Genomic DNA, 56,305 nt, shown 5'->3' on the forward strand with positions numbered 1-56,305 from the left:
AATCATAGGATTAAAACTGGCATCCCGGTCGCGGGGCATTCTTATTTCTGACTCGCCATAGCTGGTTTTAACCCTCTTTTTTCCATAGCCATTGCGGGAGTTATTATTGAGCGACTGTTCATGCTTGTCATACCCCAAGTGCCCATCCAGCTCGCCTTCCAGCATCTTCTCAATGCCCCGCTTCTGCAACTGGCCAAGAAAGTCATTGAGCGTATCGCGGCTCTTGAACTGCTTTAAAAAATCATCAGTCAACAAATCTTCTGGTCTCATAAAATGTGTTTTGTTAAAAGTAAAAAATCGGAGTTACAAACCCCGATTTAAACTTTACACAGATTTTGAAATAGTGTCCTATAAATAGCGCGATTATTGGTCATCAAATACCTCGTAAGATTCGAAAACCAAGTTAAGGGACGTAACATAATCTACGAATCTGTCTTTTATCGCTTTATTTAGATCTCGCATATTATCATATTTTGTAACATTTATTGTTCCAACAATCTCATTTCTAACTGAGTCTGATAACTCTGTATCAAACTTAGAGTTATAGTTGGATATAATACTGGCGACCCTAAAATCCACAAACTTCATCTTATCTTCTGTATATAGCGTAGTAAATAGACCCTTATAATCGAAGCGTGAACGTAGTTCCGGAGATATTACATGTTTAAAATCGTCCTTATTGATGTTGGATGTAAAGACAATTATGAAACCGTCCAAATCAATTTCATCTGCCATTGAGCTTACCATTTTTCCGTTTTCTAAAACATCTAGGAAATAGTTAAATAACGTAGAATTTGATTTTTCAAATTCATCAATCAAAATTAATCCAGTGTCAGATTGTTTTACTCGCAAAAATATCTCGCCTTCCTCGCTTCCTATTATAGCCACGTGGACTACCAATTAGTGAATTTAGCGAATTATCACTACTATAATTACCGAAGTTAATTTTAGCTAATTTGCTTTTTCCTCCAAGACTTTTGTGAATTGCCCGTGCCACTTCTGTCTTTCCTACACCAGATTCGCCCATTAGAAAAAGCGACAATATCTTGTGTTCACCTAACTTATTAAAGATCCTGAAATTTGTGATCAAATCTTTAAATTCGTCCTTGAATTTGTCATGCCCATATAATTCATTACTAAATCTTTCTAAGAATCTCATGATCTGATCATCACAGAGATCCACCACCCGAGTATGACCGGATTTCGAATCAGCATTGACCTTTACATTGTCATCTGAACTAATCATTTCGGTTCCTCGCTCCAACACTATGTCACCAAATGAGGCGAAGCAATATCGCAACTCAAAGACGAGCAAGTCACGTTTAGATTCATCCGCAATGAACGTAACATCTTCGTCAAAGCGGTTAATAAAAAGCTCTCCATTGTATTGAATGTCGGCACCAAGTGTCGTAATGGCACTTATATCTACTATGTATGCGTAAGCATCTAATTCATTCGCACTCGACGTACCCCTTAAAAACTCAGATATAGTAATAATCGTGTATCCTCTGGCCTCCTGTTGCTGACGATATAGCTCAAAATTGGACCGATTAAAAAAAAGCAATTCACGGCTGGTCGGGTTCATCTTTATCAGAATTAGGAAGTTTAACCATCTGCACTATACCAACTAGACGTCAATATCTCTCTTTAGCAAGTTCTTTTGCTAAAATTAATCTATCTTCGTGTACACAAATTCGTACACCCATGAGAATCATAACAGCCAGGGAGTTTCGGGGGAAGCAGAAGGATTATTTAGATCTTGCAGAGAAAGAACGGGTGATTATTCACCGGGGAAAGAATAAGAAGTCAGTTTTACTCACGCCAATTGATGAAAGTACTGAAACTGATGTCTTTTTTTCGGACCCGCAAGTGTTAAATGCCATTAAAGAAGGTATTGAGGACGTGAAGGCTGGAAGAGTGACTTCCATTCGCGACCTTAAAAACATATGGGCAGATATTCTGTAACCTTCTCCGACAGAGCAAAAAAAGACCTTTCATTTTTACATAAATCCGGCGGCAAGTCACTCGTAAAACGCATCGAGCGCATTTTCGAAGAGCTTGGCGAAAATCCTTACAGCGGAATCGGCAAGCCTGAGCAACTCAAAAATAATCTTTCCGGACTATGGTCGCGGCGCATTGATAAGAAGCATCGCCTTGTTTACCAGATCATTGAAGAAACTGTTACTGTCTTTGTAATTGCTGCGCAAGGACATTACGACGATAAGTAGCTGGGATATTGAATCACCCCACCCTAACCCCAATCAACTCCACCCCCAGAACCTCCTCAATCCGCACAATCGACCTTGATAGTCTGTAATAATGACCTTAGTTACGTCTTAATCAATAGTGAGAAAATGGCCGGATTGCGATAGGCAACGAAATCATAATAGACGTTCCTTTGCCGGCTTCGCTTTGCCACATGACGTGACCGCCGAGGTAGGCAATGCGGGATTTAATGTTAGCCATACCACTTCCGGTTGATAGCAGATTATCGAAATCAGCTCCCAGGCCATCGTCATCTACACTAATGAGGGTTGTTTCTTCATTGACCATCAGCTGGACCGTCACCACCTGGGCGTGTGCGTGTTTCAGAGCGTTATTGAGCAACTCTTGCACGACCCGGTAAATCATCACGGCAGCTTCATCCCCCAAAGGTGGCATTTCGCCATAATGGTCTAAAATCAGGTTCGTTTGATTAACCAGATTCAGTTTTTGGACCAGATCTTCCAGCGCCGGAACCAGGCCAAATGTGGACAGCGCATACGGGCGCAGATCGTTTGAGATCAGCCGGGTTTCAGCGCATGCTTCATCCAGAAACTGGTTCAACGGTTCTTTGACGGTTGAAGGCAATTCTTCCTGATGCGCTTCAATGAATAGTTTAATTCGGGACAGTTGAATTCCCAGACCATCGTGTAGATCACGAGCAATCCGACTCCGTTCGCCTTCTTGACCTTCGATCATGGCACGTAGCGATTTAAGCTCCAATTGCCGAATCTGTTGCTGGGCGATGACCGTGTGTTGATGATCAATCAATTTTTGCTGACGTCTTAGATACGCAAGTGTAAATACGCCTATGATACTGATTATAAAGCCAATAAATAGCGCAGAATTCAATACATTCTGATTGCGACTTTTTTCTTCAACCAGTTGTTTTTCAACTGCCAGCGTTTTGATCTGACTATCCAGTTCCTGCAAACGAATACTTTTTGTTTGTTCGGATGCGTAAAACTGGACTGTAAAATCGAGCGTTTTTAACGACCAATCGTATGCATTTTTATAGTCGCCCAGACGGGAATAGCTATCTGCCGTGTGCCGCGATAATTCCCGCATCATGCCCAGACTATTTTCAGCCTTCGATAAGTTGTAGCTCTTCTGGTAGGCTTCAATAGCCGCCAGACTATGATCTTTAAACTGCTCAACCAGGCCCAGGTACAAGTGATTTAAGGCAATTAACCAGTTGACTTTTAATCGGTTTGATATGATCAGACTTCGGCTTGCAAAATAGTGTGCAGAATCCGGCTGCTTGGCGCGAGAGTATGTATTAGCCAGCAGACTTAGCGCATACGCCTGAGAATAGGGTTGGTTGTACTTTACGCTAAGCCGCTCGGTTTCGCGCAGGTGTGTTTTCAAACCGGGCGGCATTGGTTCTACATGTTGCGCAATATTGTGCAAACCCAATCGAGATTCGATGACTTTGGGCATGTTATGGGTTCGCTCAAAATATTGCTGGGCTTTTTTGAGATATTGTTCGGCGTAAGCATGCATGAAGTAATCCTGGGTGTAGTAGTCCCCTATTACCAGATACTGATTAAAATATCCGAGCGAGTCGCCCATCAGGCTATAGTATTTCAAACTACTAAAGTAGGAGTCCATCGTGTATTTGTTGTATCCGTACTGCCGATGGTATAGTCTACCCAGGGAATCGTAAGCCTTTGCAGCCTGGCTGTAATGCTTGTCCTGTACTAACATTTCAATCTGTCTTTTTAAGCTATCAACAGACGTCGTGTCCGTTACCGCCTTGACGGATTGAAACCCGCCTGTTAGTATAACTACGAAAAGGAAAATGATCCGCCAACCAGACCGGGGAGAACAGCATTTCATGAGCATTACCTGTAATGACAAAATAGAACTAATCAATCATTTGCATCTCCATAGCCGTCTTTATCAGCAGGGCTGTGTTAGGAACACCGAACTTCATCAGTAAACTGGATCGGTGAAATTCAATTGCTTTGGCGCTCACAAATAACTGAGTGGCCATCTGCTGCGTTGTTAATCCCTGCGCTATGCGGGTCAGCACTTCTGATTCGCGAGGGCTTAGGTGTGGTTTTGCGGCGATGCCGGCCGTTGACCTTCTGGTCTTGGGGCTATCGTTCAGCAGAATTTGCGTGATTGATTCATTAAAATATTGCTTCTCATGGTGGACCGCCTGGATGGCCTGTAGCAACTCCGTTTTTGTAGTATTCTTCAACAAATAGCCTTTGGCCCCTTTTTTCACGACCGTTTAATGAGACTAGCGTCGTCGTGCATAGTTAATGCTACCACTTTCGTTTCCGGGTACGTACGGCATATATACTCACAAAGCCCAAGGCCGTCTTCAATGTAGGGAAACGAAATATCAAGCAATACGACATCGATCGCGGTCTGGCTTAATCGCTCAATAACTGACTGCACCGTGTAGCAGCGCTCATTCACTCCAATATCCAGTGATCCTGAAATAAGCGACTCGATGCCTTCAACAAAGACATTATGGTCGTCGGCGATGAGGACTCGTATCATTTATATGTTTTCAGTATAAACTTATATCTATCCATCGAAAGTACGACGAATCAGCCGTGAACATAAATCAAACAGTTCCCATCTTGCAAATCTTAGGCCTTTCCGACTTGTAAATTCAAACGAAGGACAATTATCGTCAATGGAAGATGATGCTATTGTAATCTTGATGATAGCGGTCGCTTAGCTTGACAGCATATGCGTTTTTCTTAGAGCATTGTGGTCAAGTAAATGACACACAAAACTTGACATTCATTTCTCAGTTTCCTATGAGCCACATTTCCATCAAGGGTATTTGCCTTTGTTTAAAAACAGGATCTAATACTTATAATTTCACTTTAAACCATCTAAGTAAGCTATTCTTCGCTTTCAATCAGCTATATTTGTGATACAATAGTATTAATTATTAAGTTATAAAGGCAATAAGTACTATAATGATATCACTTATATCGCCATCAAAGGCGCTTCATAAACTTGCAGAAAATGTGAGATCCAGGCGCCTAAGTGCAGGTCTTACTCAGGAAGGTCTTGCCGAGCGTTCAGGCGTTGCACTACCAACTCTAAGAAAATTTGAGCAGAAAGGGATCATCTCTTTAGAGTCATTTCTTAGACTCCTTTTGGTTGTAGGCGGCATCGACGAAGTGATTGAGGCTATCAAGCCTGTAAAACCAACTTTCTCTTCAATCGATGAAGTGTTGAAGGAAGAGACTTCAATCCGTAAACGAGGTCGTCGCAAATGAAACGACTTATCACAGAACTCAAAGTAAGATTGGATTTCGGCAGCGAAATTCTACCGGTTGGGCGTTTTGCGATTCGCGACCACACCATTTATTTTGAATACGAGGCCTCATTCATTCAAAGAGGGTTGGAGATTTCACCATTACGATTGCCTCTCAAAACAGGCGTTACCGCTTTTGAAACAAGACCTTTCGAAGGATTGGCGGGTGTTTTCAGCGATAGCCTGCCCGACGGTTGGGGTCGTTTATTATTTGACCGCCTTTTGCGTTCTCGAAACATATTGCCGTCCGATATTACTCCACTGGATCGTTTGGCGCATGTGGGGTTTCACGGAATGGGAGCCTTAGTATATGAACCGGACTATAGTCTGTCTGATATAGAAGATGACTTTATTAATCTGGATCAACTTGCTCAGCAAGCCGGTGAAGTTCTTACGGGAAGTTCAGAAGAGATCATTCAGGAGCTACTTTCTTTAAATGGATCATCTGCCGGGGCAAGACCCAAAGCGCTCATAGGGGTTGATGAGACCCGTCAGAATATAACCCATGGTGCAAAGCAACTCGCCGATGGATTTGAGCCCTGGCTGATCAAGTTCCCGAATTCTCAGGACGGACTTGATTCCGGCGCAATTGAATACGTTTATGCTCTGATGGCAAAAGAGGCAGGCGTTGTAATGTCAGAAGCTCATTTATTTGCAGCTAGCACAGGATGCGGATATTTTGCGGAAAAACGCTTTGACCGGGATGGTACAAAACGATACCACATGCATACGGTAAGCGGGTTATTGCATAGTGATTTCCGGACACCATCATTAGATTATGAAGATTTACTGACACTGACTGGTCAGCTTACGAAAGACATCCGGGAAGTTGAGAAAATGTATAGACTGGCTGTATTCAATGTCCTGGCACATAACCGGGATGACCATGGTAAAAACTTCAGTTTTCTAATGGATGATAAAGGGGAATGGAAGTTATCGCCAGCTTATGATCTGACGTTTTCTAATGGCCCAGGGGGAGAACAAAGCACAATGGTAATGGGAGAGGGAAGAAATCCCAGCGACAAGCAGCTTATAAAGCTTGGGCTTGAAGCGGGTCTGTCCAAAGCTCTTGTAGATGAAAGTATTGCACAAACAAAGGCTGCTTTAGGGCAGTGGAAGACTTTGGCAAAAGAATACCGTATAAGTCAGACAAATATAGATTTGATAAATAAAAGGCTGGCATGAAATGGATGGTATATCCATTTCATGCCGATATTAACGTACTCACGTTCGAGAAGCCCATACTCTTCCATTTCAATTCGCTACAACAGGCTATCTAAATAGTCATAGTGTTGCATTATGACCTTACGTTTAGGTAAAAACTTGGCACGGTCATAAGCACGGTCAGTAGTGCTTTTAGGTGCATGTGCCAGTTGCCTGTCAGCAATTTCATGTAAATAGCTAAAGGGAAGGAAAACCAAGGTGCCCAAGAGTACTGAAAAATCACCCAATTAATTTCGGACTTTTGGATAGACAAAATCTATCTGACGCATTCTCATCAGGTATTTATTTGCATCAAGTTCGCAGTTGATATTCTTAGCCGCCTAAATGGCGACGCCCCTGTTTGAAAGGCTGATAATTGATGATATCTAAAAACTGGTCAAAGAACCGGTCTGTAAAGACACAGAGATAGCCGGGGTGCCGCTCATTTTGCGGCTCAAACAGATAAACCATATTAGGTCGGAAAAACAGAATCCCACGGTTCAATTTTAGTATTTTTCAGCGTAATAAACACGGCCACGACCATGATGAATGCTTATCTCGGAAATGCCTTTCCTATTATAGGGTAGTAGTTAAAACGCTGATCGCCTGCTGGCACGCGGATCACCTTTAAAGCACCGTCTATTAACTGTTTTTCCAGAGCTTGGATCCTTTCATAATGTACTAGTCAATTAGGGACAGTACAGGAATCCCTGATTTAAAAGTCAATTATCTCAACGTCTAATGTCTTTAGTAGCGCCGTTCCATACACCGAACCAGGCGATTGAAAGCCAACTTTATAAAAGCCGTTCACTACCCGCGAGACAATATCGACCGCTGACTTGACGGTGGGCATATAACCGGCAGGCATAATTGCCATGGATCTTACCAGCAACCCATTTGCGCCCATCACTTCTGCAAGGATTTTGCTCTGCGGCAGATTCTCGCCGGCAGCCTTTTGACTGACTTCCTTTATAGTATCTGACGGCCCTGTACTGGCGGGTAAAGCCATCTGAAAGTACTCTTCTATATTAATGATCCCCGTTGACCGGTAACACAGCACTACACCTCCTAATGGTGTGGGCAGGCACTCTTCAGGGCCATCTCCAAAATCAAATTCGGCAGTACCAGCCTGTGATAACTGCTGAACCAGCCCATTCCTTCTTACCAGTACCCCCGCATTAATTATGTTAGCACTGCTGGCGATTGAACCAGGCGTAAAACCACCGCTGTATTTGAAAGCGGCACGCAGGAAAATGGGATCCTTAATCCGACCGGCTGTATGTAAGACAAGAGGATCATAGGTAGCAAAGAGCCCCGCCCCCGAGAGGATCATAATACCCGCAGTCGTTGCTTCTGAACCTTTGGATTCGGCCAGCCTGTAAATGTCAATCTCGGCAGTAATGTCAACATAATGTACTTTGTGACTTATACAAGCCTGCATGGCCAGCTGCGCCGTTTCGCTGAAAGGCCCCGCAACATTGAGCAAGCAAGTTTTACCTAAAAGGGCTTTTTCCCAGCCCGATTTATCATCTACTGAAAAAACATGGTACGGCACATTTAATTCCAGAGACAATGCTAGAAGTTTGTCCCTGTCTCTGCCTGCAATTTCAAAATTCAAGCCGCGCCTGACGGCCTGGTAACATATCATTGTTCCGGTATACCCCGTTGCGCCGTAAATGAGCAGTTTTGCGCCTGCGACTTCGTTTGATAGTTCCATATCATTTTTTTAAAAGTTTTTCGGTACTGGATAGAAAGTCATCCAGTGATGTTTTAATATCAATATTCATGCGGTCAGCCAGGATAATCAACCACCAGATGCTTTCACCTAATTTGTGTGAGAGTTCATTTTCCGGCCTATCGCCTTTAGGCCAGCGTCCTTGCTGGGCCATCGTTAACCTGCCAACAAGCCCGGCATCCGTCAGAAATGCCAGCGCATCTTCTTCAACCGACCACTCGCTACCATGGTGTTCGAGTTCTAATTTGTGGTATAATTTCCTGATAACGAGTGAACGGGTTACCACATCGCTAAGATTTGAATCTTTCATAGCCTTAGTTTAATATTAACTTACAGTACAATGGCGGCTATGCATACTGCCCCCCCTATTTAATGCCTCTCGCCAGTTCGGCCTTCTGAGCTTCCTGCTTTGGCATGATGAGAAATATCACCTAACAACGTTACAACGAGCTCGCGGCTCTCAAAAAGCCAGGTGCCATCAGTCAACCGGAACTGGTCATGGTACCGGCCCGTCAGTATAGCCTGTAATGGAAAGTCTTTATCGGTATTCTGTTGAAAAAGTGTTAGATACGATACGCTTGATGCAACGGAGGCTGCTTCATTGATATCCAACACGATATTGGTTGTAACGTGCGAAGTCCTAAGGGTCCCATCCGGATAAACTTGTAAATTCTCGCTCAGGTGTTTTTCAACCTGTTCTTTTCCTTTCGGTGAATTAAAAGAAGTAACAAGTGTTCCGTTGGTAAATAGCTCGCCAACTTTTCCGAACTCCACATTGTCCATATAATGCGTATATAGTCCGATTAAATTCAGAATTGCTCTTTCGCTGTTCATTTTATTGATATGAATTACTTAATTATAATGCGTGACCAAGGCAAGCTTACCGCTCAGCGCTAATTGAACAGGCATAAGACTAGATCGTTGGAATAGCTCCTCCGTCAATAATATAATTTGTGCCGGTAATGTAAGAAGCCCTGGGGGAGACTAAAAAACCAACAAGCTCAGCCACATCCTGGGGGCTTGCCATTCTTCCCATGGGTATGCCACCAAGGGTATTCATTAAATTCTGTGTGGTTATCTCAACGCTCAATCCTAATGATTCCGATAAGGACTGCAAATACATATCCATCGTGTCGGTTTTTACCATACCGGGGGATACACTGTTTACGCGTACACCCTGAGGCGTTACTTCCTTAGAAAGACTTTTACTATAATTATTTAAGGCGCCCTTGGCAACCGCATATGCGCCTAGCGATTGGTACAGGGGCAACATTCCGCTCAATGAAGAGATATGGATAATGACCCCGCTGTGCTGCTGCAGCATCTTGGGCAAAATCGCCCGGTCAATGCGCACAGGTGCAAGTAAATTTAACTGTAAGTCATTTTCCCAGTGCTGATCTGTCAGCACGCCAAACCCACCTGATGGACTGCTAGAACCACCCATATTATTAATCAGTATGTCGACAGTCCCGAATTTCTCATTGATGAGCCCTACAACCCTGGCCGTTTCCGAGGGAACAATTAAATCTGCTGCTATAAAATGATAATTTAAATCTGGCTCATCAGGTTGATTCCTGGCCGCTACAATTACGGTGGCTCCTGCCTGATGCAGCCTGTCTGCGATTGCTTTTCCGATCCCTTTTGTTCCGCCTGTGACAAGGGCAATTTTGCCTTGTAATTCTGGGCTGCTTGTTTGATTGTTTTCCATTTGCTGCTTGCTACCTATATGAAACGTTTGTCTCATATAGGGTTAAAAAGTTTATCAGATTGTTTATTTTTGAGCTGCGCCTACCTTTTTAAAAAACAGTAGGTATTGTTCCCCCATCTATTACGACGTTGCTCCCGGTGATGTAGGAGGCTTTGGGTGAAACCAGAAACCCTATCAGATGCGCTATTTCTTCCGGCTGGGCGAGTCTGTTCATTGGTACACCTCCCAGACTGTCCATGACCAGCTGGGCTGTCTCGTCCAAGTTTTTTCCTATTGAGGAGCCGTAGCTGTGAAGAAAACTTTCCATGGCGGTGGTTTTCACCATGCCCGGTGAGACGGTAATTACGCGCACACCTTTGGATGCAACTTCATTAGCCAATGCCTTGCTGTAATTGTTAAGGGCTGCCTTGGTTACACCGTAGGAGAAATTAGAAGCATAAAGCGGTAACTTGCCATTAAGGGAGGAGATATGGATAACCACGCCAGTGTTACGCTCGATCATCAGGGGAATAAGCGCCCGGTCCAGTTTAATGGCTGCCAAAAGATTCAATTGCAGATCATCTTCCCAGTCCTGATCAGAGAGTACACTAAAACCGCCTGCCGGCGCGGATGTCCCGCCCACATTATTAATTAAAATATCAAGGGCGCCATATTCTTCTAAAATTTTGTTTGCTAACCCTTTATTATCTTCCGGCTTGGTAAGGTCTGCTGCGATAAAGGCGTACTCCGGATTTGCATCAGGTCTGCTTCTTGCTGAAATAATCACGGTGGCTCCCAGGCGAGCGAGCTCATCTGCTATCGCTTTGCCTATGCCTTTTGTTCCCCCGGTGACTAGCGCCACTTTCCCGGTTAATTCATTTGTTGCTGCTTCCATTATCAATTGTTATTATTGAAACATTTGTTTCAGATTTGATTAAAAATTATTGTTGCTTTGCTACGGGATCGCGTAGGATCGTTTGAAGATGTGCCTGACTTTCTCCGACCTGGAAATCTGTCAGATGAATTTCATGATGCATGCCGGATTTTTTAAAACCGTTGTCGGTGGCAAATCGTTGCAGCACAGGTAGCGTTTGCAATTCCCCGGCAAAAGGGCCTGTATGTAAAAGCTGGACACTAGTTCCTGCTGTGTAGGTGAAAAGTTCAAAGCCGCTGGCGAAGGCAATATCTTGTCTTTGCTGTGCCGTTTGTGCAATGGCTTCACTCGTAATAAAATCAGGAATACGGATCGCAATCCGGTAACGGAGTAGGTCTAAATTTACTGTTGTATAAAAGCGGCCGATATCGACAAACCCAACCTTCTCCGGATTAAACCAGTAAAATATTTCCACGATCCTGCTTGTAAATGCATGATCAGTGAGCGCAGAGTTCTTCTCCAATGCAATGATAAATTCTTTTATGGCCGCTTTCTTTTCATAAAAAGCGGTAGTCCCAGGGCTTCCTTCTCCAAGAATTGAAACATAGCTGGCTTTTCCTATTTCGATAACTTCTGGCTTTTCGGTTGCCGTGAAATAATCTTTGTAGTGCTCATGTATATTCATAGTTCTAAAACATTTGTTTCAAATTTGTTAAAAAAATTTTACAGGCTTATCTGCTGCACAAGGAAAGCTGCCATCTTCTTGATGCGCGCCTTATCCTTGTGGATGATAAACGACTCGTGCCAACCCGTAAAGTGGTTGATGATATAGTCCGTTAACATGGCTGCGTCCTGGCTTACTTTGATTTCTCCTTTCTCTATAGCCCTTTCCACCAGGGTGATCAACAAATTATAAGTAAAATCATTGTCCGCTTTTATGATCTGCTGCACCTGCTTATCAGTTGAAGCTACTTCAAATGTCGTTTTAATGGCTAAGCAGCTAGTAGGTTCATTTGTAATGGCATGAGCGGATGATTGAATAAATTTTTCAATTGCTTTTAATGGCGATTTGATCGGTTCCAACTGCTTCAAAGCAGCTCTCATTCTTGACTCAGTAAAATGCGTTAAGCTCCGGATAAAAAGTTCGTGTTTGTCGCCGATCGTATTATACAGGCTACTGCTGTTAATACCCATCGCCTCTGTCAGATCTCTCATCGTAGTGCCGTTATAGCCTTTTCTCCAAAAGACATCCATTGCCTTGGAAACCGCTAACTGTTCATCAAATTCAACATTCCTTGCCATGCCCTAATTTACAAATGAGACACAAATTAAGTTCAATTCTGAAACGTTTGTTTCTTTATTGGCTGTTTTTTAATGCTAGTTGTTAAATGATTGCCTGAATTCCTGTGGTGAGATTTTTGTTTTACTCTTAAAAAGTTTATTGAAAGACTGTGGTATTCGAAGCCAAGCTGATAGGCTATTTCGGCAATGGTCAGATTGCTCGTGCTTAAAATATCTTTTGCCTTCTCGATGAGCTTGCCGTGGATATGTTGTTGGGTGGTCTGGCCAGTGAGCGAGCGAGGCATGTCACTCAGGTAACGCTGGGAAACGTTCAAATGGTCGGATAACTGCTGTACTTGGCCGAAACCTCGATTACCTTTTCGGCAAGTTTTTTTACTATCTTCTTGATGGCTTGCGCCAGTTTTTTATCATCGGCTTTCGTGTTCCTTAGTTTGTCTTGAAGCGAATCTGAAAGATCTGCAGCCAGTAGCTTTTTTTTACGTTTCATAGGTTGTCAGTTTGTTGAAGACGAGTACTCACAAAAATACGGCTTAGTCGCCGGCAGGCAATGTTAAGTTTCATGAACCTAATGCGATATACGTTATAATTTGCACCTCGTGTAGATTTCGCCATTGTTCGCATAATAAGGCAAGAAGTAATGACAATGCAGGAATGGCATCATGTTCCTACTGCCCTTATGCAATATTACAGCGGGATCCTTAGACGGAAAAAATGCCGCAGGCAACTATTACATTGATAGATCTTAGATGGGAAAAATGCATTCCGTGCAGACAAGGGTCGGACGCGGTGAGAAACGTCCTTGGACCCGCAGTAAGGACAGGTTTTGCTAAATGAAATCATAATTCAGCTGATTGCAAATATACTAACATGTCAGGATCTATTTACTCCCGAAAGGTCTGTGGCCAAAAGGGTTGGATTTGAAAGAAGCTTTGCTTTTCGACGATCAAAAGCTGACTATACACAGCGGCCAATGATTCCCCCATCTGTTCTGGCAGGTCCATTTTGGTAAAGTATCCCGGCCCTGCCTGCTCACTGTCTTGCTCTGGCTGTGGTATCTGATCGTCCATGATTGTTTTTTGGGGTTATATGTTTACAACAGAACTGACGAAGTTGTGATTTGACTGAATTCGGCCATAACCTGCTCGAATTGCTGTTCAGATATACCACTAGCCTCTATAACCCGGTCCTTCATCACTTTTCGACCATCTGTTGCAAAGCCATATCTGGGCAAACCAAGCGCTAAAGGGCTAAAAAAAAGGTCCTGCTTTCGCTGTCTTATCCAGATCTCGACAAATGGCTCAATGGCGGTCTGGACTGGCGGATAATATCCTCTTACAACCATTTTAACTTGATTGCCCGTAGCCATTGTGAAAATTTTCTCATAGACCATATTGATAGGTGTGTGGTGGCAAGGGTAAATTTACACAGAAGTTTTTAGGCAAACCACCCCTTAACAATATGATAAATCTGGGGAGTGCTCCATCGCAAAATTAGGCGACCATATAAGTGATCTTATCGATGATCGTGTAAAGGATATTATCCGGATCGGCGGATTGGTTCAAAGAAAAATATTCAGCGCCGGATTTGAAATGGCTATTGACATAGACCTTCGCCTGGCGTAGTGAGGGGAAGTGTTTTTCATTATTGTCAACTGCTTCAAGCGCGCTGCCATCGCCAAGCCGCTGCTCGATAAAAGCCACATCCTGACTGTATATTTGATTGGTAATGCAGCAGTCGTAGACAGCATAATATGTGCTCCTTGTTTTGGTTGCAACAGCCTCAAATCTGCTGCTAGTGACCGGGTGTAAAGTATTTGCCATAGTTAATCAGAAAAGACACAGGACAATGAACTGGGATCTTCTATAATAGGCTCAAAAGGAAATATTGGGATGGTGTCATAATTAGCACAAAGTTAACAAACGGAGATGAACCGTAACATTAAAAATATGCGGGCCACTAGTCGGAGACGGGATCTGTGCGAAGCGCTCAACATATTATCTTATCATTAACAGCGTCTATTGGCCGCTTTTGCCGTTATTTTTGCCACTTCAAGAATTTCAGGCAGCAGCATGACACACGAAAAAACTTTGATCTTGCAGACGGGAAGGTGCGTAAAGGTGATCACCCAAGTGGCAAACACAATGAAACCCGGGGAAATGGAAATTAATGTTTTGATCAAAGACCCATCCGACACCCAGTACCGCCCTCCTATTGGCCTGAGCCATCCCAAGTATTGGAAGCTTAAAAGAATGGGCGCTGAAAAATCCAAGCAGCTGCAAATCGAGTATAGTGGCTTGACAGAAAAGCAGCTTCGCAACGTGGTCAAAGAATTCAGATTGAGTGCTACGCCCCTGCCTGCTGAACATGAAGATGCACATACTTAATATCAATCGCCTTTTGGAAATGGAACGCCAGTTACGGCTTCACAAAAGCTATAAACTTTTGCTGGAGGCTTGCGTCGTCTGCCTGTCTCCGGTAACGGCTTTGCCTCTTATGGTGAAAATACTGCCCGCTTACCAGTGACTGATCGCCACCCCCAGCTAACCACACCTGGGTTTCAAAACCTTTTGCAAGATTATCAGGCGCTCCGGGCCCACCCATCTTTGTAGGCACCCACCCCGGGTCCACGGCATTTGCGTTGACATCTGCCCACTCGCGTGCAACTGACATAGCCAGGAGAATATTGTGAAATTTCGAGTCGGAATAATTGGCATGTGGATTATCTGCGTTCAGCCCAGAAAGGCTTGGGTTACGCGCGTGAAGGACCACATTATGCCCCTGACGCACGAGCGCATTTGCAGCCAACTGCCAGAGCCCATCCACCGAGCCCGACATGAATATCCTTGCCATAAGCGTTGCGTAATTTCTTTCCGAGGTTATTTATTTAATGCAGGTTACAATTTTAGTGCCGGTTGCGCATCAAAAAGGCGGACTATTACAGTCCGCCGCACAATCTGCAACAAAGAAGTGGCCGCATTTTCGGCGGGTACTTCCAGGTGGTTATAGGATAAACCAGTTTTCGGCACGCTAAAGCCTGCCATTGCTTTGCAATCAGCCTTTGTGGATAGGTTACAGCAAATATTTTGCTACGGAAAGGCTCCGCATCCGGAAGACCGGACCCTGCAAAGGGCTGAATGAGATTGCAGCTTCAAAAGTAAAGTAAGCAAGCAGACGTCCGGCAAAGTTAAGAAATGGTAACATTTCGCTTACCTAACCCACAACTGAGATTTACTTCAATATGTCCTGAGTCACCTTCAAAGTATAGTCGACTTGCTGACAACCAAAGTCCGGGTCATCAGCATTATGTTTGCTTTTAATCCAAAGCGTATCGTCGACCGGATCCTGTTTGTAAACAAGTGTCTTCTTGCCATCAGAGAGCCTGTATAACTTGAAACCTGTGAATGTTTGGCTGGGCGGCGGAATTGATCCAAAACTAGCGCCTTGTCCAATCAACATTCGGTTTCCAGGGTCGACAAGCGATGCTGGATCAATCTGATCATTTAGCACGGGTCCGTTAAAGTCGATCAGCAGATTTTCACTGCTTTGATTGTCAAGGTAAAAGAAGCTTGCCCCTATGCACCCATCCTCTAATAAATCTGGTTCTTGCCTGCAACCAAGACTTACGAAAATGAGTATTAGCACAAATCGATGACGGAGCTTCAAAGCAGAAAATGTCATTTTTAACATGTTGACATAGTTTGAGCTTCCAGGGTTGCAACTAAGGGATACAAAAGTCAAATTAATTTAATGCAAACCATCTAAGTAAGGCTTTTGCAAAAAAAAAGGGTGGGATAAAAAATCAATATCCTATAGGCCTTATCCATTCTAAGTATCGGAAGCTCAAATGATTGGGTGCCCAAATCCAGGCGATTGCAGATCGAGCATAGTAGCAACGTGTAAACCTGCGTTAGCCCGACCTTTTAAGTGGATACCGAACTTTCTATGATCCATAGCTTATTTAATCAAGTAGGCCCCATTTGCCGAACTTGAAACAACCTTTCCATTTTGATAAACATTTGAAACAGTTGCCCAACCATTACATTTTGCATTATTAATATAAGTTTCCATTTTCATCTTGGTTAAGACCCGGCCGTTTAGTTCGAATGAAAGTTCCGGATCATTGGCCCTACGAGATTCATCAATCAGGATGTTCGAAAAAAATGCATCGCCCATTCTATCTAGGTTAGAAACGTATGTTTTCTGGCTGCTTTGTTGATAGAAAACCTTTATCCGTGCAGTAGTGTCTAAATCAGCCGGGTAAGTGAGCGGTCCATCCATTATTTGCATACTAATCTCGGACGGTGGAGCCATGCAGTCGACATTACTGTCACAACCAGTTATATTGCATGTCGTTAATAACAGGCAATAAAAAGATAGAATACCCGGCAGTACTGATAGCTTCATAAGTGTTCATTTATTTTATTTACTTTTAGACACATCCCCTACTCATTACGTTGCAATACTTAGGAGTTACAAGCAAGTTGGAGGCATTCAGCGTACAAAATACCGCACAGTAGTAATTACAATTTTAAATCTTGGCGATCATTCCAGATGCTCTTTTAATTCCTCTCTCAATTGGTGGTAATACCGCAACTTATCATCAAGCATCTTCTCTTTTGAACGTTTGGGCCGAATTCTGCGCGCGGGTTCAAAATCTGCTTTAATCACTTTAATCGTGATCGTGTCCCCATCTTTCAATGCCTTGTCTATCCACTCAGGATGTTCGCCCGTAACCGAGTTAAGCCCGGAAACTGTTAGATCCAATGCATCAGGTTCGTTTAACCGACGCAATGAAGTAAGTATGCACGTAACGACATGAGGATCAGTCTCAATACCTGCTTTGCATAAGTGTTCCCCATTAATTTGGACTTCGAAGCCATAGCTTGACATACTGCTCATTTCGCAAAGAATTGGTTGACTATTTAGAATAAATATTCAACCAATTTGGTATTATTCATATTATAATAAATTAAGGCAATGATTTATTAATATTCTGTAACCATCAATTGTCTGCCTGGTATCGAATACACAAAGCCCCACCAACTTGTACAAACCAAGAACATCACCAAAACCCTTCCCCCCTCTTGTTTTGCGTTTTTTCGTTCGCTCTTTGTACAATTAAACTGTGCGTAAAATAATGACTAATGTGTACTATTGTAGCGTCTGCGGCGCTGATATTGCAGTTTTCCAACTTGGGCCGATATTTCAGTTTAACCACCGTAGCCGTTGCAGAACTAACCTGACAATTTAAGTTTGGGAATTGTTAGTGCTGACTTCTGAATAATTAAAAAATTCGACGTAAAAGCAATCGAGGGCTTCAAAATGCGTCGATTAAGTGCGCCATGGTCTCCATTGCTGCACTATTTGTCAATTTCCTCTTGAATGTTTTGAAGTACTTTTTGAGGTTGAAGCAGGTCGCTGCCATTAGCATAACCTTATGTGCTGCGGCTTTTCCTAAGACATTGATTTTGCTTAATCCGTAATAATGGACCAGGCTTCCAAAGACCGGTTCTACCGTACTTTGCCGGACTTGTTTCATCCGTTTCCCGCGCCTGCTTAGTTGTCTTCATAGGCTCGGTGATAATAATCTTCATAAGCTGTTGTAAATATTCTTTTAAACAGGGACTTAGGCGTGCAGGATTCCTTTAGAACACAGGGAATGCAATCCTTTTTTGAAGCTCGGTAGTTTTTTATAGGTTTTCCGTCAGCGGTTCGATCGAAGCCCTTAAAAGGAATTGTTTTACCCATGGTACAGGTAAAAACGTCTTCTTTCCTGTCATAGGTGACCCATTGCCTTTCTGGCTTGTACTTGCCAAAAACTGGGATCCATGGTGTTCACCTCAGTTTGAGCCAGCCCGGAATTAAATTTCAAATAACCCACTGGGCTTTGTTCATCCCAAGCGATGAAAAATTGCGTTTCCGGATTGTTCAGTTCCGCGGTCATTTTCTCATCACTAAAATTTTCGGCCAGATACTTTTTCATATCGGCTTCCGTATTTGCTGGTGCAAATGTTTCGAAAAAGGTTTCTCTGGCGATTTGCTGCAGCATTGCCAGGTTTTCAAGGCTGGCCTTGGTTATTGTTATCTGATCCATTTGAATGATGGCTTTTTGATTTACGAGAATTTCATGATCAGGAGATCGGCGGTAATTAACAAAGCGGCGACCACGCGCATCGTGCTGGCAGGTTCTCCAAGTAGAAAAGTGCCAATTAGGAACGCACCGATAGCACCAATACCAGTCCAAACGGTATAAGCAGTACTTAATGGCAGCGTGCGCATAGCCAGGGCAAGCAAGCCAAAGCTGGCGATCATCGCAATAATAGTAATTGATGTGGGAATTAGTCGGGTAAAACCATCCGACTGCTTCATGAAGTAGCCCAAACAACCTCCAAAAGGCCCGCAGAAACCAAATAAATCCAAGACATGACTTTGACCTTTATAGGTCGGGCCGTCCCGATTCGGTTCCCAATATGGGGGGAGGTCGTCCTCCTGCTTCGGAATCTGTGAGAGACTCCAGAGCCAACGCAGCAAAAATAATAGTTTGTCGCTAACCTTGCAAAAAATCCTCGTTAGGTCACTACAGATTCCGTTTGGCGCTTTCAATCGATATGAACTCTGGCAGATAGTCCGGAGTGCAGCCTTTTGATACCATTTCTCCTTTATAAAGACCCGTGTTCTCGCCGACAGCAATACAGCGATGCCGATAATGTTTTTGAAAAACGCCTATCCAGCCGGCAGTGAAATTCATTGCCCATTGCACTTCCGGTTTTTCCTTGGCAATGTTGGTTTCTATTTTGTCCAGCAATTCCGCCGTGTTATCAGGGGGCGTTTGTCCCATCCATCTCAAACGCGCCTGATGATACCAGAATACTCTTCTTTGAAGAGCAGACGAACTATTTTCCCAAGATTCAATTAAAGCTGTGATCTTCTTGTCTTTCAAAATTTGGTTGGCCATCAACCAGTCTATCAATTGATTCCGCTCGACTAATGGATGGGTTTGCATATCACGATCAAGTTCATTGATCAGCTCTTGTGAAATGCGCTTATTGTCCATAATTAAAATGGCCAATTGCCTGGGTAGAAATCTCCCGGTTGACCATAGTTCAAGAGCCAGCTCATGATCTTTCTTAATATCCTTGGCCATTTTCCGTAAGTCTCCCAGTTTGCTTTTACTATTGATCTGCTCCAGGATTTTGTCTGCTTTTGAAGAAAGTTTCATCGCTATTTTCTGATTACCGGTCCCTAATTGCGAGCTGCTTCAACGGATCTCCGCCATCGATGTAAAGTTTACCATTTTGTTTTAGTGCTTTCCGGATTTTTTCGATAGCCTGTTGCTCTATTTCGGGATGTCTTCCATCCAGCGCACCCACACGGATCGCAAAAGCGAGATCGTATTGTTCTTCACCGTCTTGCAACTCAAAGTTTTCGATTGATTCGGTACGAAAGGAAAGTACGCCGGAAGCAATTTCTGCCTTACTATTTTCATTAGCCTGCCTGATAGCCTTAGATGACCGATCAATTGCCAGAACTCGGCCACCTGGACTACGTTTTGCGACTTCGCGGGCGGCTGCACCCGATCCGCAGCCGATTTCCAATATTCTCATACCTTCTGTCAACGGCAGTGCGTCCACAGTTTCTTGATGTCGGCTCGAAAGCTTATTGGCCATTTCCGTTTTTCATTTGTTCAACAGCATTCCATCCTTCGGGCGTAATTCCCATGATTTCAGTAACAGCCCCAATTGTTTCATAGGTATCGAAAAATGCCATTCTAGCAATAGGATGATCCACTTCACTGATAATCTCATGTCCTTTTGCCCGAAACTTCCGTAGAACCTCTTCAAAATCGCTGACCGAAAGCCTGTATGCAAAATGCTGTGCTCCACCTGCCGGATATTGTTTCAAATAATCATGAAACATACTTTGTCCCGAAAGCGGCTGAACCAGTTCTACAAAAGTAAGTCCATTGTATGCCTGAGTAGCGAGCCATTCTCCGGTCACTACTTCGCCCCGGTAAGTCATTCCTAAGTCCTGCGCGCGAACAAGTTCCGGTGAAGGAAAGCCAGGAACACCCAGACTTTTTGAAAAGAAGCACATCTTTGTATTTCTCCGATAGATTGAGCAATGCTAATTCATCCCACGTGTTTTGTACATTATGCACTTCGAGGAAAATCATTGTGTTGTCGATCCAATCCTGCACAAAGGCATCTTGAAGGTAAAAACCAACATTTTCTGTTTTGAAAAGCGACATATCGGGTGAAATTACGACTTCCTCAAAGCCCAGATCGCGATAGAAATTCCGGGATAGTTCAAAGTTCCGGCAGCCTATAAATGGCCGGATAGATCGTGATGATTGCTGCGTATTCCTTAGTTTTAAATCAAAAGTATGTTCTGACCTTGATTTGACCTATTGATTCAAATCAAGAAATAGTGGTCCTCGAGATAGACTTCCTGACCCTGCTCAGTGTTTCCGGCATGAGTTTGAGATAAGACGAGACCATTTTTAAAGGAAATGCTTGTATCAGCCTTGGGCGGTTATCAAGAATGAATGCATATTTTTCGGCAGGAGTCATCGATTGATCAAAGAACCTCAGTCTTTCTGATGCACCTTCCAAAACTTTGTTCAGCTGCAAAAAAGCAATCGACCTTCCTGTTAGGTAATGCACGGTATCCAGACTGAGTTCGAGAACGTCGCAGTCAGTGAAAGCCTGGATATAAGTTTCAGAAGGGCGTTGAGAAATCAGGCTTTGATAATCAAAAAACCATTCATCTTGTACGCGCAAATCAATGATGTTTCGATCCAGCTCAGACACCTGTTCATATTGGTAAACGGATCCACGCAACAAATAATAAATTGATTTGGATACTTGGCCTGTTTGGAGAATGACTTCGTTTTGGTTAATGTGCCGCGCCATGACCGCTTCTTCAAAAAGCCTTTCCTCTTCATCTGTATAAGTGCCGGTTGCCCGTAATATTTCTGAATACATTGGCTCTGAATCTATAATGTGAAATTACAATAATTGTAACATTTCGTCTTTCGCTGATGTTAACCTCTCTGCACCTTCAAAATTCATGATAAAAATTGTCTCATATACCAGAATTTACCACCCAAGAAACTTCCAAAATATCCGCCGTATCATCCCGTATCCGATAACGTTCATCTAATCTCAGACCCATTACCCATATGATTTCTCCATTCCCATTGATAAGAAGAAAAGTGTGTTGTTTCGTAAAGTAATCCGCTTTGATATCTGTGAAAAAGTCACTGAGCTTTTTTTTCTTACCTTGCATCCCTAGGGGCTGGAAAAAGTCCCCTTTCTGCCACCTTCTGACAGTCAATGGAAATTTGAGCTTTTTCGCATTTAGAATAGCAGTATTACTGCTGTAATAGGTGGGGAGATTTGAATTCCTCTCTCTCTGCACGAGGCGTAATGAAAAGCCCTCCCAACGAAACTCACCCACCTTTTCATTGATGTATAAACTTAAATCCTCAGGATTCCCGTCCATTTTTGCGAGAATCAAATCCTGTCTATCAATCAACAAGATATGAGACTGCGATAAATACTTCCTTCCCGAAATGCCGTGTAAGTTTGCGACGATTTGTACTGATTGTTGATAGGAAAAACCAAATTTGTCAAGCAAATGCCATAGCCTATACCCCGGCTCGCTCTCACAAACAATTTTCGCCTTACTGATCCTCACCTGCTCCCCCTCCGTCACAACAACCCCTCTTGCCCATTCGTCCAGCATCTCTTTCAGCAACCGATCCGCACTCGACAGTTTTGCGGAGGAGTGAATGAAAGTGGCTTCCAATGACGGATTTAGCTGCTGCAAAACGGGCACAACCTTGTGTCTGATCAGGTTTCTTTTGTAGTCGTCCGAAGCGTTCGAGCGGTCCTCTCTCCATGTTAGCGCGTTCTCTTGCGCGTAGGTCAGTATTTGGTCTTTGGTGGCCAGGAGCAATGGCCGTATGAGATGATTGTTGATGCCGGAAATGCCATGTAGGCCGGATAATCCTGTTCCGCGGGTGAGATTTAAAAGGGTTGTTTCCAGCGAATCGTTTGCGTGGTGACCGGTGGCAATATATGTGTAACCGTTCGTGATTCTTAGCGTTTCAAACCATTCGTAACGCAGGTCGCGTGCTGCCATCTGCGTGGAAATACCCTTTTCTTTTGCGAAGGACTTTACATCAAAATGTTTGGTAAAAAATGGAAAATCATATGCCTGGGATAGCTGCTGAACAAATTGTTCGTCTTCATCGGACTCTTCGCCTCTTAACTCGAAATTACAATGCGTAACGCCAGCCGGAAAACCGGCTTGGTGAAACAGATGGAGCATTACAACCGAGTCTACCCCCCCACTCACAGTCAGTAAGCAAGGCTGCTTTTCGAGATCCAGCTTGTGTTGGTTAATAAAAGTTAAAAAAGCATCCAACATGAACCTAAGAAACGTAATTGATGTAGTTTTGGCGTATATAAGACATGAATAGTCTTTTACCAGACTCGCCAGAAGGCACTGATTTCAAAGGTAAAAGAAAGAATGGCAACATGAATAAAAAAAAATACATCGCGAACTGCAACCCTTTTAAACTTTTGCGCGTCATCAATATCAAAGGTAATATGTTTCGTTTGACGTTCTTTGTTTTGATGTTTTTTTCACATTACCTGTTGGCCCAGAGAGCTTTACCAAAAACTCAGCCAGTTCCGAGTGAGGATCTTGTTGAAATTATAAAGTCCGACGAGCTGGAAATTGTGAATGAAAACGGAGTTGACTCCCGCCGGGTCAAAAATGGCGTTTTTAAGCACAAAGGAGCATTCTTGCACAGCAATCTCGCGATCCAGAATATTAATACGAATGTGATCGAAGCTTTCGGGAATGTTAAGATCGTACAGGGTGATACGGTTACAGTGACAGGCGATACGCTCTACTATTTCGGCAACACGCGACTCGCTATTGTAAGTGGTAAAAAGACGGTTTTGAAAGATAGCAAACGCACCCTAACGACCCGCAAGATCGAATACGATATGGCCAATGGCATTGCCAATTACAAAACGCCCGGCCGGACTGTCGATGAGGAAAATGTGCTGACGAGTAAAGAGGGTTTCTATAATACGCGGACAAAGGAATTTACTTATTATAAAAGTGTAAAGCTGGTCAATAAAAAGTATGTGCTTACAACGGATACATTGCTGTACAACTCGCTGACGAAGTGGTCGGATTTCAATGGTGCCACGAAAATCACCAATAAAGACGGCACGGTAAACGGAACCAGAGGTCGGTATAATACGGAGTCTGCGGAGTCCTCATTTCAGAAGCGGACGATGGTGGACAATGAAACGTATACACTTACCGCTGACTCGCTCGAAGTGGACGGTAAAACGAACAATGGCCGCGGGAAAGGCAATGTGGTGATCGTTGCTAAAAAGGATAAAACGGTCTTGAATGGCGACGAAGGATATTACTGGAAAAAAGAGGGTTATTCCAAAATTTTCGGTCATGCTTATGTCAGGAATGTAGTTTCTGACGACACCCTTTACATTCGTGCGGATACATTGTATTCTTATGAAAATCAGAGAGATAGCACAAGAAAGCTGATCGGGAATAAAAACGTTTTTATATATAAAAGCGATTTCCAGGGCAAATGCGATTCGATCACGTACAACACGGCTGATTCGATCATCCGATTTTTCCGGAAACCTATATTATGGAGTGATCAGCATTATCAAATGGAGGCCGATTCGATCACTGCTTTCTTAGTCAATAATGAGATCAACCGGATGCTGCTGAAAGGCAAATCTTTTGTGATTACGGAGGATACTTTGGTGAAGCAGTATAATCAAGTGAAAGGCCGTACGATCAATGCTTTTTTTGAAAGCGGGAACAAATTAAAACAGGTTCTGGTGGATGGAAACGGCGAAAGTGCTTACTATGCGGTGGATGATGAGCAAAAAAGTATCGGACTTAACCGGGTTGAATGTGGAAAAATGAATCTGCTTTTCACTGACAATCGTGTACATAAAATCTCATTTGTGGGGAAACCGGACGGCAGGCTCATTCCACCATCGAAAATAAAGGCTCCGGAACGACAGTTGGACGGGTTCAACTGGCGAATTTCAGAGAAACCAACCAAGAATAAGACGATTTGGAAAGAGTTGTAAAAAATATATCAGGACAAGCTTCATTTTATTAAAGCAGGCATGATTTTTTAGATTGCAAAATAAAGATGTCCATTCACACAATATATTTTGAATATACAATTGTTTCTCTATATTTTTGTAATGTACTTTTTTACTAAAATATTATAAAATATTAGTCAAAAGTATTCCAAGATGACGCTATGAAAAGAAATATACTTTACTTAATGATAACACTAACGTTGGCCTTACAGGGTTTAAACGCACAATCCGTCTCGAACGGTAGCCGTTTGAACATGGTCAACAAAAAGAAGCCGGCTGCGAGCGAAAACATTAAATTTTCAGGTTTGGCGACGGGTTCAAGCTACAAATTACTGTCTTTGCAAAATCCAAAAGCGCTAAACAGTTTCTACCGTTCATTTTTATTTGCTTCTCCCAATGCTTCTGAAAGCACGGGTGTCGCAACCGCCGAAATCGTGGAGAGATCTTCAAACAGGAGACAACCTGAAATGGAAGCGCAGCTGAAAGTTGAAGAGCAACTGTATGCTAATGATAAGATTTCAGTATCAAACATTTATCCGAATCCGGCCAGCGAATATGCAGATCTTGACTATAATATCACTGCCAACATTCGTGACGCGAAACTGATTATCTACAACGTGCTTGGCTCTCAGATGGCCGAGCTGCCCCTAAACAGAAATGACAGAAAGCTGCGTGTCAATACGAAAGATATGCCGACAGGGCTTTATTTCTATCAATTGTCACTGGACGGTCAAAAAGTAGCCACTAAAAAAATGCTTGTACGTCATCAGCAATAGGCTAATTTTTAACACTATATCAGCTACGCATTCGTTATGAATGATGTAGCTTTTTTTATTACCTTTGCACCTAATATGCGAAAAAACAGTCCAGCAAGCTATTTCTTGCTTTTTATTGCGGTCCTTGTAATTACTTCTTGCAGTAAGTTCTCGAAGTTACAAAAGACTGGTACGGATCAGGAAAAGTATGATGCCGCGATGTCTTATTACAAAAAGGGGGATTTTTATCGTTCCGGCCTACTTTTTGAAGAACTCATTCCATTGTTAAAAGGAAGTACAGAATCCGAGTTGGCGCAGTTTTACTATGCGTATACTCAGTACCAGCAAGGACAGTACAATACGAGTCAGTTTTTGTTCAAAAAGTTCTTTGATACCTACGCTCGAAGCGATTACGCACAGGAAGCATTGTATATGCATGCTTTTTCCCTGTATAAGGATTCGTCGCCGTACAACCTAGACCAGACCAGTACATTCACAGCGATTTCGGCTATGCAGGATTTTATCAATGCATATCCTGAAAGCCCTTTCCGCGAAGAGTGTACGCGTTATATATTGGAACTGCGCGCAAAGCTTGAACGCAAAGCATATGAAAGAGCCCGTTTATATCACAAGATCAGCGATTTCAATGCAATGTCGATGAAGTCGGCCGTAATATCGATTGAGAACTTCCGTAAGGATTTTCCAGATTCGAAATACAATGAAGAACTTGCATTTTTGAAGGTGGAATCACAGTACAATCTAGCCACCAACAGTTTTAGTTCGAAGCAAAAGGAACGTTATCAGGACGTTTTGAAGTTTTATCAGGAGCTGATCGATAAATATCCGACAGGAAAATATAACCGTGATGCGGAAAGAATGTTTGACGAAAGCCAAAAGCAAATCGATGTCATTGCAAAAGCCGAAGTGGAACGTCAGAAACAACTTGAAACGCAGCCCGACCCAGCCAACAAGCCGACGAAAGTAACGACGCCGGCTATTACAGAACCGAAAGGACAGTAGTTCTTTCATTTAGATTTTAATTTTAACTAATATCACCATAAGTATGGCAACCAATCCATCAATCATTACCCGGGATACCGATAAGATCGCAGACGTAACTGGTAACCTATACGAATCAGTTTCTGTAATCTCCAAAAGAGCCCGTCAGATTTCGAGCAAGATGAAGGAAGAGCTTAACAATAAGCTTGCTGAATTTGCTTCTGGCGTAGACAACCTGGAAGAAGTGTTTGAAAACAGGGAGCAAATTGAAATTTCCAAGTTTTACGAGCGTATGCCAAAAGCAGGAAGCATTTCAATAGATGAATTCATCGAAGGAAAAACTTACCACGCTTACCGCGATACAACGGAAGAATAAAAATTGATTTCATTCAAAAGCCAGCCGCAAAAATTGTTTTGCGGCTGGCTTTTCATTTACAGGCTTTAAATGTTACACTTATCTCTGTAACTTTATGCCAGACAGGAGTCCTTCCGAATTGACCACCCAAAGCCATTGAAGTTTGAATCTTAAAGGTAAAAAGATACTCGTTGCCGTCTCAGGCAGCATTGCCGCATATAAATCTGCCCTTCTTGTCAGGCTTTTGGTAAAAGCCGGATCTGATGTTCAAGTGGTTATGACAGAGTCGGCAAAGGAATTTATTACCCCGCTTACCTTATCCGTCTTATCTAAAAAACCTGTATTAAGCGTATTTACGGACCGCCAGGACGGAACATGGAATAACCATGTGGAGCTTGGACTCTGGGCGGATGCGATCATCGTTGCTCCTGCGACCGCACGCACGCTGGCAAAATGCGCCATCGGCAACTGTGACGATCTGTTAACAGCCGTTTATTTGTCGGCCCGCTGTCCTGTTTTCTTTGCGCCTGCCATGGACGTGGATATGTATCAGCATCCGTCGACGAAGCACAACATTGATACATTACTTCGCTTCGGTAATCACTTTATCGAGCCCGAACACGGTGAGCTGGCCAGTGGTTTGATTGGAGATGGTCGTCTTGCCGAGCCAGAGGCAATCATAAAAGTTTTAGGCAGCTTTTTTGCAAGAAAACCCATCGCTTCCGGAAAGCGCGTGCTAATTACTGCCGGCCCCACCGTAGAGGCAATTGATCCGGTTCGTTACATCAGCAACCGCTCGTCAGGGAAAATGGGTTATGCAATTGCAGCAGCCTTTGCCTCCGCAGGAGCACAAGTTACGCTTGTGAGCGGGCCTACCAGCCTGCCGGTGCCCGAACCGACGGTGAAGCGCGTCAATGTACAGAGCGCAAATGAAATGTATAAAGTCACTTCCGAACATTTTAAAGAGAGCGACGTGGTTATATTTGCTGCTGCCGTTGCTGACTACACAACAAAGGTTATAGCCGAGCATAAGATCAAGAAGCAAGGCCAGGAAATGACCCTGGATCTGGTCAAAACGCAGGATATTGCTGGGACATTGGGAAAAACCAAAAAGGAAAACCAGTTGCTGATCGGGTTTGCATTGGAGACAGAGAATGAAATGGAGTATGCAATGGACAAGTTACTGCGCAAAAACTTTGACTTCATCATTCTGAATTCACTGAATGATCCGGGTGCTGGCTTTGCACACGATACCAACAAAATAACCGTTATTGACAAAGGGAAAAATGTGAAACATTTCGATCTTAAAAACAAAGATGAAGTAGCGCAGGACATCCTGAACATTGTCTTAAATAAATGGAGTGAAGCATGAAAAATATTTGGGTTTGGTTGCTCTTACTGGTGGCCTGGACACATTCTGTACAATCGCTGGCGCAGGAGTTCCAGTTCTCGGTGAATCTTAATTACGAGCAGCTGGTAGCACAGCAAAAGACTGATCCACAGTCTATGGCGCAGCTTCAAACTTATATGAATGATTTTTTGAACAATACACGCTGGACCAACGACGAGTTCGGGAAAGAGGAAAAAATCAAATGCAAGCTCAATGTAAACCTGACGCGCTCACTCAATCAGGGCGCCTATGAAGGGAATGCACAATTGGTTGTATCAAGGCCTGTTTACAATTCAAATTACGAGACAGTTCTTTTTACATATGTTGACAAAAACTTCACCTTCAATTACTTACCCAACACGCCCCTTTATTTTAACGAAAATAACTACACCGAAGAGCTTCCCTACATTCTGGCATTTTACGCGAATGTAGCGTTGATCTTTGACTACGATTCTTTCAGCAAGCTGGGCGGGGCACCTTATGTTCAGAAGGCTTTTAACCTTGTGAATCAGGCTCGTAACTCCTCCCCTAATAAACGCGGCTGGGATTCCAATGGTGACTCGCGGAATCGTTACTGGCTTGTAGAAAACCTGATGAGCCAGCAATTCACGCCGTTCCGGGAAGGCATGTATAAATATTACCGCCTTGGGCTCGACGTTGCCACTCAGAATCCGGCGGAGACCCGCGCAAAAGTGCTGGAAGTGCTCAATACAGCAAAGGAAGTCAATCAGTTACGGCCTGCCAGTGTGGTAATCAACTCTTTTTTCGATTCAAAATCCGATGAGCTTTACCGGATCCTGATAGAGGCGCAGCCCGAGGAACGTGCGAAAGCTTATACGCTTCTGGTCGGGCTGGATCCTAGCAAAACGCAATTATATCAACGTCTCTCCTTATAAACCATCGCACTTCCCCTTCAAATCGTTTCAGTGATTTCTTATGAGTAAAAGATTAATACGCATCTCTTCCAAAGACATTTTTGCTTCACTCGAAAAGTTGCTTAAAATAGAAATCAACGCAGTTTTGAATAATGGGAACACGCATTTTGGCAAACTTGAATCCTTTACAAACGAAAGTTTGCTGATCCGAGACCCGCGTAATCACACGCACCTCATTCCATTGCCATCGCTTTATGAGATCGTGTATGATGCCAACTCGAAATGAGCCGGCAAAACCAGGACACGAATGGTTATATTTCCTAATTGTTGATCTGATGACTATATTCGTATAGATATGCTTTCGAATTTACTTATAAAAAATTACGCGCTCATTAAGCAACTGGAAATGTCGCCAGATCCCGGACTAAACATCATTACGGGTGAGACGGGGGCTGGAAAGTCGATCATGCTGGGCGCAATAGGCTTACTTCTGGGCAATCGGGCCGATGTAAAATCACTTTACGATTCCAGTGAAAAATGTGTGATAGAAGGCAGTTTTAATCTTTCCGGCTATGACCTTGCCCCTAATTTTGAAGATGAAAATGTCGATTATTCTGATGAGTGCATCATCCGCCGTGAAATTTCTGTGGCTGGCAAATCGCGCGCATTCGTAAATGATACGCCGGTCAATCTGGAATCGTTGAAGCGGATCGGCAGCCAGCTGCTTGACATTCACTCGCAGCACGATTCGGTGATGCTTGGCAACAATGAATTTCAGCTGCGCGTGGTGGATTCATTTGCCGATAATGCACAACTGCTTAAAGCATATCAGCAGGATTTTTCGGCATATAAGGATGCAACACGGGCCTTTGAAACGCTTCAACAAGAAGCGGGTAAGCTCCGGAAAGAGTTTGATTACGACCAGTTTCTCTTTCAGGAATTAAACAACGCCAAGCTGGTTTCTGACGAGCAGGAGAAGCTGGAAGTTGAGTTAAACATTCTGGAAAATGCAGTAGAGATCCGCGAAAAACTGCAACTCGCTTACACATTACTAGATAACCCCGATAATTCCATCCTTGAACTGCTGAAAAATGCGGCTAACGCAATAGGTCAGGCCGCCAGGCTCGTTCCTGTATATGACGCCATCCGTGAGCGCGTGCAAAGCACATTGATAGAACTGCGCGATATAGCTGACGAGATCGACCAGGCAAACAGCTCCGTGGATATTGATCAGGGACGTGCCGAAATAGTTCAGGAGCGCTTGGACCTGATATATACATTGCTCAAAAAACATCAGGTAAACACTGTTGAGCAGTTGCTTCAAATTGAAGAAGAATTGCAGCGTAAGCTCAGCATTGTTCTGAACCTGGATGATGACCTGGTTAAAGCGGAAAAAGCTGCGGTTCAGGCGAAAGAGGCGATGCTCAAAAGTGCCAGAATCCTTTCAGAAAAGCGGCGAAAAGTTACCAAAGCAATAGAAACGCTGATTTTGGAAAGACTTTCGGAACTGGGAATCCCAAACGCAAGTTTATCTATACAGGTAACAGAAACATTGCCGACAGCTAATGGCCTGGATTCGGTGGCGTTTCTTTTCAGCGGCAACAAAGGTGTTGTCCCGCAAGAATTGAAGCAAGTTGCTTCGGGCGGCGAGTTCTCCAGATTAATGATGGTGATCAAATACATTCTTGCAGATAAACGAATGCTTCCCACGATCATTTTTGATGAGATTGATACGGGTGTTTCGGGTGAAATTGCAAGAAAAATGGGCAAAATGATGCAGAATATGGCGCATAACCATCAGATTATTGCCATTACACACTTACATCAAATTGCCAGCAGCGGCAATGCGCATTACTTTGTTTACAAGGATCATTCTTCTGAAAAAACCGTCAGTAAAATAAAAAAACTCACCGTAGACGAGCGTGTGCAGGAAATTGCGCAAATGATCGGCGGGCATAATCCATCCGATTCTGTGCTGGTCAATGCACGCGAAATGATTCTGAAAGAACAAAATTAGGCCAACAGCATTTTCGAAATACAATACATATAACCTCCCAAACTAATGAAATACTCAATTCTATCCGTGTTAGTTCTGGCACTTTTGTCAGGATGCGGCACAGAAGGCAAACAAGATAAGGCCTCCGAGCTGGAAACAGAAGTGATGACGATTCACGATGAAGTGATGCCGCAAATGGATCAGATCATGACATTGAAATCAAAGTTATCCAAGAAAATTCAGCATATGGATAGCTTGCAAAACGAAGGCATCAGCAGCAATACCATCGCCGAAGAACGCATGAAAGCTGTGGATCTGAATCAGAAACTAAATGAATCAGATAAGCTGATGATGAGCTGGATGCATGCTTACCGAGGTGATTCTGCCAAGAAATTAAAGCCTGAAAGTGCGATCCAGTATTTTGAGAGCGAAAAGGAAAAGATTCTGCAAGTAAAACAGGTAACATTAAAGTCCATTCAGGAAGCGCAAACATTTTTGGAGTAACAGGTTATGAAACAAGGAAATAAGACCATTCATATATATACGTTCGTTCTCGCTGCATTCATTTTGGGCGTGCTTAGCTGCAAAGACGATAAGAAGCTGCCGATTCTCGGAGAACGCGATGCGGTCAAGAAAATGGTTGATGGGAAGGAAGTTGTTGATACGGTGTATAATACTATTCCCGCTTTTTCATTTGTTAATCAGGAAGGTGACACCGTTTCCGAAAAAATCGTGGAAGGGAAAATCTATGTTGCAGATTTTTTCTTTACAACCTGCCCCACCATTTGTCCCGTGATGAAGCGGCAAATGATAAAGGTTTATGATCAATACAAGGGCAATCCGCAAGTAATGATCCTCTCCCACTCTATCGATCCGGATCACGACACGCCCCAGGTTTTAAAGAAATTTGCAGGTGATTTGGGCATCGAAGGCAATCAATGGCAATTTCTGACTGGCAATAAAGAGAAGATTTTTGAAATTGGTCAGACAAATTATCTGGTCACGGCAAAAGAAGACAAGACGGCTGACGGCGGATACATTCACGGCGGGGCTTTTATCCTGATCGATAAGGACAAGCGGGTAAGAGGCATGTATGATGGCACAACGGAGGAAGGAACCCAGAAGCTGATTGCCGATATGAAGATATTACTCGACGAATATAAATAGTCAGTCACCTCCCGTTTTGATGATCAAACCAGCGATTATTCTTCTGTCAGTTATCGCCCTGTTTTCCTGCCAAAATGCATCTGAGCTAAAAAGTGAGCAGTATTTTGTTGAAGGATATCAGCTTTACACAACCTATTGTGCCAATTGCCATCAGGCTGATGGCAAGGGAATGGCTAACCTTTATCCGCCGCTGGCAACGTCTGCCAGACTCGGCGATAAATCAGCCATTGCTTGCATTATCAGAAACGGGATGAAAGGCACTATTCTGGTCGACGGCAAAGAATTTAACCGGCCTATGCCCGCCAATCCTAAATTGACAGAGATCGAAATTGCTGAGCTGGTCAGCTTTCTCGGTATGAAATGGGGTAAAGACAGCGTATATACACCTATTGAAACTGTACAAGCTGCATTAAAGAATTGCAAGGAATATTAAGGAGCGCCGCTGAATTTATAGATTCCGGTTGCCTTTCGAAATTTAATGCGTGTAAAATCCTGCTCGGCATCCATGCCGATCGCATTGGTAACTTCCGAAGTTCGTTTGTTAATAACTGAAAGCGGCTTTTCAGTAAAGACTTTTCGCGTACGCGGGCTCCAGTTAAGCTCGGTAGTGGTAAGCAACTCTTCCGTTTCCGACTTCACTACGCGCACATTTCCTTTTACAATGTAAACGTCAGCTGCTTTGTCGTAATGTCCCGAATCGGAACGCAGGCGTGTCACGATGGTGCCCGTTGTATCATAAAAATTAATGTTGATCGTATCGGGGAAAACTTGTGCTTCGTTTTGATAAGCGAGGCGCTTTGGCGTTTTCATCACCACTTTCAGCTTTCCCTGCTCGCTGTATTTTACTTCAACATCATTGACAAGTTCGAGCGGGCCGGTATATAACGCACCGACTTTGTTTTGTTTACCTTCGCAGGCAGCCAGCATCCACACAGCCAGCACAATAAGATAAAAAGGAGATAAAAATTTATCTCCTTTTCGTATTTGCTTGAAGATCAATGCGATTCGCATGTCTGATTTTAGTCGATTTTTTGTTTAACAAACCATCTTTCCAGAAGCGTCACGCCCAGTACGACGCGCCCGTAACGCTCTCTGATCATCCCGCCGCCCGTGCTACCTCTTTGTCCTGCAACGAGTGCCACAGATAGAAAGTTCTGATAACCCCTACCCATCGGGAATGTAAAGCCAAGGCTTACGTTGGTATCATTCACATCACTATTTCCAATCGAATAGGGTGTTTTACCGTAACTGAACCCAACGCGGTATCTCACCAGATCAAAATAATTCAGTGAGGTGAATCTTGGAAGATATTCTGCGCCCACGTTAATGCGGCCTACATCTTTCAAACCGTCATTGGAGTTTGTAAAGCTTCTGTATTTCGACCATTGCTGGTAGCTGAAATCCGCAGAAAGAATTAATTTGAACGGCCATTCCAAACTTCCGCCAACCAGCAGCTGGTTAGGCGTTTTAACTCCGCCGCCAACCAGATTATCTAGCGTATCAGGACTAATCACGCTAAGCGCGTTGGAAGTTACCTCAAAAGTGGTGGTTTGATCCGCATTGATCGTTGTTCCAATGCTGTAAGAAGCACCCAGATTTAAATTGAGCTTATTTTCCTTCTTAATGGGGATCCTTAACGCAGCGCCAGCCCGGAATGCAATATCCGAATAAGTCGTGCGGTCATTTAAACTAACTACATATTCATTGGAAAGATCGTCGCGGCGTTCTATTGCCGCCCTGTCAACCAGGGAAACCTCTGTGGCCTTGCGCACATTCCCGAAAAAATAGGAAGTTTCAAGACCGAGGCTTAAATATTTTGTAACCTGGTAAGCCGTTGTCACCGAAGCCTTATTAATGCCTCCCTTTCCCGTTGTATTGTAAATTCCTACAAACTGGGTCCCCGCAACGTCGCGAATGGAAGCATTGCTGTAATCTACAAACGTGTATGGTTTAAGGCTTACACCCAGCACCCACCGCGGGCTGATCGGAAAAGCCAGCGAAACATAAGCAAGATTGCCACCGACATTTTTTTGATTTTTCGCTCCTGAAACAATATCCTTATACTGCCCTATCAGGCCAATATCCAGGGTTGTAAACCTGTTGCGAACCCAAAGAGCGGGATTAAGATTATTGATTTGAAACCCGGTGCCTGTACTTACACCGGATTGACCCATTCCTGTATTATCAGAATAAGCATCGCCATAAAACTCTCCCATTCCCAATGAAGAGTATGGAGAATTGCCCAAGCCTTGTGCTCTTAGCGCCGTATTGAGGTATGTACAATTCCAAATGAGTGCAATTGCAAATGTGAGTATTCTGAATCTACTGTAACGAGACATTATATGTTAAAATTCTGTTCAATCCTATTAAAACCAATTCCGGCACCGCAAAGATGGGTGGTTTCAGGCTACTTTCAAAAAAAGCAGCATCACCTCCACATAATAGTACGCGCAAATCCGGCGATTTGTGCCGATACCTTTCAATTATTCCATGCATTTCTGCAAGAACGCCATTCATTACGCCACTTTGCATGCCGCTGTGCGTGCTTTTTCCAATCAATTCCGGATCTGAATCCGGTTCGACCAGCGGAAGTCGCTTAGTAAACGAATGCATTGCATTAAATCGCATTCTCACGCCGGGGGAAATCAGCCCGCCCTGAAACACCGCGTATTTATCAATGAGATCATACGTAATGCAAGTGCCCATATCAATAACGACCAAATCTTCCCCTGGATACAAGAAATTGGCACCGGTGGAGGCGGCAATCCGGTCTGCACCCAGGGTTTGCGGCGTATCGTAATTTTTTTTGATAGGCAATGGCGTGCTGGGTGTTAAGTCAAATATCTTCAATGACTTTCCCAGCGCATTTTCAAAGTCGGCGGCCGTGTGACTTACAGATGAAAACAGGATACTTTCCGGAGCCTGCGCCAGCACTGCTTCGATCAATTCAGTAAATGTGAGGCGCGTCGTATAGCGTATCAGTTTATCGTCTTCAAACCATCCGACCTTCGAATACGTGTTGCCCGAATCAATGACAATGTTCATAATTTTGCAAAAGTCCCACATTTGACGCACAAAAACTAGTGCTCCTAAAAACGTTCACACATGTTTTGTGCATTCATTATCAGCACTTAATGCCAGGGTTTCATAGATAAAAAGCGTGAATCGTTTATTTTTTTGTATTAAATGGGTTTTCGCTTTGATGTAAAGAATAATTTTTTTACCTTCGTCGCTATAAGTCCAGTATCGACTTTTAAATCCAATTCCATCTCACGATAACTCTCAACGTTGTCGAGGTTTTAAAATCTTGCCGATTTACTGTCTTTACTTCCTTTATTTAATTGCCAACTTTCAGAGTATATCTAATAAAGTTTTTCAAGTTGTAGAGTCGTCACCCGGGCTTTTACAAAAGATATTTTTAATATTAATGACCATCACGTCACTGCGAGATATGCTTCTCGGCTTTTGTCCAAAAAAATTCAAAACCTTAATATCCAATCGGTAAAGTGCTACTTTACTTTCCCTTGTCTGTATGCCTACAATTGATGAATTGAACATTAAGCTTTTATCAGAGCTTAAAGAAATAGCTGGCAACCTTGGTGTTGCAGATTACGCTAAACTCCCAAAAAAAGAACTTATAAACAGAATCCTGCTTAAACAGGAACCTGCAACAGTCACAGAAGCTCCCGCAGCCGCTGAACCTGTTAACAATATAACGCCGGCAGCTCCCGCAGCACAGCCGGCTTTGGAATCGGATGGTTACGATGCCGATGAACCAAAGAAAAAAAGAGCGCGAAGACCATCTGATGCTCCTGCCGATAACATGAAGCCGGCAAACAACAGATCGGCGAGGATGAAAAAAGACAATGCGTCGCCTTCACCTGCTCCCCTATTTGACACTTCCCTGAGAAATCAGCGCCCTGAAAATAATGACAGGCCCAAAAATCTGGACATTCGTGAAGAAGCCGATTCGGATAATGATACATTAAATGATCTGGGAAAAGAAGAAGCGGTAAGCCAGCCGGAAGCTGCTGCGCCTGTAACAGAAGAAGTGGTTCAGGAAAAGACAGAAACCAGCGCGGACGAAAATACACCTGCCGCAAAAGAAGAGAGACAAAACCGCCAGCCAAATCAGCAGAATCAGCCTAACGATTCCAGCGAACGCCAGCCGCAACAACCGCAGCAGCCTGCACACCGCGACGATCCATCGTCTAAAATCAAACGCAACTACAATAACTATGTAAGAGAGTTTGACGGGTTGATCGTTAATGAGGGCGTACTAGAAATTATGCAGGATGGCGGCTATGGCTTCCTGCGCTCAGCAGACTACAACTATCTGGCTAGCCCGGATGATATATATGTATCGCCTTCTCAGATTAAACTTTTCGGCCTGAAAACCGGTGATACGGTTAGAGGACAGATTCGCCCGCCGAAAGAAGGTGAAAAATACTTTGCATTGCTCCGTGTTGAGACTGTTAATGGTAAAACAACCGAGGAAATCAGGGACCGTATTCCTTTTGAATATCTTACACCCCTTTTCCCGGATGAATGCCTGAAATTAAGCTCCCGCCCGGATCAATATTCTACAAGGATCCTGGATCTTTTCGCTCCTATCGGAAAAGGACAGCGTGGAATGATCGTTGCACAGCCAAAAACGGGTAAAACTGTTTTGCTAAAAGAAATTGCAAATGCCATCACGCGTAACCACCCTGAGGTGTTTCTTCTGATCCTTTTGATCGACGAACGTCCGGAAGAGGTTACCGATATGCAGCGCAGCGTAAGAGCTGAGGTGATTGCATCTACATTTGATGAGCAGGCAGACCGTCACGTAAAAGTGGCCAGCATTGTTTTAGAAAAAGCCAAAAGAATGGTTGAATGCGGCCATGATGTGGTGATTCTGCTGGATTCGATCACGCGTCTTGCACGTGCTTATAACACGGTGGTTCCTTCATCCGGTAAGATTCTTTCGGGTGGTGTGGATGCCAATGCGTTGCACAAGCCAAAGAGATTCTTCGGAGCGGCAAGAAATGTAGAACACGGCGGATCGCTGACCATTATTGCCACTGCATTGATCGATACAGGCTCTAAAATGGACGAAGTTATCTTTGAAGAATTCAAGGGAACGGGTAACATGGAATTGCAGCTGGACCGCAAGCTTTCCAACAAGCGTGTATTCCCTGCTATTGATGTTATGGCTTCCGGAACGCGCCGCGAGGATTTGCTTCTGGATAAAGAAACACTGAAAAAAGTGTGGATCTTGAGAAAACATATGTCGGATATGAATGCAATGGAATCCATGGACTTCCTGCTTGAACATATGAAGGGCACAAGAAGCAATGAAGAATTCCTGATCTCTATGAACCGCTAAGCAATCCGGCCCATGGAAGATTTGAAGATTATAGAAGGCATCGGACCTAAGATTGAAGAATTGCTCAATCGGGAGGGCATTCATACCATTGAACAGCTCGCCGACACTTCCATTATCAGGTTAGCAGCCGTTTTGAAAAAAGCAGGACCCAGGTTTCAGATCCAAAATCCTACATCCTGGCCAAAACAAGCATTGCTTGCCAAAGACCAGAAATGGGACGAGTTAGAACAACTGAAAAGGTTGATAATGTCAAATAAAGAATTCTGACACCAAATAGAAGCTAAAAAGCCCGCCTACTGCGAAGTAAGCGGGCTTTTTTATGACTTACCAAGCCTTTTTGCAGACTTGGTAAGGTTGATGACAGTCTACAAAGTCGAAACTGTGCGTTGAATGAACTGAGTAAGATCGCTTCCTGAAAGCAGACCTTGTGAAAGCAATGCAAGGTCAAACACCTGCTTTGCCAGAGCCTTTTGTGCTTCTTCATTTTCAGCTTGCAGCACGCGGCTGATCACCGGGTGATTAGCATTCAGTGAAACAGTATACATCAAAGGCATATCGCCAAACATAGAACGCTGCCCCGAAGTAGCCTGCATATCAGTCATACGGCGCATAAATTCGGGAAAAGTGATCACCACTGGCAGCTCGTCCACCGGCATGGCCTCTACCTGAACATGCGCGCTTTTGCTCCCTGCTACTTCTTCAAAAATCTTTTTGACTTTATCCTGATCATCGCTTGAAAGGATGCTTTCCAGGGTCACATCTTTTTCGACCAGTTTGTCAAGCGTATCGGCATCCACGCGTTTCACATTCACTTTTTCAAGTTTCTGTTCAAGGGTGTTAATAAAGTGCGAATCAATGATCGTGGTGAATGTCAGCACGTCATAGCTGCGCTTTTTCGCAGACTGGATGAATGCATCCTGCTTTTTCTCGTCGGTCGTATAAAGCCAAACCTGTGTGTCGTTCTTGTCGGTCTGATTGCCTTTTACGTGCTCGCGGTATTCTTCGAAAGTAAAGAATTTGCCTTCTGTATTTTTTACCAGACAGAAATCCTTGGCTTTTTCATAGAATTTGTCATCGCTGATAATTCCGTATTTTACAAAAAGGCCGATATCATCAAATTTTTTCTCAAAGCCTTCACGGTCATTTTTGAAAATCTCCGAAAGTTTATCTGCTACTTTACGCGTGATATAACCATTGATTTTCTTCACATTACCATCGGCTTGCAGGTAACTTCTTGAAACGTTCAAAGGAATATCCGGCGAGTCGATCACCCCGTGCAACAGTTGAAGGAAATCGGGAACAATGTCTTTTACCTCATCGGTAATGAAGACCTGGCGGCTGTAAAGCTGAATTTTTTCGCGCTGACCCTGGAAATCGTTTTTCAGTTTTGGGAAATACAAAACGCCCGTCAGATTGAAGGGATAATCCACATTCAAATGGATCCAGAAAAGCGGATCTTCGCTGAATGGATAAAGCTCCTTGTAGAACGCCAGATAATCCTCGTCTTTCAGATCAGACGGATTTTTTGTCCAGATCGGGTTTGGATTATTGATGATCTTTTCTTCAAATTCGATCTCGATTGGCAGGAATTTGCCATATTTTTCAAGAATGCCACGCAGACGGTGCTCATCGAGGAATTCCTCGGAATCAGCGGCAATGTGCAGAATAATGTCCGAACCGCGCTCTGCTTTTTCAGCCGGGCCCAGTTCGAATTCCGTAGAACCGTCACATTCCCAGCGAACCGCTTCGGAGCCTTCTTTGTAAGATTTTGTTATAATCTCTACATTTTCGGCAACCATGTAGGCTGAGTAGAAACCCAGACCAAAGTGACCGATAATGCCTTTGTCACCTTTTCCATCCTCCCCTTTGTCTTTGTATTTTTCTACAAATTCAGTGGCGCCGGAAAATGCGATCTGGTTAATATATTTTTTGATCTCATCAGCAGTCATACCAATCCCATTATCGCTGATGGTGATGGTTTTAGCCTCTTTATCAAGCTTTACAACCACTTTCAGCTCACCCAGCTCGCCATTGAACTCGCCATAGGAGGCCAGTTTTTTGATTTTCTGAGAAGCGTCGACTGCATTGGATACTAATTCACGTAAGAAGATTTCGTGGTCCGAATAAAGGAATTTTTTGATAATCGGAAATATGTTCTCGGTATGAATGCTGAGGTATCCTTTTTCCTGAATCACTGATTCCATAGTTATGCCGTTTTTGTTTATAATATTGAAGAAATTGTTTTTTCTGCTCTGCAATACCGAATCCAAATATGCGTTCCAAATACAATTAAATCGCAGGTCGGCTGACAGATTGTCAGGATTGCTGAAATCAACCTCATTAATCAATCGGTTGGTAACTGACTAGCTTTTTTGTTAATATTGCGAACGGTAACCAACTCAACTAAAATTATTCAAACAGTTCATTCAGAACACCAATTAGTAACATGAATCTTATTAAAAAACTCTTCGCAGGCGTATTCTTATTGAGCGCAGTATCAGCTTGCACCACAATGAATTCCGTCCCTCTCTCTAATTATACAGTGTTTACGGAAGATCTTCGCCGCGACCTGGAAGCAGCCAACATTGAAATCGCCAAGGTTCAGTTTTTCAACGACAAGGCAATCAACATTCGCCGTGAGGTTTCTGATCCTAATGACATTAAAGTAAATCCCGAAGGGCAGATCACGATGAGCAATGGTAAGAGCATTCAAACCATTAATGTGCTGCCCTTTACGCCAGGTGTAGCTTTGAGCTCAGACAACGGTGTTATCCATGTTTCCTGGGATGATACCCAGCAAGATACCAAAGGGATGAAGTTCAATTTGAGCGGCCAGAATTATTTCCTGGATGTGCTGCCCAACAATAAGTTTGAATATAAAGAAAGGACATTTGATCTGCAAGGCGGAAATGGCGCCCGGTTATTCGTAAAGAAAGACCTTTTGAAGCAGGTTAAAAATTCAAGAGAAACACTAAAAGGCCGTAAAGTTGGTCAGTAAAGCAATTTAAGATAAACGAAAAAAGGTCAGAAAATCCTGACCTTTTTTCGTTTATAGTCTTTATTAGTTAAGATTAAAATATTGGTTTTTCTGCCCCGAAATCTTGGGCTTGTTGACAATGGACGAGTTCTGGATCAGCACCAGCAACATAAGCCCGATAACAACGGCGAGGGCGATTTGCAGAAATGAAATAATGCCAAAGCTGGCAATGTCACTTTTGGATTCCTTCATCAGATCCTTTCCAATGCTGGACTGAATGTTTGTCAGTTCGTTGAGATTGGTAATGGTGTTTTTGAACGTGTTGGCTCCCGCGCCAGCGAAAAGTTGCTTACCTTCTTCCTGGGCGCCTGCATTATACAAACCAAGAATAGACTTTTCAACAGCCGTGTATCTGTGCACTTCGTTCTTAAATGCAATGAGACTTTTTGCCTCTTCATCAACCAGATACGTTTGCTCGAAAGCTTTGATCAGCGAGTCAATGTTCTTGTTGTGCGTGCTTAACTGCGCGCGGATCTCGTTTTTGTTTCCTGTCCCATTGGTCAGTAAATACTCTTCCAGTAAAAGCCGCTTTCCATACAGGTTTTCTGTCAGATAAATGATGGTTGTTGCAGGGATCAGCCGGTCCTGGTAAATGGATGAAAAGGACTTGTCAATGCCATCCATATTGCGCCTGGACAGCAATGTGGCCAATATAATAACTGCCATAATGCCTCCAAGAAGCATTGCAGCTTTCAGTTTTTGTTGAATTACAAAAGACCATTTCATGAAATAGCATTTAAAATTGTAAATCCCGCGATCCGTATCCAGCATTAAAAAAATGCTAAAACTCCTCTGTATAATAACGTTTTATTCACCACAAATATATCGTCAATATAACTAATAATAAGAGATAAACAGGGAAATGTGCGTTCATTCCAGAATCGTGGTATAATTTTGTTAGATTGATTATTTTAAAAACACTCAGCCGTTCATGAATGAAGTTGCCATTGATTTCAGTAAGGTTCATCAGATCCAGGTTTTTGGAATTACCATTTTAGAACCTTCCACTGTAATCTCCAGTCTGATGATGACTGTGATCTGCATATATGCATTTGTCCATCTTGGGAAATTGGGAAGGGCGCACAGAATGTATAAACAAATCCAATATTTTTTCTTTTTCATGGGCATTGCCACTGCGATCGGCGGTGTGCTAGGGCATGGATTTCTGTATTTAACGGGTCAGCCTGGCAAAATTCCCGGCTGGTTTGCCAGCATGATTGCCGTAGCGCTCTTTGAACGCGCAGCGATCTGGCACATCAAACCTCTGCTCCAAAAGCGCAGCGGCTTAATCCTGGGCTGGTTGAACTATGTGGAGCTGGTCGTGTTTTTTGCGCTGACTTTCATCACACTCAACTTTGTCGTTGTCGAAATTCACGCATTTTACGGCCTTTTCCTGATGCTATTTTTGATTGAGATTTATGTTTACAGACAGCGTAAAGATCCGGGAAGCGTTAATATATTCATTGCAACAGCATTAGGCGCTGTTTCTGCCGGGTTACATGCGCTCAAATTCAGTTTTGGGCCCTGGTTTAATTACAATGACATCAGTCACATTAGCATGGGCGCATCCATCTGGTTTTATTACCAGGGAGCAAGGCATATGATCTATTATGGAGAAGAAATGATCAAGCCCGAAGAAATACTTGAAAGCGAGAGCGGAAGCTAATTTTGATAACAGCATTTGATAACAAAAAAATAGGATGCCGCTTGATGCGACATCCTATTTTTTTGAGCCAGGCTCGCTTACTTATTTGGCTGCGGCGTATAACGCAGGTAAGGCTTAACAATGTTGAGACCCTTGGTAAATTTCTTTTCCGCATCCTCTGTGCTCACGGCCGGAACCACGATCACATCATCGCCATCTTTCCAGTCAGCAGGCGTTGCCACGCTGTAATTGGCAGTCAGTTGAAGGGAGTCAACGACGCGCAGAATTTCATTGAAATTACGGCCTGTGGAAGCTGGGTAAGTCAGTGTAAGCTTGATTTTCTTATCAGGCCCAATGATGAAAACAGATCTAACTGTAGATTTCTCACTTGCATTGGGGTGGATCATATCGTAAAGTTCTGCAACCTTGCGGCCCTCATCGGCAATGATCGGGAAATTGACCTCTGTATTGTTAACCTCGTTAATGTCGGGAATCCAGCGATTGTGTGAATCAATGTCGTCAACGCTTACGGCAAGCACTTTTACATTACGTTTTTGAAATTCACCTTGCAAAAGAGCCGTCTTGCCAAGTTCTGTGGTGCAAACCGGCGTAAAGTCAGCAGGGTGAGAAAATAGCAATCCCCAGCTGTCTCCTAACCATTCGTGAAACTTAATTTGGCCTTGTGTGGTGTTTGCCTCAAAATCAGGGGCAATATCTCCTAGTCGAAGTGACATGATGTATAATGATTTAAGTGGACGATATAATCTATTAATATGATAGAGTTAACGCAAATTTAAATAATAAGTTTCAAAAAAGTGTTTCTCTGTTTGGGATGGTTTTTGTTTAATTTGAACTATAAACAACGTTTTTGTTTTCTCCAATAAAGATCCACTGCTATTGCCATGACGTTGAAATTGCCTGTTTACCTGGATAATAATGCAACCACTCCGATGGACCCGGCGGTTTTGGAGGAAATGCTTCCTTATTTCTCGGAAAAATTTGGCAATGCAGCCAGCCGCACGCATTCCTATGGCTGGGAAGCGGAAGAAGCCGTAGACATTGCGCGCGAAAATATTGCCAGCCTCATAGGCGCGCATCCTCAGGAAATCGTTTTTACATCGGGAGCAACAGAAGCGGCCAACCTGGCTATAAAGGGTGTCTGGGAAAATAATCCTGATCAAAAAGGCCATATTATTACCGTGGTAAGCGAGCACAAAGCCGTGCTGGACACCTGCAAATACATTGAGCGTAGAGGCGGCTCGGTTACCTATCTGGAAATTCAGCCCAATGGTCTGGTTAGTCTAGATGATCTCGAAAAAGCCATTACACCCCAAACGCTCTTGATCGCTGTCATGTATGCCAACAATGAAACGGGCGTCATTCAGCCGATTAAAGAAATCGGCGCGATAGCCAAAACGCATGGCGTTCTTTTTTTTACGGATGCCACGCAGGCAGTTGGTAAAATTCCAGTGGACGTGCAGGAAGATGACATTGATCTGCTGGCTTTCAGCGCCCACAAATTGTACGGACCCAAGGGAGTCGGCGCCCTTTATGTACGCAAGAAAAACCCCACTGTTACACTCACTGCACAGATCGATGGTGGCGGCCATGAGCGCAATATGCGCAGCGGCACCCTTAATGTGCCCGGCGTTGTGGCTTTTGGCAAGGCGTGTGAGATTTGTGCTGAAAAAATGGCATCAGAAAGCCTCCGGCTCCGCTCGCTACGCGATTATTTTGAAAAGCAGTTACTGGCGTTGCAACACATAGATATTAATGCGGGCACCGCCCCGCGCCTGCCCCACGCAACCAACATTTCTTTCCATGATATTGATGGGGAAAAAATGATTTTTGAGGCCGGCAGCGACATTGCTTTTTCCAGAAGCTCGGCCTGCACATCGGCTACATTGGAACCGAGCTATGTACTGAAAGCGATGGGACTTTCCAATGAATTGATCCATAACACATTCCGGTTCAGCTTCGGAAGGTTTTCTACGGAACAGCAAGTAGATCACGCTGTTGCAGTAATTTCTAAAATTGTAAAAGAACACAGGGGGTGAAAGAAATTACGGACATTATACGATCATACGAATCCGCTGTCAGTGCGGGCAAGAAAACAGCGCTGGCAACCGTCGTACATGTGGAAGGCTCCTCTTACCGGCGTCCCGGCGCGCGTATGCTCGTCACCGACGATGGTCAGCTTACGGGAGCCATCAGCGGCGGATGCCTGGAGGGAGACGCATTAAGAAAGGCGCTGCTGGCAATTTCGCAGCAGAAGAACAAACTGGTAATCTACGATACCACAGACGATAACGACACAACACTTGGCGTTCAGCTGGGTTGCAATGGCATTGTTCACATCCTATTCGAACCCATCCACCCCGACCACGAGCTTAATCCTATCGCATTACTTAAAAAAGCGCTTGAAAAACGGCAGAATGCGGTGGTAGTCACGCTGTTTTCACTTCATTCCCGCACGGCCATTCAGCCTGGAACCTGTTTTCTGGATCTGGAAACGGATCGCGTAACCATGCATAACCTTTCGCAACCTGCGCTCTTGGAGCAGCTGCTTCCTGAGGCAGCGCTTGTCAAGGAGCGCCAGGAGTCGTTTTTTAAAGAAATTGATTTTGACGGCCAAAAACTGACGGGTTTCGTAGAATATCTGCGTCCGGCCCCGGCGCTGATCATCGCTGGCGCTGGAAACGACACCATTCCGCTTTCGGAAATGGCGGGTATTCTGGGCTGGAACGTAACTGTTGTCGACGGCCGGAACGGGCATGCAACCAGGCAGCGATTTCCAAAGGCCAATCAGGTAATTGTGGCAAAGGCATCAGAGGTTCTATCACATATTCAAGCGGATACGCGGACGTTTTTTGTGTTAATGACCCATAATTACAATTACGATCTGGCGCTGCTCAAAGAGCTCATTGAGCTTGAAGAATGCATTTATATAGGCGCATTAGGCCCGAAAAAGAAGCTGGAAAAAATGTTTGGCGATCTTAGAAAGGAAGGCATTGAAGTCACTGAACAGCAAAAGACAAAAATTTTCGGTCCTGTCGGACTCGACGTTGGCGCTGAAACCTCTGAGGAAATAGCATTGTCGGTGCTTGCTGAAATTAAAGCTGTTTTAAATGGAAGAACAGGCATTTCCCTGCGTGAAAAGCCCGAGCCCATCCACAGCCGATCAGATCAGAAAGCGGACTATCGCAAATCCACACGGGAGGACTTTCTGTGCGAAATACAAACGAGTCAATCCTGAAATGTATGGCCGGGGAGTCTGGTTACGGGATCATTATTCTTGCCGCCGGCAGCTCCTCACGCCTGGGCGAGCCTAAGCAGCTGCTACGCTATCAGGATAAAACGCTGATCCGTCATGTCACCCAAGCCGCTATTGCCGCAAAAAGCACAAGCGTGACCGTAGTGACTGGCTCGAATGCCGGCCTGATTGAAAAAGAGCTTGATTCACTTCCCTGTCATGCAGTTCACAACCCGGACTGGGAATCAGGGATGGCCTCTTCCATTGTCGCGGGAGTTCAGCAACTAATGGCAGCGCAGCCCGGCATTTCCGGCGTAATTTTCGCTGTCACCGATCAGCCTTTTGTTACCTCCGATCTCTTCAATGCTTTGATAGAGAAATCATTGGAAGGCAATGCAGGCATTGTTGCTTCTGCCTATGAGAACACTTTGGGAACGCCTGTTCTTTTTTCCAACAAATATTTCCCTTCCCTTTTAAAGCTAAACGGAGCCGAAGGCGCTAAAAAGCTTATTACCAAATTTGCCGGTGACGTTACGGCGGTCCCCTTCCCTTCCGGCGGCATCGACATTGATACGCAGGCAGATTATCAAAAACTGCTGGGCAATAGCTAGGATCACCAGCTCCAATCACATTTCAAAATATATTTTTACAAAACCTTGCTTACTCATTTCAGATGTTTACTTTTACAGTGTACTACTTAACTAGAACACTAAACGATTCTGAAATGATCCAGCTAGACCGCGTTACATTTGGATACAGTAAGAAGAAGAAGCTGTTTGAGAATCTGTCGATTAACCTGGAAGCCGGGCACATCTACGGTTTGCTCGGCAGAAATGGCGCCGGCAAATCCAGCCTGCTCAGAAACATGGTCGGTTTGCTTTTTCCGCAGCAAGGCCATATCAATGTGGTGGGTTATGAGCCCAAAAAGCGGCTTCCGGCATTTTTGCAGGATGTCTTCTTTCTCCCGGAAGAGATTTACCTGCCCTCGGTAACGATCCGGAAATATCTTGACATGATCGCTCCGTTTTATCCTAAATTCGATGAAGGACAATTTGACGGCTACATTGCAGAAATGGACATTCCCCTGGGTAACAAGCTGACTGACATGTCCTACGGCCAGCGGAAAAAGTTTCTGATCGCGTTTGCGCTCTCAGCCAACACGAAGGTTCTAATCATGGATGAGCCTACTAATGGCCTGGACATTCCCTCGAAAAGTCAGTTCCGCAAACTGGTCTCAATGAATGTTGATAAAAACAGGCTGTTTCTCATTTCAACCCATCAGGTTCGTGACCTGGATAATCTGATCGACTCCATCATTATCCTGGAAGACAGCAAGATCTTGATCCAGCACAGCCTGGAAACAGTAGCCGAAAAACTTTGTTTCGGAACGCTTCCCAGCATCGATTACGACAACCGCGTGCTTTATTCTGAGCCATCGCTCAAAGGCTATAAAGCTGTGTTCGAAAATTCAGAGTTGGAAGAAAGCCGCGTGGACCTGGAATATCTCTTTAACGCCGTGCTGGGAAACCCCGAGCGGATCAGACAAATTTTTGGAAAACAATGACCAGGCTCTTCGTAACGATGCTGTTGCTTTTGCTGGCAACGCTCACCCGATCCATTCTTCCTATCCTATCTGAACTAATGCTATGAATCAAACATTTGATATCCACCGTTTTGCGCTTGTCTTGAAGCTGGACCTGGTTGAAAGAGGCAAAAATTATCTGTTGATTGCAACGCTGCTGACGATTCTGCTGCTTTCGATGATGCTTCCTATCGTCACGTCCAGCAAGCCCGTAGGAACCTATGAGGCTTTGCATTACATGGCCATGTTTATGGTAATGCTCTTTGCGAGCTCCTTTTACACGAGCAATGCAATGACGCATTATGCTTCGCTGCCGACCTCTATCAGCAGCCTGATGCTACCGGCCTCACATTTGGAGAAATTTCTGAGCGCAATGTTTTTCAATTTGCTCTTTATCGTCAGTTTCCTTGTTCTTTATTTCCAGTTGCATTACAAGACGATTGATATTGCCAATGCCAAGCTGCCCTCCTGGGGATATAAATATCCTTACATCAAATTCGACCTGGCAGTGTATTTCTGCTTTGCCTATTTCATATTACACAGCCTCTTGCTTTTAGGATCCATCTATTTCTCAAAACGATCTTATGTCAAAACAGCCGCCTTCATTGTCGCTTCGGTAATCATCGTATTTACGATCCATCTTAGTATGGCGCGTTATCTGACGCATTATCCATCGAAACTGAACACATTACCTTTCACCAGCTGGCAAATGTGGTATTTCAAGGATGGTAACTTCACCGTTTTTCGCGGCCTGAACACGTTTCACATCCAATTCCCAAAGAACATTTATCACGCCATCCAGGCCTTTATTACATTGTTTATACTGAGCATTTGGTATATCGCTTATTTACGCCTTAAAGAGAAGGAAGTTTAATCCCCGCATTCATGGAATTTAAAGATAAACAGTCCATTTACCTGCAAATCGCTGATTACATCTGCGAGCAGATTTTACTGGGCAAATGGCCTCCTACTGAGCGCATTCCATCGGTAAGGGACCTGGGAGGCATGCTGGAAGTGAACCCCAACACGGTGATGCGGACATATGATTTCTTGCAGAACAAAGAAATTATATTCAATAAAAGAGGCATCGGCTATTCCGTAAGCGAGGATGCGCAAGCGCGCGTATTGGCTTACAAAAAAGAACATTTTCTCGAATCCGAGCTGCCGGAAGTTTTCAAAACGCTTTACCTGCTTAACATTAGCCTGGAAGAATTACAAGCGCGTTATAACCAGTTCGTCACCGACAATTCCCCTGTCAATAACTAGCATAACCTCATGAAAACCAGTAACATACTACTTATTATCGTGCTATCGCTGTTTCTGAGCGCAATGGTTGCCTCCAACCTTGTTTTAAAAAAACAGTTTGACAAAATAGATAGAAAAGACCCGTACTCGGGCTACCTCACACATAGTTTAGAGCCATTTCATTATGTAAGATTACAGGGGGTCGGCTTTGGTGTAACCGAGGTGTCGCAGGGCAAAGATTTTGAAATCAAATTTGTGGTTGATCAAAAATTCATCGACTGGAAAGTTGTCAATGATACATTGACCGTCAATTATAAAAAAGATTTCCCCGAAGGCGGCCAGTCGCCGCAGCAGATCGTGCATACATTGCCCTCTGTCTACATTTTCGTTCCGGCATTAAAGGGTTTGGAGTCGAATACTATCAATTGTAAGATTAAGAACATGAAGCAGGAAAGCATGGATTTAAAACAGATCGGCGGCGCGATGGTCATGCTGGAAAATCAGGTTGGTGATCTTCGTGCAGATTTCGTTTCGGGCGCCATCGTTACGGCCTATCGTGAAAATGACTTTGGTAAGAGTAAGATAACAGTCCGGGATAGCAGCACTTTCCAGGTCGACAGCAACATTTTCAAATCACTTGATCTGGCAGTTGGCGACAGCGCGCATGTAAAAATACCTGGAAGCTTATTGAAGAAGCTTTGATTTTATTCTCTATCTCCGGGTTGAAACCCGGAGCAATGGTTGGGTCGTGCCTGACGGCACTTGCGCTTGCAAGTGCCGTCAGGCACGACCCATTAACTGGCCCCAGATTTCAATCTGGGAAAAGATGCATTATTTTATCCCAAGCATTAAACTGGTGCTGCCGCCGGCGTTGGTGGTGGGCAGAACGCCGTTCCATTTGGAAACCCATTCCTGCTGGATCAGTAGTGGAGTCAACGTTTTCTGGCGTAATTGGTTGGCTTCCGCTTCGGCGCGGGCTTTTATCAATGTTGCCTTTGCCTGTCCTTCCGCGCGGGCAATGATTACCTTTGCTTCCGCTTCTGCCTGTTTTGCCATATTTTCAGCTTTCAGACGAGCCTGGATCGAAGTATTTTTTTCGTCGATCATTTGTCGCAGCGATGGCGGTGGTGTGATGGCCGAAGTCAGCTGGTCATAAATAAAGCCATCTTTGCCCAGTGTCTTGGTAAGCACATTCTGAACGCGGTCCTCGAATGCTTCCCGGTTTGACATAACGCTATCCGAACTGAATGAATTGGCAACGATCCGGTATGCATCATAGATTGTATTTTTCATAAAGCCCTGCTGAATTTCACCTAACGGTCGTCTGTATTGGCGGTAAATCTGAGGCACTTTTTCAGGGTTAATGTGGTAGTTCAATTTTGGGTCTACCTTAAATTCAGCCGCATCCTTCGTTGTTATTACAAAAGAATCATAATCCACGCTTTGAGTGAAAGTCGGGAACTCGATGATCTTGGTAGTCCAGCTGTTATACCAAACGCGGCCTGTAACCAATGTAATGTTATCAACGCCTTTGTCGGTTCCATAAAGGTTAATGCGGATTCCGACATTTCCTGCGTCGATGTTTTCAAAACTAAAAGGCTGGACAAAAAGCGCGATCACAGCCACAAAGAAACTTACCGAACCAATTACAATTTTTCTAGCCAGCGTCATTATATTTCAGAATTAAGTGAGCTCAAAAAACGATCAAGATCCCGGGCAAGCAAATAGACCGAGCTGCCAATAATGGCCAAACCGCTTAGCACAAGCACATCGGATTGTGAATTGACAAGTCTGAGCGAATAAGTAATGACGATGATGACCGCCAGGATTTTAAGTAAGTATTTCATGTGAGTGAGGTTTGTTTTAAATAAATGTAGCATTAACAAATCCGGGCACATAATATTTTTATCCAGTGGTGACTTTGGAATGTTAAACGTATTAAAAAGCCACACAAACAAAAGAGACGCACCGGTCGGATGCGTCTCTTGTTGCAATGAATAAAGCTAAATCTCAGAGCATAGCAGCTGCCGCCTTATCAACAAACCAGTGCAGTTGTCCCCTGGAAGGATTTATAATCTGGGAAGGATAAAGATCAACATTAGGCTCACCTTTCAAAACATGCTTTAATGTTTCGGCCTTACCGGCTCCTGCTGCCAGAAATGCAACACAGGCCGCATTATTAACGACCGGAGCTGTTAATGTAATTCTGAACATCTGTTGAGCGGGCAGATAAAATGCTTTAACCCAAGCATCTTCCTCGTGAATCACCTCGGTGCCGGGAAACAGCGATAAGGTATGTCCATCATCGCCCATGCCTAAAAGAACAAAGTCGAAAGTTGCTTCGGAGTCTTTGAAATATTCTTTCAGAACCTTTTCATATGCAAGAGCAGACTCTTCCGGTTCAATGTCCGTGCGCATGATGTGAATATGATCAGCGTTAACCGGCACTTTATTGAGCAGTTCGTCATAACACATTTTGGCATTATTGCGCGAATCTTCAAAAGGAACAGCGCGTTCATCTCCCCAGAAAAAATGAACTTTTTGCCAGTCAATCGCCTCTTTGTAAGGTGATTCGGCAAGCAAAGCATACAGTTGTTTGGGCGTGCTGCCTCCGGATAACACGAAAGTAAAACGGTCTTGTTTAGACAACACTTCCTTGATGTAATCACTCAGCCAGGCGGCCAGATCATGACTAAGCCGCCCCGTATCGTTTGCAATGTAAATTTCCATATGTTAAGGAGCCGGTGGAAGGTTAATCCAGGTATGACCGTCGCGTGCAAGCAGCGCGTCGGCGCCATCTGGCCCCCACGAATCGGGAGCATAATTAGGAAAATCCTGCGGTGTTCTGCTCTCCCAGGTTTCCAGAATCGGCATGATAACTTTCCAGGCAGCATCCACCTGATCATTACGCATAAACAATGTTGCATCGCCCTCCATTACATCCAGAAGCAATGTTTCATAAGCTTCCGGCGCATGCTCACCCGCCACTGCGTCGTAATCAAATGTCATATCCACAGGATCCAGCGTCATTGTCTGACCCGGACGTTTCGCCTGGAAGCGAATGCTAATGTCCATATTGGGCTGAATGCTGATGGTCAGCCTGTTTGAACGCCATGTTTCGGCAGCCTCCGAAGGGAAGGCGTAATGTGGAGCAGGTTTGAACTGCAATGTAATGTGCGTGGCTTTTTGATTTAAAAACTTACCCGTACGCACATAAAAAGGAACACCCTGCCAGCGCCAGTTATCAATATAGAATTTGGCAGCAGCGAAGGTATCAATGTTGGACTGGGGATTAACACCTTCTTCCTGACGATATCCAACCACTTTTTCACCTTTTTTCCATCCGCCGGAATACTGGCCGCGGACAGCAAAATCGTGAACCTGTTCCTTGGTAATGCGACGGATCGCATTCAAAACGTCCACTTTTTTGTTACGGATCTCATTAGCATCAAAAGAAACAGGCGGCTCCATGGCAATCATGCAAAGGATTTGCAGAATATGATTTTGTACCATATCGCGCAATGCCCCAGCATGTTCAAAATAGCCTCCTCTGCCCTCCAAACCAACGCTTTCGGCAGCCGTGATCTGAATGTGATCAATGTAGTGGCGGTTCCAGAGCGGCTCGAAAAGCGCATTGGCAAAACGCAATGCCAGAATGTTCTGAACCGTTTCTTTTCCTAAATAATGGTCGATACGGAAAATTTGCTCCTCGGCAAACATGCTTGAAAGCAGCTCATTAAGCTCATGGGCACTTTCCAGATCATGTCCGAAAGGTTTTTCAACAACAATTCTTGTAGTGCCTTTTTCCGAGCATATCTTCAATGCGCCTAATTTCTGGGCAATGGAAGGAACAAGCTGAGGGGCAACGGCCAGGTAAAATATAACATTGGGATGAACGCCCCACTCCTCTTCTTTCTGCTTGACCAGATCCGTGATCAAATGGTAGGCAGCCGCATCGTCCCCATCCATTTGCAGATAGGAAACGTGCTGGGTAAACTCTGTCCAATGACCGTTTTGCTTTCCTTTGCGGCGTGAAAACTTGGTAACACCGTCTAATAAATGCTCGTGGTATTTTTCATTGGAATAAGCACTGCGGCCAATGCCCGCTATGGCAAACTTCTCGGGCATCCAGTTATCTAAGAATAGATTGTAGAGCGCGGGAGTAAGTTTTCTGTAATTAAGGTCCCCGCTTCCTCCGAAAATAAAGACTACTGAGGCAGGTGGACGTTTAGTGGTTTGCATAAAATTTCAAATTTATTGTTGACCCCACTCTGTATGAAAAGTACCGGGGATATCGATACGTTGATAAGTATGCGCCCCAAAATAATCACGTTGAGCCTGGATCAGGTTGGTCGGCATTTTCTTGGATTTATATGCGTCAAAATAAGCTAGTGACGACATTAACCCTGCAACCGGAATCTCTGCTTTGGCCGCAAACGCAATAAGCAAACGCGTATTATCTTCTATCGATTTAACGACTTCGGCTACCTCTTGGTTCAACAGAATGTTGGATAATTCCGGACTTTGCGTATATGCATTGGTGAAGATTTCCAATAATGAGGAACGGATAATGCAGCCGCCTCTCCATACGCTCACAACTTTGGGAAGCGGAATGTCCATAGCCAGGTCTTTCGAAGCCTGAAACAACATGGCTAATCCTTGTGCGTAGGCCAGTATCGTTCCAAAATACAACGCATCATGCACCTGCTGGATCAATTCATCCGAGGGAGCCGATGAGCCGTAACCGTCTTTTGCATAAATTTCAGCTGCCTGGATACGCTCGTCTTTGTAACCGGACAATGTCCGCATAGCCACCGCCGTATCAATAACTGGCACAGCAACAGGCAATTCCATAGAATCCTGTGAAGTCCATTTGCCCGTTCCTTTTGAGCCGGCTTTATCAGAAATCATGTCAACAAGATGCTCCTCGGTCTGATCGTCTTTTTGCAGGAATATATCCGCTGTGATCTCAACCAAAAACGATAGCAGATCGCCCTCATTCCAGGTTTTGAACACCTCATGAAGCTGCTCATTGGTTAGCCCGGCGTGTTTTAAAATGGCATAAGATTCACTGATTAACTGCATGATCGCATATTCAATGCCATTGTGCACCATTTTAACGTAATGGCCAGCCCCTTCTTTTCCCAGGTAAGCAACGCAGGGAGTGCCATCCACTTTGGCGGCGATCGCTTCGAGCATAGGCCTAACAGTCTCATAGGCAGCCTGGTCGCCTCCCGGCATGATGCTCGGGCCTGTACGCGCGCCCTGCTCTCCACCGGAAACACCAATGCCCATAAAATGTATTTCTTTCTCGCGCAGATATTTCACGCGCCTTAAAGTATCGGTATAATGCGAGTTTCCACCATCAATGATCACATCGCCCTTCTCCAGTAAAGGAAGCAAAGAAGCGATCACATCGTCAACAGGCTGACCTGCCGGAACAAGCATCATTACCTTGCGGGGGCGCTGCAAAAGCTGGATCATTTCTGCAAGCTCGGCCACCCCTTTTACAGTGGTTCCAGGCGTTGCAGCAGATTCCAATGCTGCGTTTTTAGCTCCATCCTTATCGAAACCGATAACAGAGAAGCCGTGATCGGCCATGTTCAGCAACAGGTTCCTACCCATTACTCCAAGCCCGATCATTCCAAAATCGAATACGTTATTTGACATAAATTAAGCGTCTTGAATAAAGAAGATGCAATAATAAAGGAATTTACGCTATGGGATTCGCTTTGTAGCTAATTTTATCTAGTTAGCATTGCTGCATAGTTAGTATTAACCATAGAGACCCTTGGATCAGTTTAATTACCAGAAATGATGGTCAATCTGCGGTGGGAAGCGTTCCTGTTCCCCAATTTGTGTTTGGTGTAGGGCCCATTTCCAGTATTAACGAGCCGCCCTTCAATAAGTCCGAGGCTTTGAACCAGAAGTTGGTCAGTGGCTTGCCATTCAGCTGCGCACTTTGTACGTAGACGTTTTTTCGAGAAGTATTTTTAGCTTCAATGGTAAAGTTTTTGGCTCTGCCGAACTGCCCGCCCAAGTCAATGACCGCTTTCTCAAACATCGGACTTCCGATTTCATAGATCGGATCTACGCGCGTTCCGCCGTCCGTTTGAAAAAGACCGAGCGTACTCATCACAAACCACGCGCTCATCTGGCCCTGGTCTTCATCGCCCAGGTAAGCATTGGAGACTTCGTGTCCGTAATAACGGTCCACAACCGAGCGGCTCCATTTCTGGGTCAGCCAGGGCTTTTTCACCCAGTTGAAAAGAAATGCGAAATGCATGGACTGCTGATTACCCTGAACCACAGGATAATCCCAATATTGATCATTCGGGCCGTTGTAACGCCACTTGACGCTTTCATTAAAACCCCAGTCCAATCTTTTTACAAACTCGGCTTCTCCTATTGTTCTGGCCAGGCCGGCTACATCCTGCGGCACAAAAAATGTGAGCTGCCAGGCATTCCCTTCCACATAATGATGATTTGCGCCTGATTTGAAAGGATCAAAATCAGCCAGCCAGTTACCTTTCGCATCTTTCATGCGCGCAAAGCCGGTTTGGGGATCAATTACATTCTTCCACCATTTTCCTCTTTGGGAAAACTGCTGATAATCCTGCTTTTTATTTAATGCCTTTGCAAACTGGGAGACGCTGTAATCATCGAAACTATACTCCAAGGAGTTGGAGAACCGGCCTTCGTCATAAGGCACATAATGATGTTTGAGATAGGTCGTCAGATCCTCATTGCCGGCCCGCCCGCCTCCCACTGCCTCAGCGGTCGTGGTCTGCATTCTCCGGACCGCTTCGTAGGCTTTGTTGACATCATAACCGCGGATACCCATTTGGTATGCGCCTACGATCAGCGGAACTTCGTGCTCGGCCACCATGACGGGAATATACTCCATACCCGCTGGTCCTTTTGCCAGCCAACCGCTGCGGTCATACATGGCCAGCTGGGACTTCACCCATCTGTTAGACCATTCCGGTGTAACCAGGTTCCAGAACTGGTTCAGATTCCAGAAAGTATTCCAAAACGCGTCGCAGCCCAATGCCACATCGTCTTTGTTTTCAAATTTATTAACGACCTCATCCGCATCGCGCCAGCTGCCGTCCACGTCACTGAAAGCATTCCTGCTAGCCAGTGAACGGTACATATTGGTATAGAACCGCTCTTTTTCGCGCTTATCATTACTGGTAATGGCCACACGTCCCAGCAGCTCATTCCAGACTGTCTCCTGATTGCTTCTTACCTTATTAAAATCCCAGCCGAACGGATCCGAAATTTCGGTTTTCAGATTGAGCGCCGCATTTTCAACGCTTACATAGGAAATTCCGGTTCTTACCTGAACGACATGATTGGTTTTTGTATCAAATTCAAAAAACAGTCCTGCGTTGCTGGCGCTGTCTGCCAGAAGGTTGGCTTGCTGCTTTATCTGGTCATTAAGCCAGATGCCGTGATTTTTAATAGGCTGGTCAAACTCTATAACAAAATGGACTTTATACTGCTGGTCGATGCCCCCAGACCATACATCCGTTGATAGCTGATCACTAAATCCTTCAATGCGGTTTGCGCTGACTTTATCGACCTTGATATTTTTCAGTTTGTAACCATATTCAGTCGGAATCTGCAAGTCGACCATGATGCGGCCGGTCTCACTGTTGTGATAAGTGTATTTCTGAAAGGATGCGCGGGTTGTGGCCGTCAGTTCTGCTGTAATGTTGTTGTCTGTCAGATTTACCTTATAGTAACCCAAAGGCGCCTCTTCCGAGCGCTTATCCATGCGCGAACGGTAACCTTCGTCGGGCTTATTTTGATCGCCCATCTTGATTTCCAATGGCCCTGCGGTGGGGAAAATGCCCAGGCCTGTCATTGTCCATTCATGAATGTGGCTAAATGTGCCTATGGATTCAAATGTAGGGTCATATCCCGCCTGCCAGCCATTATTCTGATTATCTGGACTCAGCTTCACCATGCTAAACGGCATCCACGGACCGGGGGCAATCATCCACCGCGAATGTCCGGCGCCCAGCATCGTGTTGACATAACCCGCAGGTGTTCTTAGCTTTTGCTTATCGCGCTGGACTTTGCCCGAGCTGATCAGCTGCTTGTC

67 protein-coding genes and 2 pseudogenes (1 of these 69 cut by a window edge) are annotated in these 56,305 nt (G+C 44.2%); 27 read left to right on the forward strand and 42 right to left on the reverse strand.

Annotated elements, in window-relative coordinates; all coding sequences use genetic code 11:
* The 3 genes from G395_RS0122705 to G395_RS32225 form a co-directional block, all read right to left on the reverse strand.
* Nucleotides 1-270: transposase (locus tag G395_RS0122705; protein WP_026632175.1), on the reverse strand; the 270-nt coding region annotated here is incomplete at its 3' end.
* 93 nt (nt 271-363) lie between these two features.
* The gene (locus G395_RS32220) at nt 364-888 is read right to left on the reverse strand and encodes an AAA family ATPase (RefSeq protein WP_169720063.1); all 525 of its coding nucleotides are present in this window, start codon (nt 886-888) and stop codon (nt 364-366) included.
* Nucleotides 833-1,585 (reverse strand): sigma 54-interacting transcriptional regulator, encoded by a 753-nt coding sequence (locus G395_RS32225; RefSeq protein ID WP_157486782.1) that lies wholly within the window; start codon nt 1,583-1,585, stop codon nt 833-835. The genes G395_RS32220 and G395_RS32225 overlap by 56 nt, the downstream gene beginning before the upstream one ends.
* 119 nt (nt 1,586-1,704) lie before the next feature.
* On the opposite strand from G395_RS32225, the gene G395_RS0122715 reads away from it, so the two are divergent.
* Both G395_RS0122715 and G395_RS0122720 read left to right on the forward strand, forming a co-directional pair.
* Complete coding sequence (locus tag G395_RS0122715; protein WP_026632176.1) at nt 1,705-1,965, forward strand: type II toxin-antitoxin system Phd/YefM family antitoxin; 261 nt, start codon at nt 1,705-1,707, stop codon at nt 1,963-1,965.
* Complete coding sequence (locus tag G395_RS0122720) at nt 1,947-2,228, forward strand: Txe/YoeB family addiction module toxin (RefSeq protein ID WP_026632177.1); 282 nt, start codon at nt 1,947-1,949, stop codon at nt 2,226-2,228. The genes G395_RS0122715 and G395_RS0122720 overlap by 19 nt, the downstream gene beginning before the upstream one ends.
* A gap of 112 nt (nt 2,229-2,340) precedes the next feature.
* On the opposite strand, the gene G395_RS0122725 is transcribed toward G395_RS0122720, so the two are convergent.
* The 3 genes from G395_RS0122725 to G395_RS32805 form a co-directional block, all read right to left on the reverse strand.
* Entirely contained in the window at nt 2,341-3,969 is a 1,629-nt protein-coding gene (locus G395_RS0122725) for a sensor histidine kinase (protein WP_229204258.1), read from the reverse strand.
* Between the two features lie 160 nt (nt 3,970-4,129).
* On the reverse strand, nt 4,130-4,495 hold the full coding sequence (locus G395_RS32800) for a response regulator transcription factor (protein ID WP_229204259.1): 366 nt from the start codon (nt 4,493-4,495) through the stop codon (nt 4,130-4,132).
* On the reverse strand, nt 4,492-4,776 hold the full coding sequence (locus G395_RS32805) for a response regulator (protein WP_229204260.1): 285 nt from the start codon (nt 4,774-4,776) through the stop codon (nt 4,492-4,494). The genes G395_RS32800 and G395_RS32805 overlap by 4 nt, the downstream gene beginning before the upstream one ends.
* Before the next feature lie 482 nt (nt 4,777-5,258).
* Between G395_RS32805 and G395_RS0122735 the strand changes: the two genes are divergently transcribed.
* Entirely contained in the window at nt 5,259-5,513 is a 255-nt protein-coding gene (locus G395_RS0122735; RefSeq protein WP_229204261.1) for a helix-turn-helix domain-containing protein, read from the forward strand.
* Nucleotides 5,510-6,736, forward strand: coding sequence for a type II toxin-antitoxin system HipA family toxin (locus G395_RS0122740; RefSeq protein ID WP_026632180.1), 1,227 nt, complete (start codon nt 5,510-5,512; stop codon nt 6,734-6,736). The genes G395_RS0122735 and G395_RS0122740 overlap by 4 nt, the downstream gene beginning before the upstream one ends.
* Nucleotides 6,737-7,469: 733 nt before the next feature.
* Here the strand turns inward: G395_RS0122740 and G395_RS0122750 are convergent.
* The 12 genes and pseudogenes from G395_RS0122750 to G395_RS0122805 all read right to left on the reverse strand — a co-directional run bounded on the left by G395_RS0122750 (nt 7,470) and on the right by G395_RS0122805 (nt 14,172).
* A complete protein-coding gene (locus G395_RS0122750; protein WP_026632181.1) occupies nt 7,470-8,471 on the reverse strand; it encodes a saccharopine dehydrogenase NADP-binding domain-containing protein in 1,002 nt (333 codons plus the stop codon).
* A gap of 1 nt (nt 8,472) precedes the next feature.
* Nucleotides 8,473-8,799, reverse strand: a complete 327-nt coding sequence (locus tag G395_RS0122755) for a nucleoside triphosphate pyrophosphohydrolase family protein (RefSeq protein WP_026632182.1) — start codon at nt 8,797-8,799, stop codon at nt 8,473-8,475.
* 59 nt (nt 8,800-8,858) lie between these two features.
* On the reverse strand, nt 8,859-9,323 hold the full coding sequence (locus tag G395_RS0122760; protein ID WP_026632183.1) for a nuclear transport factor 2 family protein: 465 nt from the start codon (nt 9,321-9,323) through the stop codon (nt 8,859-8,861).
* 79 nt (nt 9,324-9,402) lie between these two features.
* Nucleotides 9,403-10,197, reverse strand: a complete 795-nt coding sequence (locus G395_RS0122765) for an SDR family oxidoreductase (RefSeq protein ID WP_026632184.1) — start codon at nt 10,195-10,197, stop codon at nt 9,403-9,405.
* 88 nt (nt 10,198-10,285) lie between these two features.
* Complete coding sequence (locus G395_RS0122770) at nt 10,286-11,071, reverse strand: SDR family oxidoreductase (RefSeq protein WP_026632185.1); 786 nt, start codon at nt 11,069-11,071, stop codon at nt 10,286-10,288.
* 46 nt (nt 11,072-11,117) lie between these two features.
* The gene (locus G395_RS0122775) at nt 11,118-11,735 is read right to left on the reverse strand and encodes a hypothetical protein (protein WP_026632186.1); all 618 of its coding nucleotides are present in this window, start codon (nt 11,733-11,735) and stop codon (nt 11,118-11,120) included.
* A gap of 38 nt (nt 11,736-11,773) precedes the next feature.
* On the reverse strand, nt 11,774-12,352 hold the full coding sequence (locus G395_RS0122780; RefSeq protein WP_026632187.1) for a TetR/AcrR family transcriptional regulator: 579 nt from the start codon (nt 12,350-12,352) through the stop codon (nt 11,774-11,776).
* 75 nt (nt 12,353-12,427) lie between these two features.
* A pseudogene (locus G395_RS0122785) lies at nt 12,428-12,699 on the reverse strand (helix-turn-helix domain-containing protein); the annotation flags it as partial.
* Nucleotides 12,663-12,839 carry a hypothetical protein gene (locus tag G395_RS32230; protein WP_157486783.1) on the reverse strand — a complete coding sequence of 59 codons (177 nt, stop codon included), beginning with the start codon at nt 12,837-12,839 and terminating at the stop codon, nt 12,663-12,665. The pseudogene G395_RS0122785 and the gene G395_RS32230, both read right to left, overlap by 37 nt.
* Nucleotides 12,840-13,233: 394 nt before the next feature.
* The gene (locus G395_RS0122795; RefSeq protein ID WP_026632189.1) at nt 13,234-13,419 is read right to left on the reverse strand and encodes a hypothetical protein; all 186 of its coding nucleotides are present in this window, start codon (nt 13,417-13,419) and stop codon (nt 13,234-13,236) included.
* Between the two features lie 23 nt (nt 13,420-13,442).
* Complete coding sequence (locus G395_RS0122800; RefSeq protein ID WP_026632190.1) at nt 13,443-13,742, reverse strand: hypothetical protein; 300 nt, start codon at nt 13,740-13,742, stop codon at nt 13,443-13,445.
* 100 nt (nt 13,743-13,842) lie between these two features.
* Nucleotides 13,843-14,172, reverse strand: a complete 330-nt coding sequence (locus G395_RS0122805) for a hypothetical protein (RefSeq protein WP_026632191.1) — start codon at nt 14,170-14,172, stop codon at nt 13,843-13,845.
* Between the two features lie 249 nt (nt 14,173-14,421).
* On the opposite strand from G395_RS0122805, the gene G395_RS30030 reads away from it, so the two are divergent.
* Entirely contained in the window at nt 14,422-14,736 is a 315-nt protein-coding gene (locus G395_RS30030) for a hypothetical protein (protein ID WP_051350334.1), read from the forward strand.
* 31 nt (nt 14,737-14,767) lie between these two features.
* Here G395_RS30030 and G395_RS30035 read toward each other — a convergent pair whose 3' ends face one another.
* From G395_RS30035 to tilS, 12 genes and pseudogenes are all read right to left on the reverse strand, one after another.
* Nucleotides 14,768-15,202: a Rossmann-fold NAD(P)-binding domain-containing protein gene (locus tag G395_RS30035; protein ID WP_051350313.1), complete on the reverse strand. Its 435-nt coding sequence runs from the start codon at nt 15,200-15,202 to the stop codon at nt 14,768-14,770.
* A gap of 378 nt (nt 15,203-15,580) precedes the next feature.
* The gene (locus G395_RS0122830) at nt 15,581-16,039 is read right to left on the reverse strand and encodes a hypothetical protein (protein ID WP_026632192.1); all 459 of its coding nucleotides are present in this window, start codon (nt 16,037-16,039) and stop codon (nt 15,581-15,583) included.
* A gap of 267 nt (nt 16,040-16,306) precedes the next feature.
* Nucleotides 16,307-16,756, reverse strand: a complete 450-nt coding sequence (locus tag G395_RS32235) for a hypothetical protein (protein WP_157486784.1) — start codon at nt 16,754-16,756, stop codon at nt 16,307-16,309.
* Nucleotides 16,757-16,894: 138 nt separating this feature from the next.
* On the reverse strand, nt 16,895-17,116 hold the full coding sequence (locus tag G395_RS32240) for a hypothetical protein (protein WP_157486785.1): 222 nt from the start codon (nt 17,114-17,116) through the stop codon (nt 16,895-16,897).
* 553 nt (nt 17,117-17,669) lie between these two features.
* Nucleotides 17,670-17,906: pseudogene (locus tag G395_RS33115) on the reverse strand (transposase); the annotation flags it as partial.
* 222 nt (nt 17,907-18,128) lie between these two features.
* Nucleotides 18,129-18,446: a hypothetical protein gene (locus G395_RS30050; protein ID WP_051350315.1), complete on the reverse strand. Its 318-nt coding sequence runs from the start codon at nt 18,444-18,446 to the stop codon at nt 18,129-18,131.
* Between the two features lie 20 nt (nt 18,447-18,466).
* Nucleotides 18,467-18,883, reverse strand: a complete 417-nt coding sequence (locus G395_RS30055) for a DMT family transporter (RefSeq protein WP_310588915.1) — start codon at nt 18,881-18,883, stop codon at nt 18,467-18,469.
* A gap of 46 nt (nt 18,884-18,929) precedes the next feature.
* Nucleotides 18,930-19,571, reverse strand: a complete 642-nt coding sequence (locus tag G395_RS0122865; protein WP_035361906.1) for a DNA alkylation repair protein — start codon at nt 19,569-19,571, stop codon at nt 18,930-18,932.
* A gap of 13 nt (nt 19,572-19,584) precedes the next feature.
* Entirely contained in the window at nt 19,585-20,019 is a 435-nt protein-coding gene (locus G395_RS0122870; RefSeq protein ID WP_026632197.1) for an SAM-dependent methyltransferase, read from the reverse strand.
* Complete coding sequence (locus G395_RS30060) at nt 20,009-20,446, reverse strand: VOC family protein (protein WP_051350316.1); 438 nt, start codon at nt 20,444-20,446, stop codon at nt 20,009-20,011. The genes G395_RS0122870 and G395_RS30060 overlap by 11 nt, the downstream gene beginning before the upstream one ends.
* Before the next feature lie 323 nt (nt 20,447-20,769).
* Nucleotides 20,770-21,336, reverse strand: coding sequence for a Crp/Fnr family transcriptional regulator (locus tag G395_RS0122880; protein WP_026632198.1), 567 nt, complete (start codon nt 21,334-21,336; stop codon nt 20,770-20,772).
* A 100-nt stretch (nt 21,337-21,436) separates the two neighbouring features.
* Nucleotides 21,437-22,786 carry a tRNA lysidine(34) synthetase TilS gene (gene tilS / locus G395_RS0122885; RefSeq protein WP_026632199.1) on the reverse strand — a complete coding sequence of 450 codons (1,350 nt, stop codon included), beginning with the start codon at nt 22,784-22,786 and terminating at the stop codon, nt 21,437-21,439.
* Nucleotides 22,787-23,016: 230 nt separating this feature from the next.
* On the opposite strand from tilS, the gene G395_RS0122890 reads away from it, so the two are divergent.
* The 11 genes from G395_RS0122890 to G395_RS0122940 all read left to right on the forward strand — a co-directional run bounded on the left by G395_RS0122890 (nt 23,017) and on the right by G395_RS0122940 (nt 32,495).
* Nucleotides 23,017-24,507, forward strand: a complete 1,491-nt coding sequence (locus G395_RS0122890) for an OstA-like protein (RefSeq protein WP_229204263.1) — start codon at nt 23,017-23,019, stop codon at nt 24,505-24,507.
* A gap of 203 nt (nt 24,508-24,710) precedes the next feature.
* Nucleotides 24,711-25,301, forward strand: coding sequence for a T9SS type A sorting domain-containing protein (locus G395_RS0122895; RefSeq protein WP_229204264.1), 591 nt, complete (start codon nt 24,711-24,713; stop codon nt 25,299-25,301).
* A gap of 75 nt (nt 25,302-25,376) precedes the next feature.
* Nucleotides 25,377-26,300, forward strand: coding sequence for an outer membrane protein assembly factor BamD (locus tag G395_RS0122900; protein ID WP_026632202.1), 924 nt, complete (start codon nt 25,377-25,379; stop codon nt 26,298-26,300).
* 43 nt (nt 26,301-26,343) lie between these two features.
* Entirely contained in the window at nt 26,344-26,655 is a 312-nt protein-coding gene (locus tag G395_RS0122905) for a DNA-directed RNA polymerase subunit omega (protein WP_026632203.1), read from the forward strand.
* Between the two features lie 142 nt (nt 26,656-26,797).
* The gene (gene coaBC / locus G395_RS0122910) at nt 26,798-28,006 is read left to right on the forward strand and encodes a bifunctional phosphopantothenoylcysteine decarboxylase/phosphopantothenate--cysteine ligase CoaBC (RefSeq protein WP_026632204.1); all 1,209 of its coding nucleotides are present in this window, start codon (nt 26,798-26,800) and stop codon (nt 28,004-28,006) included.
* On the forward strand, nt 28,003-28,920 hold the full coding sequence (gene porD, locus G395_RS0122915; RefSeq protein WP_026632205.1) for a type IX secretion system protein PorD: 918 nt from the start codon (nt 28,003-28,005) through the stop codon (nt 28,918-28,920). The genes coaBC and porD overlap by 4 nt, the downstream gene beginning before the upstream one ends.
* Nucleotides 28,921-28,960: 40 nt before the next feature.
* Nucleotides 28,961-29,185 carry a hypothetical protein gene (locus G395_RS0122920; RefSeq protein ID WP_026632206.1) on the forward strand — a complete coding sequence of 75 codons (225 nt, stop codon included), beginning with the start codon at nt 28,961-28,963 and terminating at the stop codon, nt 29,183-29,185.
* A 69-nt stretch (nt 29,186-29,254) separates the two neighbouring features.
* Nucleotides 29,255-30,916: a DNA repair protein RecN gene (gene recN, locus G395_RS0122925; protein WP_026632207.1), complete on the forward strand. Its 1,662-nt coding sequence runs from the start codon at nt 29,255-29,257 to the stop codon at nt 30,914-30,916.
* A gap of 45 nt (nt 30,917-30,961) precedes the next feature.
* Nucleotides 30,962-31,399: a hypothetical protein gene (locus G395_RS0122930; RefSeq protein WP_026632208.1), complete on the forward strand. Its 438-nt coding sequence runs from the start codon at nt 30,962-30,964 to the stop codon at nt 31,397-31,399.
* A gap of 6 nt (nt 31,400-31,405) precedes the next feature.
* On the forward strand, nt 31,406-32,062 hold the full coding sequence (locus G395_RS0122935; protein ID WP_026632209.1) for an SCO family protein: 657 nt from the start codon (nt 31,406-31,408) through the stop codon (nt 32,060-32,062).
* Between the two features lie 19 nt (nt 32,063-32,081).
* Nucleotides 32,082-32,495 (forward strand): c-type cytochrome, encoded by a 414-nt coding sequence (locus G395_RS0122940; RefSeq protein WP_026632210.1) that lies wholly within the window; start codon nt 32,082-32,084, stop codon nt 32,493-32,495.
* On the opposite strand, the gene lptC is transcribed toward G395_RS0122940, so the two are convergent.
* From lptC to G395_RS0122955, 3 genes are read right to left on the reverse strand one after another with little or no spacing between them, the layout of a single operon-like run.
* Complete coding sequence (gene lptC / locus G395_RS0122945; protein WP_229204265.1) at nt 32,492-33,073, reverse strand: LPS export ABC transporter periplasmic protein LptC; 582 nt, start codon at nt 33,071-33,073, stop codon at nt 32,492-32,494. The two genes, G395_RS0122940 and lptC, sit on opposite strands and share 4 nt — an antisense overlap.
* 8 nt (nt 33,074-33,081) lie before the next feature.
* Nucleotides 33,082-34,401 carry a BamG family beta-barrel-assembly machinery protein gene (gene bamG / locus G395_RS0122950; protein ID WP_510185849.1) on the reverse strand — a complete coding sequence of 440 codons (1,320 nt, stop codon included), beginning with the start codon at nt 34,399-34,401 and terminating at the stop codon, nt 33,082-33,084.
* On the reverse strand, nt 34,385-35,107 hold the full coding sequence (locus G395_RS0122955) for a type III pantothenate kinase (RefSeq protein WP_026632213.1): 723 nt from the start codon (nt 35,105-35,107) through the stop codon (nt 34,385-34,387). The genes bamG and G395_RS0122955 overlap by 17 nt, the downstream gene beginning before the upstream one ends.
* Before the next feature lie 487 nt (nt 35,108-35,594).
* Between G395_RS0122955 and rho the strand changes: the two genes are divergently transcribed.
* Together rho and G395_RS30065 are read left to right on the forward strand one after the other, a co-directional pair.
* The gene (gene rho / locus G395_RS0122960) at nt 35,595-37,430 is read left to right on the forward strand and encodes a transcription termination factor Rho (RefSeq protein WP_026632214.1); all 1,836 of its coding nucleotides are present in this window, start codon (nt 35,595-35,597) and stop codon (nt 37,428-37,430) included.
* 12 nt (nt 37,431-37,442) lie between these two features.
* Nucleotides 37,443-37,697, forward strand: coding sequence for a helix-hairpin-helix domain-containing protein (locus tag G395_RS30065; RefSeq protein ID WP_051350318.1), 255 nt, complete (start codon nt 37,443-37,445; stop codon nt 37,695-37,697).
* A gap of 98 nt (nt 37,698-37,795) precedes the next feature.
* Here the strand turns inward: G395_RS30065 and htpG are convergent, their stop codons facing one another.
* The gene (gene htpG, locus G395_RS0122970; protein ID WP_026632215.1) at nt 37,796-39,634 is read right to left on the reverse strand and encodes a molecular chaperone HtpG; all 1,839 of its coding nucleotides are present in this window, start codon (nt 39,632-39,634) and stop codon (nt 37,796-37,798) included.
* A gap of 308 nt (nt 39,635-39,942) precedes the next feature.
* Between htpG and G395_RS0122975 the strand changes: the two genes are divergently transcribed.
* Complete coding sequence (locus tag G395_RS0122975; RefSeq protein ID WP_229204266.1) at nt 39,943-40,428, forward strand: hypothetical protein; 486 nt, start codon at nt 39,943-39,945, stop codon at nt 40,426-40,428.
* 63 nt (nt 40,429-40,491) lie between these two features.
* On the opposite strand, the gene G395_RS0122980 is transcribed toward G395_RS0122975, so the two are convergent.
* Complete coding sequence (locus G395_RS0122980) at nt 40,492-41,193, reverse strand: MCP four helix bundle domain-containing protein (RefSeq protein WP_026632217.1); 702 nt, start codon at nt 41,191-41,193, stop codon at nt 40,492-40,494.
* Nucleotides 41,194-41,398: 205 nt separating this feature from the next.
* Between G395_RS0122980 and G395_RS0122985 the strand changes: the two genes are divergently transcribed.
* Nucleotides 41,399-42,133: a DUF6962 family protein gene (locus tag G395_RS0122985; RefSeq protein WP_026632218.1), complete on the forward strand. Its 735-nt coding sequence runs from the start codon at nt 41,399-41,401 to the stop codon at nt 42,131-42,133.
* A 77-nt stretch (nt 42,134-42,210) separates the two neighbouring features.
* Here the strand turns inward: G395_RS0122985 and G395_RS0122990 are convergent, their stop codons facing one another.
* Nucleotides 42,211-42,846, reverse strand: a complete 636-nt coding sequence (locus G395_RS0122990) for a peroxiredoxin (RefSeq protein ID WP_026632219.1) — start codon at nt 42,844-42,846, stop codon at nt 42,211-42,213.
* 168 nt (nt 42,847-43,014) lie between these two features.
* Here G395_RS0122990 and G395_RS30070 point away from each other — a divergent pair, with 168 nt between their 5' ends.
* From G395_RS30070 to G395_RS0123025, 7 genes are all read left to right on the forward strand, one after another.
* Entirely contained in the window at nt 43,015-44,169 is a 1,155-nt protein-coding gene (locus G395_RS30070; RefSeq protein WP_051350319.1) for a cysteine desulfurase family protein, read from the forward strand.
* On the forward strand, nt 44,166-45,368 hold the full coding sequence (locus G395_RS0123000) for an XdhC family protein (RefSeq protein WP_026632220.1): 1,203 nt from the start codon (nt 44,166-44,168) through the stop codon (nt 45,366-45,368). Before G395_RS30070 ends, G395_RS0123000 begins: the two co-directional genes overlap by 4 nt.
* Before the next feature lie 5 nt (nt 45,369-45,373).
* The gene (locus G395_RS0123005; protein ID WP_035361909.1) at nt 45,374-45,976 is read left to right on the forward strand and encodes a nucleotidyltransferase family protein; all 603 of its coding nucleotides are present in this window, start codon (nt 45,374-45,376) and stop codon (nt 45,974-45,976) included.
* A gap of 113 nt (nt 45,977-46,089) precedes the next feature.
* A complete protein-coding gene (locus tag G395_RS0123010; protein ID WP_026632222.1) occupies nt 46,090-46,929 on the forward strand; it encodes an ABC transporter ATP-binding protein in 840 nt (279 codons plus the stop codon).
* 82 nt (nt 46,930-47,011) lie between these two features.
* Nucleotides 47,012-47,821: a hypothetical protein gene (locus G395_RS0123015; protein ID WP_026632223.1), complete on the forward strand. Its 810-nt coding sequence runs from the start codon at nt 47,012-47,014 to the stop codon at nt 47,819-47,821.
* 11 nt (nt 47,822-47,832) lie between these two features.
* On the forward strand, nt 47,833-48,213 hold the full coding sequence (locus tag G395_RS0123020; RefSeq protein WP_026632224.1) for a GntR family transcriptional regulator: 381 nt from the start codon (nt 47,833-47,835) through the stop codon (nt 48,211-48,213).
* 9 nt (nt 48,214-48,222) lie between these two features.
* Nucleotides 48,223-48,894: a hypothetical protein gene (locus tag G395_RS0123025; RefSeq protein WP_035361910.1), complete on the forward strand. Its 672-nt coding sequence runs from the start codon at nt 48,223-48,225 to the stop codon at nt 48,892-48,894.
* Nucleotides 48,895-49,023: 129 nt separating this feature from the next.
* On the opposite strand, the gene G395_RS0123030 is transcribed toward G395_RS0123025, so the two are convergent.
* The 6 genes from G395_RS0123030 to G395_RS0123055 form a co-directional block, all read right to left on the reverse strand.
* The gene (locus tag G395_RS0123030) at nt 49,024-49,863 is read right to left on the reverse strand and encodes an SPFH domain-containing protein (RefSeq protein ID WP_229204267.1); all 840 of its coding nucleotides are present in this window, start codon (nt 49,861-49,863) and stop codon (nt 49,024-49,026) included.
* A complete protein-coding gene (locus G395_RS32440; RefSeq protein ID WP_169720064.1) occupies nt 49,863-50,039 on the reverse strand; it encodes a hypothetical protein in 177 nt (58 codons plus the stop codon). The genes G395_RS0123030 and G395_RS32440 overlap by 1 nt, the downstream gene beginning before the upstream one ends.
* Nucleotides 50,040-50,202: 163 nt before the next feature.
* Nucleotides 50,203-50,922, reverse strand: coding sequence for a 6-phosphogluconolactonase (gene pgl, locus G395_RS0123040; RefSeq protein ID WP_026632227.1), 720 nt, complete (start codon nt 50,920-50,922; stop codon nt 50,203-50,205).
* A 3-nt stretch (nt 50,923-50,925) separates the two neighbouring features.
* Complete coding sequence (gene zwf, locus G395_RS0123045) at nt 50,926-52,434, reverse strand: glucose-6-phosphate dehydrogenase (RefSeq protein ID WP_026632228.1); 1,509 nt, start codon at nt 52,432-52,434, stop codon at nt 50,926-50,928.
* Between the two features lie 12 nt (nt 52,435-52,446).
* Complete coding sequence (gnd, locus tag G395_RS0123050; protein ID WP_026632229.1) at nt 52,447-53,862, reverse strand: NADP-dependent phosphogluconate dehydrogenase; 1,416 nt, start codon at nt 53,860-53,862, stop codon at nt 52,447-52,449.
* 151 nt (nt 53,863-54,013) lie between these two features.
* Nucleotides 54,014-56,305, reverse strand: the 3' portion of a protein-coding gene (locus G395_RS0123055; protein WP_035361911.1) for a glycoside hydrolase family 92 protein. It continues 873 nt past the right edge of the window; the window shows 2,292 of its 3,165 coding nt (coding positions 874-3,165); the start codon falls outside the window, past its right edge; its stop codon occupies nt 54,014-54,016.

The sequence above is a fragment of the Dyadobacter alkalitolerans DSM 23607 genome, assembly GCF_000428845.1.
Taxonomy (GTDB): Bacteria; Bacteroidota; Bacteroidia; order Cytophagales; family Spirosomataceae; genus Dyadobacter; species Dyadobacter alkalitolerans.

Coding starts and splice junctions, on each gene's coding strand:
- G395_RS0122895 (WP_229204264.1), top strand. CDS start 24,711: ATGATAACACTAACGTTGGCCTTACAGGGTTTAAACGCACAATCCGTC.
- G395_RS32235 (WP_157486784.1), bottom strand. CDS start 16,756: ATGAAGCTATCAGTACTGCCGGGTATTCTATCTTTTTATTGCCTGTTA.
- htpG (WP_026632215.1), bottom strand. CDS start 39,634: ATGGAATCAGTGATTCAGGAAAAAGGATACCTCAGCATTCATACCGAG.
- G395_RS30070 (WP_051350319.1), top strand. CDS start 43,015: ATGACGTTGAAATTGCCTGTTTACCTGGATAATAATGCAACCACTCCG.
- G395_RS0122930 (WP_026632208.1), top strand. CDS start 30,962: ATGAAATACTCAATTCTATCCGTGTTAGTTCTGGCACTTTTGTCAGGA.
- G395_RS0122985 (WP_026632218.1), top strand. CDS start 41,399: ATGAATGAAGTTGCCATTGATTTCAGTAAGGTTCATCAGATCCAGGTT.
- G395_RS32440 (WP_169720064.1), bottom strand. CDS start 50,039: ATGAAATACTTACTTAAAATCCTGGCGGTCATCATCGTCATTACTTAT.
- G395_RS0122870 (WP_026632197.1), bottom strand. CDS start 20,019: ATGGCCAATAAGCTTTCGAGCCGACATCAAGAAACTGTGGACGCACTG.
- G395_RS0122770 (WP_026632185.1), bottom strand. CDS start 11,071: ATGGAAGCAGCAACAAATGAATTAACCGGGAAAGTGGCGCTAGTCACC.
- G395_RS0122975 (WP_229204266.1), top strand. CDS start 39,943: ATGAATTCCGTCCCTCTCTCTAATTATACAGTGTTTACGGAAGATCTT.
- G395_RS0122795 (WP_026632189.1), bottom strand. CDS start 13,419: ATGGACGATCAGATACCACAGCCAGAGCAAGACAGTGAGCAGGCAGGG.
- G395_RS0122750 (WP_026632181.1), bottom strand. CDS start 8,471: ATGGAACTATCAAACGAAGTCGCAGGCGCAAAACTGCTCATTTACGGC.
- G395_RS0123025 (WP_035361910.1), top strand. CDS start 48,223: ATGAAAACCAGTAACATACTACTTATTATCGTGCTATCGCTGTTTCTG.
- G395_RS0123010 (WP_026632222.1), top strand. CDS start 46,090: ATGATCCAGCTAGACCGCGTTACATTTGGATACAGTAAGAAGAAGAAG.
- G395_RS0122755 (WP_026632182.1), bottom strand. CDS start 8,799: ATGAAAGATTCAAATCTTAGCGATGTGGTAACCCGTTCACTCGTTATC.
- G395_RS32230 (WP_157486783.1), bottom strand. CDS start 12,839: ATGAAACGTAAAAAAAAGCTACTGGCTGCAGATCTTTCAGATTCGCTT.
- G395_RS0122720 (WP_026632177.1), top strand. CDS start 1,947: ATGGGCAGATATTCTGTAACCTTCTCCGACAGAGCAAAAAAAGACCTT.
- G395_RS0123030 (WP_229204267.1), bottom strand. CDS start 49,863: ATGACGCTGGCTAGAAAAATTGTAATTGGTTCGGTAAGTTTCTTTGTG.
- G395_RS0122715 (WP_026632176.1), top strand. CDS start 1,705: ATGAGAATCATAACAGCCAGGGAGTTTCGGGGGAAGCAGAAGGATTAT.
- G395_RS0122760 (WP_026632183.1), bottom strand. CDS start 9,323: ATGAACAGCGAAAGAGCAATTCTGAATTTAATCGGACTATATACGCAT.
- G395_RS0122935 (WP_026632209.1), top strand. CDS start 31,406: ATGAAACAAGGAAATAAGACCATTCATATATATACGTTCGTTCTCGCT.
- G395_RS0122740 (WP_026632180.1), top strand. CDS start 5,510: ATGAAACGACTTATCACAGAACTCAAAGTAAGATTGGATTTCGGCAGC.
- G395_RS30060 (WP_051350316.1), bottom strand. CDS start 20,446: ATGTGCTTCTTTTCAAAAAGTCTGGGTGTTCCTGGCTTTCCTTCACCG.
- porD (WP_026632205.1), top strand. CDS start 28,003: ATGAAAAATATTTGGGTTTGGTTGCTCTTACTGGTGGCCTGGACACAT.
- G395_RS0122775 (WP_026632186.1), bottom strand. CDS start 11,735: ATGAATATACATGAGCACTACAAAGATTATTTCACGGCAACCGAAAAG.
- G395_RS0122990 (WP_026632219.1), bottom strand. CDS start 42,846: ATGTCACTTCGACTAGGAGATATTGCCCCTGATTTTGAGGCAAACACC.
- G395_RS30065 (WP_051350318.1), top strand. CDS start 37,443: ATGGAAGATTTGAAGATTATAGAAGGCATCGGACCTAAGATTGAAGAA.
- G395_RS30035 (WP_051350313.1), bottom strand. CDS start 15,202: ATGGCAAGGATATTCATGTCGGGCTCGGTGGATGGGCTCTGGCAGTTG.
- G395_RS0122725 (WP_229204258.1), bottom strand. CDS start 3,969: ATGTTAGTACAGGACAAGCATTACAGCCAGGCTGCAAAGGCTTACGAT.
- G395_RS0122920 (WP_026632206.1), top strand. CDS start 28,961: ATGAGTAAAAGATTAATACGCATCTCTTCCAAAGACATTTTTGCTTCA.
- G395_RS0122780 (WP_026632187.1), bottom strand. CDS start 12,352: ATGGCAAGGAATGTTGAATTTGATGAACAGTTAGCGGTTTCCAAGGCA.
- tilS (WP_026632199.1), bottom strand. CDS start 22,786: ATGTTGGATGCTTTTTTAACTTTTATTAACCAACACAAGCTGGATCTC.
- G395_RS32225 (WP_157486782.1), bottom strand. CDS start 1,585: ATGAACCCGACCAGCCGTGAATTGCTTTTTTTTAATCGGTCCAATTTT.
- G395_RS0122830 (WP_026632192.1), bottom strand. CDS start 16,039: ATGTTAAAAATGACATTTTCTGCTTTGAAGCTCCGTCATCGATTTGTG.
- G395_RS0122940 (WP_026632210.1), top strand. CDS start 32,082: ATGATCAAACCAGCGATTATTCTTCTGTCAGTTATCGCCCTGTTTTCC.
- pgl (WP_026632227.1), bottom strand. CDS start 50,922: ATGGAAATTTACATTGCAAACGATACGGGGCGGCTTAGTCATGATCTG.
- G395_RS0122805 (WP_026632191.1), bottom strand. CDS start 14,172: ATGGCAAATACTTTACACCCGGTCACTAGCAGCAGATTTGAGGCTGTT.
- bamG (WP_510185849.1), bottom strand. CDS start 34,401: ATGTCTCGTTACAGTAGATTCAGAATACTCACATTTGCAATTGCACTC.
- G395_RS0122905 (WP_026632203.1), top strand. CDS start 26,344: ATGGCAACCAATCCATCAATCATTACCCGGGATACCGATAAGATCGCA.
- G395_RS30030 (WP_051350334.1), top strand. CDS start 14,422: ATGACACACGAAAAAACTTTGATCTTGCAGACGGGAAGGTGCGTAAAG.
- G395_RS0123020 (WP_026632224.1), top strand. CDS start 47,833: ATGGAATTTAAAGATAAACAGTCCATTTACCTGCAAATCGCTGATTAC.
- G395_RS30050 (WP_051350315.1), bottom strand. CDS start 18,446: ATGGATCAGATAACAATAACCAAGGCCAGCCTTGAAAACCTGGCAATG.
- G395_RS0122980 (WP_026632217.1), bottom strand. CDS start 41,193: ATGAAATGGTCTTTTGTAATTCAACAAAAACTGAAAGCTGCAATGCTT.
- G395_RS0123005 (WP_035361909.1), top strand. CDS start 45,374: ATGGCCGGGGAGTCTGGTTACGGGATCATTATTCTTGCCGCCGGCAGC.
- G395_RS0122865 (WP_035361906.1), bottom strand. CDS start 19,571: ATGAAACTTTCTTCAAAAGCAGACAAAATCCTGGAGCAGATCAATAGT.
- G395_RS0123015 (WP_026632223.1), top strand. CDS start 47,012: ATGAATCAAACATTTGATATCCACCGTTTTGCGCTTGTCTTGAAGCTG.
- G395_RS0122955 (WP_026632213.1), bottom strand. CDS start 35,107: ATGAACATTGTCATTGATTCGGGCAACACGTATTCGAAGGTCGGATGG.
- rho (WP_026632214.1), top strand. CDS start 35,595: ATGCCTACAATTGATGAATTGAACATTAAGCTTTTATCAGAGCTTAAA.
- lptC (WP_229204265.1), bottom strand. CDS start 33,073: ATGCGAATCGCATTGATCTTCAAGCAAATACGAAAAGGAGATAAATTT.
- G395_RS0122765 (WP_026632184.1), bottom strand. CDS start 10,197: ATGGAAAACAATCAAACAAGCAGCCCAGAATTACAAGGCAAAATTGCC.
- gnd (WP_026632229.1), bottom strand. CDS start 53,862: ATGTCAAATAACGTATTCGATTTTGGAATGATCGGGCTTGGAGTAATG.
- recN (WP_026632207.1), top strand. CDS start 29,255: ATGCTTTCGAATTTACTTATAAAAAATTACGCGCTCATTAAGCAACTG.
- G395_RS32805 (WP_229204260.1), bottom strand. CDS start 4,776: ATGATACGAGTCCTCATCGCCGACGACCATAATGTCTTTGTTGAAGGC.
- zwf (WP_026632228.1), bottom strand. CDS start 52,434: ATGCAAACCACTAAACGTCCACCTGCCTCAGTAGTCTTTATTTTCGGA.
- G395_RS0122880 (WP_026632198.1), bottom strand. CDS start 21,336: ATGTATTCAGAAATATTACGGGCAACCGGCACTTATACAGATGAAGAG.
- G395_RS0122800 (WP_026632190.1), bottom strand. CDS start 13,742: ATGGTCTATGAGAAAATTTTCACAATGGCTACGGGCAATCAAGTTAAA.
- G395_RS0122900 (WP_026632202.1), top strand. CDS start 25,377: ATGCGAAAAAACAGTCCAGCAAGCTATTTCTTGCTTTTTATTGCGGTC.